This window comes from Paenibacillus sp. MAH-35, assembly GCF_058135425.1.
Genome location: NZ_JBYUPU010000016.1, coordinates 57,672 through 115,342 on the forward strand (window position 1 = coordinate 57,672; position 57,671 = coordinate 115,342).

At 55.5% G+C, this 57,671-nt stretch carries 47 protein-coding genes and 1 other annotated feature (2 of these 48 cut by a window edge); of the genes, 22 read left to right on the forward strand and 25 right to left on the reverse strand.

Annotated features, from left to right (window positions below; all coding sequences use genetic code 11):
- Nucleotides 1-210 carry the 3' portion of a DNA topoisomerase III gene (locus AC3Y2E_RS18215; RefSeq protein WP_379212920.1) on the forward strand. Its footprint begins 1,992 nt before the window's first position, so 210 of the gene's 2,202 nt are visible here — the last part of the coding sequence; its start codon lies off the left edge, out of view; its stop codon occupies nt 208-210.
- Nucleotides 211-908: 698 nt separating this feature from the next.
- On the opposite strand, the gene mraY is transcribed toward AC3Y2E_RS18215, so the two are convergent.
- From mraY to AC3Y2E_RS18240, 5 genes are all read right to left on the reverse strand, one after another.
- Nucleotides 909-1,862 carry a phospho-N-acetylmuramoyl-pentapeptide-transferase gene (gene mraY, locus AC3Y2E_RS18220; protein ID WP_379212785.1) on the reverse strand — a complete coding sequence of 318 codons (954 nt, stop codon included), beginning with the start codon at nt 1,860-1,862 and terminating at the stop codon, nt 909-911.
- Between the two features lie 151 nt (nt 1,863-2,013).
- Nucleotides 2,014-2,661 carry a nitroreductase family protein gene (locus tag AC3Y2E_RS18225; RefSeq protein WP_379212787.1) on the reverse strand — a complete coding sequence of 216 codons (648 nt, stop codon included), beginning with the start codon at nt 2,659-2,661 and terminating at the stop codon, nt 2,014-2,016.
- A gap of 108 nt (nt 2,662-2,769) precedes the next feature.
- Nucleotides 2,770-3,543 (reverse strand): ABC transporter permease, encoded by a 774-nt coding sequence (locus AC3Y2E_RS18230; RefSeq protein ID WP_379212789.1) that lies wholly within the window; start codon nt 3,541-3,543, stop codon nt 2,770-2,772.
- Nucleotides 3,527-4,456 (reverse strand): ABC transporter ATP-binding protein, encoded by a 930-nt coding sequence (locus AC3Y2E_RS18235; protein WP_379212791.1) that lies wholly within the window; start codon nt 4,454-4,456, stop codon nt 3,527-3,529. The genes AC3Y2E_RS18230 and AC3Y2E_RS18235 overlap by 17 nt, the downstream gene beginning before the upstream one ends.
- Nucleotides 4,457-4,488: 32 nt before the next feature.
- Nucleotides 4,489-5,130: a TetR/AcrR family transcriptional regulator gene (locus AC3Y2E_RS18240; protein ID WP_379212793.1), complete on the reverse strand. Its 642-nt coding sequence runs from the start codon at nt 5,128-5,130 to the stop codon at nt 4,489-4,491.
- A gap of 154 nt (nt 5,131-5,284) precedes the next feature.
- On the opposite strand from AC3Y2E_RS18240, the gene AC3Y2E_RS18245 reads away from it, so the two are divergent.
- Nucleotides 5,285-7,516, forward strand: a complete 2,232-nt coding sequence (locus AC3Y2E_RS18245) for an MMPL family transporter (protein WP_379212795.1) — start codon at nt 5,285-5,287, stop codon at nt 7,514-7,516.
- 231 nt (nt 7,517-7,747) lie between these two features.
- Nucleotides 7,748-8,533 carry a LamG domain-containing protein gene (locus AC3Y2E_RS18250; protein WP_379212797.1) on the forward strand — a complete coding sequence of 262 codons (786 nt, stop codon included), beginning with the start codon at nt 7,748-7,750 and terminating at the stop codon, nt 8,531-8,533.
- Between the two features lie 115 nt (nt 8,534-8,648).
- On the opposite strand, the gene AC3Y2E_RS18255 is transcribed toward AC3Y2E_RS18250, so the two are convergent.
- The 4 genes from AC3Y2E_RS18255 to AC3Y2E_RS18270 all read right to left on the reverse strand — a co-directional run bounded on the left by AC3Y2E_RS18255 (nt 8,649) and on the right by AC3Y2E_RS18270 (nt 12,838).
- Nucleotides 8,649-9,740, reverse strand: coding sequence for an efflux RND transporter periplasmic adaptor subunit (locus tag AC3Y2E_RS18255; RefSeq protein WP_379212799.1), 1,092 nt, complete (start codon nt 9,738-9,740; stop codon nt 8,649-8,651).
- Nucleotides 9,741-9,755: 15 nt separating this feature from the next.
- The gene (locus AC3Y2E_RS18260) at nt 9,756-11,126 is read right to left on the reverse strand and encodes an ABC transporter permease (RefSeq protein ID WP_379212801.1); all 1,371 of its coding nucleotides are present in this window, start codon (nt 11,124-11,126) and stop codon (nt 9,756-9,758) included.
- Nucleotides 11,123-11,815 (reverse strand): ABC transporter ATP-binding protein, encoded by a 693-nt coding sequence (locus AC3Y2E_RS18265; protein WP_379212803.1) that lies wholly within the window; start codon nt 11,813-11,815, stop codon nt 11,123-11,125. Before AC3Y2E_RS18265 ends, AC3Y2E_RS18260 begins: the two co-directional genes overlap by 4 nt.
- 183 nt (nt 11,816-11,998) lie before the next feature.
- Nucleotides 11,999-12,838 (reverse strand): AraC family transcriptional regulator, encoded by an 840-nt coding sequence (locus AC3Y2E_RS18270; protein ID WP_379212805.1) that lies wholly within the window; start codon nt 12,836-12,838, stop codon nt 11,999-12,001.
- A 292-nt stretch (nt 12,839-13,130) separates the two neighbouring features.
- Between AC3Y2E_RS18270 and AC3Y2E_RS18275 the strand changes: the two genes are divergently transcribed.
- The gene (locus AC3Y2E_RS18275; protein ID WP_379212922.1) at nt 13,131-14,678 is read left to right on the forward strand and encodes a sulfatase family protein; all 1,548 of its coding nucleotides are present in this window, start codon (nt 13,131-13,133) and stop codon (nt 14,676-14,678) included.
- 173 nt (nt 14,679-14,851) lie between these two features.
- Here AC3Y2E_RS18275 and AC3Y2E_RS18280 read toward each other — a convergent pair whose 3' ends face one another.
- The gene (locus AC3Y2E_RS18280; RefSeq protein WP_379212807.1) at nt 14,852-15,532 is read right to left on the reverse strand and encodes an MIP/aquaporin family protein; all 681 of its coding nucleotides are present in this window, start codon (nt 15,530-15,532) and stop codon (nt 14,852-14,854) included.
- A gap of 407 nt (nt 15,533-15,939) precedes the next feature.
- Here AC3Y2E_RS18280 and AC3Y2E_RS18285 point away from each other — a divergent pair, with 407 nt between their 5' ends.
- Together AC3Y2E_RS18285 and AC3Y2E_RS18290 are read left to right on the forward strand one after the other, a co-directional pair.
- Nucleotides 15,940-21,342, forward strand: a complete 5,403-nt coding sequence (locus AC3Y2E_RS18285; protein ID WP_379212809.1) for a DUF8202 domain-containing protein — start codon at nt 15,940-15,942, stop codon at nt 21,340-21,342.
- Nucleotides 21,343-21,603: 261 nt separating this feature from the next.
- Nucleotides 21,604-22,764: a response regulator gene (locus tag AC3Y2E_RS18290; protein WP_379212811.1), complete on the forward strand. Its 1,161-nt coding sequence runs from the start codon at nt 21,604-21,606 to the stop codon at nt 22,762-22,764.
- Nucleotides 22,765-22,810: 46 nt separating this feature from the next.
- On the opposite strand, the gene AC3Y2E_RS18295 is transcribed toward AC3Y2E_RS18290, so the two are convergent.
- The gene (locus AC3Y2E_RS18295) at nt 22,811-23,059 is read right to left on the reverse strand and encodes a hypothetical protein (RefSeq protein WP_379212813.1); all 249 of its coding nucleotides are present in this window, start codon (nt 23,057-23,059) and stop codon (nt 22,811-22,813) included.
- Between the two features lie 173 nt (nt 23,060-23,232).
- Between AC3Y2E_RS18295 and AC3Y2E_RS18300 the strand changes: the two genes are divergently transcribed.
- Nucleotides 23,233-23,919: a class I SAM-dependent methyltransferase gene (locus AC3Y2E_RS18300; RefSeq protein WP_379212815.1), complete on the forward strand. Its 687-nt coding sequence runs from the start codon at nt 23,233-23,235 to the stop codon at nt 23,917-23,919.
- Nucleotides 23,920-23,985: 66 nt separating this feature from the next.
- On the opposite strand, the gene AC3Y2E_RS18305 is transcribed toward AC3Y2E_RS18300, so the two are convergent.
- Nucleotides 23,986-24,879 (reverse strand): LysR family transcriptional regulator, encoded by an 894-nt coding sequence (locus tag AC3Y2E_RS18305; RefSeq protein WP_379212924.1) that lies wholly within the window; start codon nt 24,877-24,879, stop codon nt 23,986-23,988.
- 120 nt (nt 24,880-24,999) lie between these two features.
- Here AC3Y2E_RS18305 and AC3Y2E_RS18310 point away from each other — a divergent pair, with 120 nt between their 5' ends.
- From AC3Y2E_RS18310 to AC3Y2E_RS18325, 4 genes are all read left to right on the forward strand, one after another.
- Nucleotides 25,000-25,740 carry an SDR family NAD(P)-dependent oxidoreductase gene (locus AC3Y2E_RS18310; RefSeq protein ID WP_379212817.1) on the forward strand — a complete coding sequence of 247 codons (741 nt, stop codon included), beginning with the start codon at nt 25,000-25,002 and terminating at the stop codon, nt 25,738-25,740.
- Nucleotides 25,741-25,867: 127 nt separating this feature from the next.
- On the forward strand, nt 25,868-27,052 hold the full coding sequence (locus AC3Y2E_RS18315) for a GNAT family N-acetyltransferase (RefSeq protein ID WP_379212819.1): 1,185 nt from the start codon (nt 25,868-25,870) through the stop codon (nt 27,050-27,052).
- Entirely contained in the window at nt 26,937-27,767 is an 831-nt protein-coding gene (locus AC3Y2E_RS18320; protein WP_379212821.1) for a GNAT family N-acetyltransferase, read from the forward strand. The genes AC3Y2E_RS18315 and AC3Y2E_RS18320 overlap by 116 nt, the downstream gene beginning before the upstream one ends.
- 109 nt (nt 27,768-27,876) lie before the next feature.
- Nucleotides 27,877-28,107, forward strand: a binding site (T-box leader).
- 94 nt (nt 28,108-28,201) lie between these two features.
- Nucleotides 28,202-29,734, forward strand: a complete 1,533-nt coding sequence (locus AC3Y2E_RS18325) for a 2-isopropylmalate synthase (protein ID WP_379212824.1) — start codon at nt 28,202-28,204, stop codon at nt 29,732-29,734.
- A 125-nt stretch (nt 29,735-29,859) separates the two neighbouring features.
- On the opposite strand, the gene AC3Y2E_RS18330 is transcribed toward AC3Y2E_RS18325, so the two are convergent.
- Nucleotides 29,860-30,636, reverse strand: coding sequence for a Cof-type HAD-IIB family hydrolase (locus AC3Y2E_RS18330; RefSeq protein WP_379212826.1), 777 nt, complete (start codon nt 30,634-30,636; stop codon nt 29,860-29,862).
- Nucleotides 30,637-30,725: 89 nt separating this feature from the next.
- The gene (gene serS / locus AC3Y2E_RS18335; protein ID WP_379212828.1) at nt 30,726-32,015 is read right to left on the reverse strand and encodes a serine--tRNA ligase; all 1,290 of its coding nucleotides are present in this window, start codon (nt 32,013-32,015) and stop codon (nt 30,726-30,728) included.
- Nucleotides 32,016-32,666: 651 nt separating this feature from the next.
- Between serS and hprK the strand changes: the two genes are divergently transcribed.
- From hprK to AC3Y2E_RS18370, 7 genes are all read left to right on the forward strand, one after another.
- Nucleotides 32,667-33,605: an HPr(Ser) kinase/phosphatase gene (gene hprK / locus AC3Y2E_RS18340; protein ID WP_332070263.1), complete on the forward strand. Its 939-nt coding sequence runs from the start codon at nt 32,667-32,669 to the stop codon at nt 33,603-33,605.
- A gap of 263 nt (nt 33,606-33,868) precedes the next feature.
- Nucleotides 33,869-35,518: a sensor histidine kinase gene (locus tag AC3Y2E_RS18345; RefSeq protein WP_379212831.1), complete on the forward strand. Its 1,650-nt coding sequence runs from the start codon at nt 33,869-33,871 to the stop codon at nt 35,516-35,518.
- 112 nt (nt 35,519-35,630) lie between these two features.
- Nucleotides 35,631-37,217 (forward strand): extracellular solute-binding protein, encoded by a 1,587-nt coding sequence (locus AC3Y2E_RS18350; RefSeq protein WP_379212833.1) that lies wholly within the window; start codon nt 35,631-35,633, stop codon nt 37,215-37,217.
- Nucleotides 37,218-37,334: 117 nt separating this feature from the next.
- Entirely contained in the window at nt 37,335-38,234 is a 900-nt protein-coding gene (locus tag AC3Y2E_RS18355) for an ABC transporter permease (RefSeq protein WP_379212835.1), read from the forward strand.
- 18 nt (nt 38,235-38,252) lie between these two features.
- Nucleotides 38,253-39,128, forward strand: coding sequence for a carbohydrate ABC transporter permease (locus AC3Y2E_RS18360; protein ID WP_379212837.1), 876 nt, complete (start codon nt 38,253-38,255; stop codon nt 39,126-39,128).
- A gap of 112 nt (nt 39,129-39,240) precedes the next feature.
- Nucleotides 39,241-40,005: a response regulator transcription factor gene (locus tag AC3Y2E_RS18365; RefSeq protein WP_379212839.1), complete on the forward strand. Its 765-nt coding sequence runs from the start codon at nt 39,241-39,243 to the stop codon at nt 40,003-40,005.
- Nucleotides 40,006-40,056: 51 nt separating this feature from the next.
- On the forward strand, nt 40,057-40,824 hold the full coding sequence (locus AC3Y2E_RS18370; RefSeq protein WP_379212841.1) for an HAD family hydrolase: 768 nt from the start codon (nt 40,057-40,059) through the stop codon (nt 40,822-40,824).
- A gap of 490 nt (nt 40,825-41,314) precedes the next feature.
- Here AC3Y2E_RS18370 and AC3Y2E_RS18375 read toward each other — a convergent pair whose 3' ends face one another.
- From AC3Y2E_RS18375 to AC3Y2E_RS18385, 3 genes are all read right to left on the reverse strand, one after another.
- On the reverse strand, nt 41,315-42,166 hold the full coding sequence (locus AC3Y2E_RS18375) for a helix-turn-helix domain-containing protein (RefSeq protein WP_379212843.1): 852 nt from the start codon (nt 42,164-42,166) through the stop codon (nt 41,315-41,317).
- Between the two features lie 307 nt (nt 42,167-42,473).
- A complete protein-coding gene (locus AC3Y2E_RS18380; RefSeq protein WP_379212845.1) occupies nt 42,474-43,133 on the reverse strand; it encodes a response regulator in 660 nt (219 codons plus the stop codon).
- Complete coding sequence (locus AC3Y2E_RS18385) at nt 43,130-45,325, reverse strand: GAF domain-containing sensor histidine kinase (RefSeq protein ID WP_379212847.1); 2,196 nt, start codon at nt 45,323-45,325, stop codon at nt 43,130-43,132. Before AC3Y2E_RS18385 ends, AC3Y2E_RS18380 begins: the two co-directional genes overlap by 4 nt.
- A gap of 269 nt (nt 45,326-45,594) precedes the next feature.
- Here AC3Y2E_RS18385 and AC3Y2E_RS18390 point away from each other — a divergent pair, with 269 nt between their 5' ends.
- A complete protein-coding gene (locus AC3Y2E_RS18390; RefSeq protein ID WP_379212849.1) occupies nt 45,595-46,170 on the forward strand; it encodes a hypothetical protein in 576 nt (191 codons plus the stop codon).
- 223 nt (nt 46,171-46,393) lie between these two features.
- Here AC3Y2E_RS18390 and AC3Y2E_RS18395 read toward each other — a convergent pair whose 3' ends face one another.
- From AC3Y2E_RS18395 to fdhD, 3 genes are all read right to left on the reverse strand, one after another.
- Nucleotides 46,394-47,647, reverse strand: coding sequence for an MFS transporter (locus tag AC3Y2E_RS18395; RefSeq protein WP_379212851.1), 1,254 nt, complete (start codon nt 47,645-47,647; stop codon nt 46,394-46,396).
- A gap of 113 nt (nt 47,648-47,760) precedes the next feature.
- Nucleotides 47,761-48,771, reverse strand: coding sequence for a GTP 3',8-cyclase MoaA (gene moaA / locus AC3Y2E_RS18400; protein ID WP_379212853.1), 1,011 nt, complete (start codon nt 48,769-48,771; stop codon nt 47,761-47,763).
- A 15-nt stretch (nt 48,772-48,786) separates the two neighbouring features.
- Entirely contained in the window at nt 48,787-49,605 is an 819-nt protein-coding gene (fdhD, locus tag AC3Y2E_RS18405; protein ID WP_379212855.1) for a formate dehydrogenase accessory sulfurtransferase FdhD, read from the reverse strand.
- A 413-nt stretch (nt 49,606-50,018) separates the two neighbouring features.
- Between fdhD and AC3Y2E_RS18410 the strand changes: the two genes are divergently transcribed.
- A complete protein-coding gene (locus AC3Y2E_RS18410) occupies nt 50,019-51,266 on the forward strand; it encodes a molybdopterin molybdotransferase MoeA (protein ID WP_379212857.1) in 1,248 nt (415 codons plus the stop codon).
- 167 nt (nt 51,267-51,433) lie between these two features.
- On the opposite strand, the gene AC3Y2E_RS18415 is transcribed toward AC3Y2E_RS18410, so the two are convergent.
- The 3 genes from AC3Y2E_RS18415 to AC3Y2E_RS18425 form a co-directional block, all read right to left on the reverse strand.
- On the reverse strand, nt 51,434-51,853 hold the full coding sequence (locus tag AC3Y2E_RS18415) for a DoxX family protein (protein ID WP_379212859.1): 420 nt from the start codon (nt 51,851-51,853) through the stop codon (nt 51,434-51,436).
- Between the two features lie 74 nt (nt 51,854-51,927).
- Nucleotides 51,928-52,584, reverse strand: coding sequence for a nitroreductase family protein (locus AC3Y2E_RS18420; RefSeq protein ID WP_379212861.1), 657 nt, complete (start codon nt 52,582-52,584; stop codon nt 51,928-51,930).
- A 36-nt stretch (nt 52,585-52,620) separates the two neighbouring features.
- A complete protein-coding gene (locus tag AC3Y2E_RS18425) occupies nt 52,621-53,265 on the reverse strand; it encodes an NAD(P)-dependent oxidoreductase (RefSeq protein WP_379212863.1) in 645 nt (214 codons plus the stop codon).
- Between the two features lie 169 nt (nt 53,266-53,434).
- On the opposite strand from AC3Y2E_RS18425, the gene AC3Y2E_RS18430 reads away from it, so the two are divergent.
- Nucleotides 53,435-53,770, forward strand: coding sequence for a winged helix-turn-helix transcriptional regulator (locus tag AC3Y2E_RS18430; protein ID WP_190928920.1), 336 nt, complete (start codon nt 53,435-53,437; stop codon nt 53,768-53,770).
- A 657-nt stretch (nt 53,771-54,427) separates the two neighbouring features.
- A complete protein-coding gene (gene ltrA, locus AC3Y2E_RS18435; protein ID WP_379212866.1) occupies nt 54,428-55,828 on the forward strand; it encodes a group II intron reverse transcriptase/maturase in 1,401 nt (466 codons plus the stop codon).
- Between the two features lie 293 nt (nt 55,829-56,121).
- On the opposite strand, the gene AC3Y2E_RS18440 is transcribed toward ltrA, so the two are convergent.
- Nucleotides 56,122-57,381 carry an MFS transporter gene (locus tag AC3Y2E_RS18440; protein WP_379212868.1) on the reverse strand — a complete coding sequence of 420 codons (1,260 nt, stop codon included), beginning with the start codon at nt 57,379-57,381 and terminating at the stop codon, nt 56,122-56,124.
- Nucleotides 57,382-57,398: 17 nt separating this feature from the next.
- Nucleotides 57,399-57,671 carry the 3' end of an MATE family efflux transporter gene (locus AC3Y2E_RS18445; protein WP_379212870.1) on the reverse strand. The gene runs 1,023 nt beyond the window's last position, so 273 of the gene's 1,296 nt are visible here — the last part of the coding sequence; the start codon falls outside the window, past its right edge — the gene reads right to left on this strand; its stop codon occupies nt 57,399-57,401.

Sequence of the window (57,671 nt, forward strand, 5' to 3'; positions counted from 1 at the left end):
ATGGAGCTCCACGACGGCAAAGCCGGGAAATATTTTCAATGCCGGCCGTGCAACGTGGTCGAGAAGCTGGACGCAGGCCCGGGCGCCGGCGGGAAGGCGGGGCGGAAGCAGCAGGCACAGCTCGCCAAGCAGTTCAGCGACAACGTGACGCTCGGCTCGAGTCTCGGCGACGCCTTGAAAGCGGCGCTCGAGCGGGACGGCAAAGAGTAAAGAAAGCGCAAGCGGGAGCCGGGACCGGCGACAAGCGGCTGTTTCAAGCATGCCGCTTCCGGCAAAGCGCCCGGCGCGCGATGCAGCAAGCTCCCGGCGGCGTTACGCCGGCAGGGGGCCGGATACAGAAAGGCCCGGAGCTCCACCGTCCTTGCGAAGGCGAGCTCCGGGCTTTTTTTTCTTTGTGCATTGACATGTATAGTTTTTTCTTACACAACTCCCCAACACCGAGCACGAGCAGCCCAGCAACCAAGAAGCCCAGCCCCCCAACAACCAACCAGCCCAGCCCCCCAACAACCGAGCACCTCTGCACCCCAAGGTAACCGAATAAGAGTGGTTTGTACCCCTAATTTTTTCCGAAACCCGGTTGAATGGGGAAATAAGAGCGGTTTGGAGCCGCTAAAATCGGCAAAAAGGGTGCAGATCCGATCAGATGGTGGATAGAAGGGGTACAAACCGCCTTTATTTGTTTCGTATTTTCGAAAATGTCGAAAATAAAGGGTGCCAAAGACTCTTATCATTTTGGTTGAGCGGCTAGAACGCAGCAACGCAGGAACGCACGGACTCCGTCCCTCCCGCGCCCAAACCTATGGGATTACACGCCAAAGGACCGTCCAGACGCAACTACCAGATGTTGCAAACGGCACAGGCGCGGTCCTATGTAATTAATCGCAGAATTTCCCGGGTAATGCGGTCGGTCAGTACATCCACTTCCATAACGCCAGACTGACGAGGCAGCATCCCCACGACACAAGGCCGAACACGATGACGATCTTGTTTTCCGACCAGCCGTATTTCAGACTGTAATGATAATGAATCGGCGCCATTCGGAACATGCGCAATTTCGTCCGCTTGTAGTACCACACCTGCAGGATGACCGACAACTGTTCGGCGAAGTAGATCAGAAACAGCAGCGGGATCAGCAGCTCGACCTTCTCGATCACCGCCAGAAAGGCCAGCGACCCGCCGATGGCCAGCGAGCCGGTATCGCCCATGAACGCCTTGGCCGGATACAGGTTGTACAGAAGCAGCCCGAGCAGACAGGCGATCATCGTCAGAGCGAACAGTTTCACTTCCGGGTGTTCGGAGATAACGAAGAAGAAAAAGTAAGTCGGGATCGCCACAATAATAAGCAGACCGTCCAAGCCGTCCGTAAAGTTGATCGCATTGGCCGAACCGACGACGAACAGCGAGATGACCGCGAGGTATACGATCGGCGCAAGCTCCAGCTTCAGATCGCGGAACAACGTTACGTCGCTGTTAAACAGGTCCAGCTGGGGCAGCGCCGCAAAAAGCACAAACGTAAACAGAAATTGCAGAATAAGCTTCATTTTCCCGGACGCTCCGCGCGGGTCCTGATAAGCCGCTTTTTTGAAATCGTCGAGAAATCCGATAAAGCCGAACAGCAGAAACACAGCGCACAGATACAAGCTGATCGGACTCGGGGCTAACAAAGCGACAAGCAGCACCCCGACTAAAAAGATGAGGCCCGCCATCAGCGGCGTTCCTTTTTTGGCCTGATGATCGGCCGGCAGCTCGGCGCGGATCGGCTGGGTGAGGCGAAGCGTCCGCAAGCCCCAGATCAGGACGGGGGTCAGCAGGGCGACAGAGGCGAAGGACAGGGCCGAGACGACCCACAGCGATAATTCCATCGTTCGAATGGCTCCTTTCGGCCGTTTGTACAAGTATAGTTTCGGGAGACGGTGAAATATTCCTGCTTGCCGCCGCCTGCGATTGAAAAACAAAAAAACATCCCGGCTGAACGGCTGGCCGGAAAGTCGGGATGTTGGTCATGATTCGGTTTTACTGAACGATAGTCAAAATTTCATCGACTTCTTTGCGGGGGAGCCGTCCCGGATGATCGGACGGGTGGCCGAGCGCGATAACCATGTTGATCTGCTTCGACTCGTCGATGTCAAGATAGTCGCGGAGGCGGTGCTGGGCGAGCAGCACGGGACCGGTCATCGGGCAAGTCGCGAGCCCTTTGGCATGCGCGGCGAGCATCAGATTTTGCGCAGCCAGACAGCTGCTCTTGATGCCTTCCTCGGCCCACACGGCGTCCTCGACGAGTGCGATCGGATCGAAGATTTTCTCGCGGAATTTCGAGTTGTATGGCGTAGCCAGCAGCACGAGCAGCACCGGAGCGTCAGAGAAGGCCGTCGCATACGGACCGAACGAGCGGGTCAGCAGTCTCGCTTCCCGGCCAAGCCCTCTTTGTTCCGCCTCCGCAGCTCGGTTGTTCAGCTCGTCCCAGGTCATCTGCTCGATTTCTTTAATTTTGTCCCGGTTCATAATCGCCACAAATTCCCACGTTTGCGAGTTGGTATCGCTTGGCGCGTAACGGGCGCAGTCGATCAATTCTTTGATATCCTCGACGCTGACGTCGTGGTCGGTAAACTTCCGGACGCTGCGCCGGTCGAGTACGATTTGTTTGAAAGCCTCATAATTCATAGGTTCGATCCGCCTTTGCCTAAGTTCGAATGGAGAAGCACGGCAAGGTCATAGCGTTAAGACCAGGTGCTAATTCTTCTCCCATTATAGCGGATCAACCCGACCGTGTCACCCCGCTACGTCCCGTTTGCTGAAGATGTACCAGGACAGCGCGAGAAACACGATGTAATAGATGAGCAGCATCGTGACGGAAAAGCCGAGCGTCATCCCTTCAATCGGAGGCTCCCGACCCCCGAAGTACAGCCCCAGATTGGTATTGGCGAACAAAATGTATTTCGCCCACCCGTACTTCAGGCCGATCAGGATCGCCATGACGGAGCTCGAGGCGAACATGATTACGAAGGCGAGCGAAATCGCCAGCGCGCTGGAGCGGAACACCGTCGAGATCATAAAGGCGAACGTGACGTTCACCGTCAGCTCGATGAGCTGGAACCCGTAGTCGCGCAAAATATCGCCGAACACAATCGGGTTCTCGGAGGAAGCCGTGCCGAACAGCAGAACGCCAATGAGACACGAGCAAACGAACAGCAGCGCGACAAGCGCCAGCATGAAAAGCAGCACCGCGATGTACTTGGACAGCAGCACCTTGGACCGGCTGACCGGGCGGATCAGCAGCAGCTTGATCGTCCCCCAGGTGAATTCCCCGGCTACGATATCCGACGCGATCACGACTGAAAAGATGAACACGAGGAACATCATCGAACTGGCGTTGCTCATAAAGAGAACCGCATCGACGCCGCTCCCCCCGTAGTTCCGCATCATAATGCCGAACGTGAGCACAGCCGCCAGCAGCAGAGCGGCCATAATCCAGGTCCGGGGACGGCGGTATATTTTCATATTCTCATTTTGAATGAGGTTCAGCAGGTTAGACAATTTGGCCACCTCGCGTCATTTCGAGGAATTGATCCTCGAGAGTTTTGGAAGCCGCTTTGACGCCGAATACGCGGACGTCCGCCTCGACCAGCTTGCGGACCAGTCCGGGGATGTCGTCGTAAGGAAGCGCGGCGGTAAACCCGTCCCGGGTGGCGATCGCGGGTCCGTCCTGGAGCATCCCGGACGCCACCTTGGCCGCGAGCTCGGCCGGCTCGGCCGTGAATGTCACTTGCACTGGGCCTTCGGACGCGGCCACCATGTCGCGGATCGGTCTGACGTCTACGAGCTTGCCGTTTTGGATCACCGCGACGCGGTCGCACATCAGCTCCATCTCGGAGAGCAGATGGCTGGAGACGATGACCGAGGTGCCTTCGGCCTTGGCAAGCTGCCGCAAATAGTCGCGAAGCTCGCGGATGCCTTCGGGATCGAGGCCGTTCGTCGGCTCGTCCAGAATGAGAACGTCCGGCTTGTGCAGAATCGCCTGGGCAACTCCGAGCCGCTGCCGCATGCCGAGCGAATACGTTTTCACCTTGTCGTCGATCCGGTTCTCGAGCTTGACGAGCGCGACGACTTCATCGATCCGTTCACGGGTAATGCCCGGGATCATGCGGGCGAAATGAACAAGATTTTGATAGCCGCTCAAAAACTTGTACAGCTCCGGATTTTCCACGATCGCCCCGACGTGACGCATCGCGCGCTCGAACTGCTTGTTGACGCTAATGCCGTTGACGAGCACTTCGCCTTCCGTCATCGAGATCAGCCCGACCATCATGCGGATCGTCGTCGTCTTGCCCGCTCCGTTCGGGCCGAGAAAGCCGAATACCTCTCCCCTGGGCACTTCGAACGAAAGCCGGTCGACGATCGTTTTGCCGCCGATTTTTTTCGTAACGTTGCGCAGTTGCACAACCGGTTGTTGCGACATAAGTTATCCTCCTAAACAAAAGCTTGTCCAAATCATACCATACGCCCCGCCCCTGTCCAAAACAAGTCGACGATCCCCTCCGCAGTAAGGTCCGGGAACGCGGCCTGCCTGGCGCCGGATCGCTCGCCTCCGGAAGCGTCTCCTCGTGCGCCGAGCATCATAAGCGCCGAGAAGGCATAGGCGTATAAAAGCGGATCGCCCTCACGGACTTCGCCTTGCTTCATCTCTTTGCGGAACGCTGCGGCCAGCACTTCGTGAATCGACCGTTCGGCTTCCCGGATTCCTTCCGTCTGATCGCGCGTTAAGGCCGGACCGGCTTCCCGCATCAGACTTTCGAAATCGATATGCGCGTGCTGCATATAAGCCTCGGCAACCGAGGCGAGCCGCTCCCGGAAAGTGCCGGGGGCGTCCAGCAGCGCGCTTGTCCGGCTGCAGATGTACGACATCATATGAATAACCGAAGCAGCGAACAATTCCGCTTTATTATGGAAATAATAGTAAACGGAAGCTTTCGTAACCCCGGCGGCTGCGGCAATTTGCTCCAGAGAGACGCTGTCGTAGCCGAATTCCATAAATAAAGCGGACGCGGTGCGCAGCACGGTAGGTTTTACGGTAGACGGGATGCCGGTTTTGGGACGCCCCGGTTTGCGTTTGTCGGATCGTGATGTTTTCACAGCGGATCTCCTCTCCTGTATAAGTATATCCAATTTTTTTGTATAACTATTGTCAAATAGACCGTCTGGTATATATAATTAACTTATACAACATTACTGTAGCCGAAGACGGCCGGGATGTCGAGAATCATAAAGCAGTCCAAGGAGGAGCACGATGAACAATTTTGCGAATAAGTATGGAAACGGCGTAACCGGACCGAGGGGGAGATGGATCACCTTAATCGTCTGGATCGTCTTGACGGCGTCGCTAAGCATACTGTGGCCGACGGTCAATTCTCAAGAGAACAACAGCGCGGCCAATCTGCCCGCATCGTATCCTTCCGTTCAGGCGGACGAAGTGGCCAAGCGGGAGTTTCCGAACGCGGAAGGTCTACCGGCGCTTATCGTCTGGCACCGGGAGACGGGACTGACCGACGACGACTTGAAGGCGGTGCAGAAGTTCGCCGAGACGTTTACCGCCAAGCCGCTGCCTGAGCAGACTGCGCTGCCGCCGTATCATCAGATGCCGCTGCCCGCTCTGAAGAGTCAGCTGTCCGAGAACAAGAAGACGCTCGTTACGCCGATCGTGTTTGCAAACGGTGCCGAGACCGATGTGCTTAACGAGAACTTCGATGCCATTCGCGAACAGGTAAAAAGCCAGACGGGAGCGGATCCTTTCGCCGAGAAGCTGGCTTCGGACCGGTTAATCGTCAGAGTGTCCGGCCCGGCCGGCATATCGGTCGACGCTGTCGGATTGTTCAAAAGCGCCGACGTATCGCTTCTGATCGCCACCGTCCTGCTCGTCCTTGTTCTGCTGCTGCTCATTTACCGGTCCCCGATCCTCGCTTTTATCCCGCTGATCGGAGTAGGTTTCGCCTATGGAGTGACGAGTCCGATACTCGGCTATATGGCGAAGATGGGCTGGATCGAGGTGGACGGTCAGGCGATCTCGATTATGACCGTTCTTCTGTTCGGGGCCGGTACGGACTATTGCTTGTTCCTGGTGGCGCGTTTCCGCCAACTGCTGACGGTCGAACCGAACAAGTGGACCGCCTTGAAGCAGGCGATATCCGGCTCCTCCGGCGCGATTGCGATGAGCGGCTTCACCGTCGTTCTGGCGCTGGCCGCCCTGCTGCTGGCGGATTACGGGGCGGTCAAACGGTTTGCCGTTCCGTTCAGCCTCTCGATATTCATCATGGCGATCGCGAGCCTGACGCTTGTGCCGGCCCTGTTAGCCGTACTCGGTCGCGCTTCGTTTTACCCGTTCGTTCCCCGGACGCCGGACATGATCCGGGAGCGCGCGGAGAAGAAAGGAGCTCCCGTACCGCAGATCCGCAGCCGGAAGACGATCGGAGCGCGGTTCGCCTCGCTCGTCGTCCGCAAGCCTTGGACGGTCATTGTCGTCACCGTGGCTTTCCTAGCCGGATCGGCTTCTTTCGTGCCGGGTATCACGTATACGTACGACCTGCTGTCTTCGTTTCCTAAAGATATGCAGTCCCGGGAAGGGTTTACACTGATCGGACAGTCTTTCTCCGAGGGCAGTCTGGCACCTGTGAAGCTGATGGCCGATACGGAAGGCAAAGCGGTCGATTTGCAGGCGGTTATGCAAAAGCTCGAATATGTAGATACGGTCTCGGCTCCGCAGAAGGGTGCCATAAATCCGAACATCGTCTCCGTGAACGTCGAGCTGCACGCAAATCCTTATGATAATGAAGCTATGAAGTTAATTCCCGAGCTGCGCACAGCGGCCGAATCGGCGCTTCAAGCTGCCGGCGTCGCCGCTCCCGCAGAGCGGGTCTGGGTCGCAGGCCAGACGGCGACGCAGTACGATACGAAGCAAGCCGGCGTCCGCGACGAACTGGTCATTATTCCGGTCGTTATCGTACTGATCGCCCTGCTGCTGCTCGCTTACTTGCGCTCCTTTGTGGCGATGCTTTATCTGATCGCAACAGTGGTTCTGTCGTTCGGCTCCGCTTTGGGATTAGGCTGGCTTGTGATCCATTACGTAATGGGCGGCGATGCGATCGCCGGCGCTATCCCGTTATATGCTTTCGTTTTCCTTGTAGCGCTGGGCGAAGACTACAACATCTTTATGATATCGAGCATTTGGAAAAAACGGAAGCAGATGCCGCTGAAGGATGCGATACGGGAAGGAGTCTCCGAAACCGGAGGAGTGATCACTTCCGCGGGATTAATTCTGGCGGGCACATTCGCCGTGCTGGCTACTCTGCCGATGCAGATCTTGCTTCAGTTCGGGCTGATCACGGCGATCGGAGTCCTGCTGGACACCTTTATCGTCCGCCCGTTCCTCGTGCCGGCGATTACTACCGTACTGGGACGCGCCGCCTTCTGGCCGGGCAAAACGTATGACGTTGGGGAAGCCCGGCTTAAGGGCGAATCGGTGTAAGCCGTACCCTGCAATACACGATTACTAAAAAAGACACCCCGGAGGTGTCTTTTTTTGGTGAAATCGCGTTTCCGCCGTAGAATCGTACAGAAGAAAATAGATTTGTTACTGGAGGCGGGATCGGGCGGGGAAGTAAAATGAATCCAAATGGGTTTGATAGGCTGGCGGCTTGTCTGAATCGATGGAGGAGAAGCCGGAAATGGCCGTTATCGAACAAGGAGGGCTTGGAGGATGAGAGAGGAAACACGTTATGCCGCTTATGCCGCTGCGGCGGAGGCGGTAAACGCGGCCGGGGGGCTGATCTCGTTTTGGGATTTTCAGGAGCAGGCGGGCGAGCGGCGCAAAGCCAAGGGGCCGTATCCGTATGAGTTGACCGAAGGCGGCGGAGCCGTCGAACGGACGGACGATGGCATATTCGGCCCGTACTCGGCCGATCTGAAGTTCGGAGATTGGTTCCGTCTGCCGCGGGCGGACTGTCCCGCGCTCGACATTCATGGCCCCGATGCGAAGCTGACTGTCGCGGCCTGGATCAACTGGGCGGATATCGAGAGCAAGGGCTGTCAAGCCGTCGCCGGCATATGGGACGAATCGAGGCGGAAGCGCCAGTATTGCTTGTTTCTCGATCTGCGGATCTGGGACAGCCGCAGTCAGGCGTGCGGTCACGTCTCCTCGGTAGGCGGACCGACGCCCGGGTACAAGTATTGCATGACAAGCGCGATCGGACAAACGCCGCTCTCCAAGGCGGAGTGGCACTTCGTCGTCTTTACGTATGACGGCCGGCAGGCCAAAGTGTATGTGGACGGCGTGCTGGACGAAAGAGAAACGTACAACCCGTACGACTACCCCGAAGGGTTGTACGACGGCGGGCCGGACGGCGCGGACTTTACGGTCGGCGCGGTGGACCGTTCCGGCGAGATCGGCAACTTCTATACCGGTCTGCTGGGCGGACTGGCCGTGTATAACCGGGCTTTGTCCGCAGGGGAAGTTGCCGACTTGCATAATCGTACGATGAAATAAGCGGAATCGGCTTCCCGCGGGGCTTGTGCCGTCCGGCGAATAATATAACGGCTCATCGCTTCTTCAGTTGAAGGAGGATGAGCCGTCCGGCGGTTATAGGGATAATCGATATGAATTATTGCAGCACGACTGAGTCGCCTTCCTGCAGTCCCTCGATCACTTCGGTTTTGTCGGCGGTTTCCAATCCGACCTTGATCGGACGTTTCTCCGTTCCTTGCGCCGTCTCGAGCAGCACGTAAGAGCCGTCCTTGTCCCGCTGCACCGCAATCGTCGGTACGGTCAGGACGCCCAACTTGTTGTCCGTCTCGATTTTGGCGGTTAACCCGAGTCCTGCGATCAGACTGGCATGCGCGTCCAGCGAGATGACGATTTCGAATTGGGCCGGCGCGGTGTCGTTCGAGTTGCTGGCGGCGGGCTTCGGAAATTTCGATACTTTCTCGACTTTGCCGGCCAGCTTCTCTTCCTTCAAGGCGTCGATACTCACTTGTACCGTCATCCCCGGCTTGATCCGGAACACGTCGTATTCGCCGACGGAGGTCGTCATCTGAATCTTGGACACGTCGACGATCTTGCCGATCACGTCGCCTTCCCTGAGCTTCTGGGGCTTCTGGCCGCTTGCGGCGAGGAAGATGCCCGATTCCGGCGCGGTAGTGACCGCTTGGGTAAGCTTGCTCTGCTTCGTCTCCAGATCGGCGCCGGCGATTTGACGGTTAATCCGCTCCAGCTCCTCCTGCACGTCCTTGGAGGCGTTTTTGGCGACTCTTTGCAGCGCTTCGGCTTCGTTGGAGGCGATCGTTTCCGTGATCTTGGCGCCTGCCGCCTGCTCGGCGGACCGCAGCTTCGCTTCCAGCTCCTGCTTACGCATATTCGCGGTCAGCACCCCGATCTCGTCGCGCAGCGCCTTATCGTCCAGCTTGAACATGACATCGCCTTTGTTCAGCTGGGCGCCGTCGGATACGTTCCATTCGGTAACGTCGGCGGAGAACGGGGCGTAGACGGTCGTCTCTTTCACATACGACGATTTCCCTTTTACCTCTACCGTATTGGCCAGATTTTCTTTGACGGCCTGAAATTTGAGCGCACTGCCCGAGCTTGCTCCGGCCCCCGGCGCCGGCGCCTTCGGCTTGCTCTGGGTGTACAGAAAGCCGCTCACCGCGACCAGCAACACCGCGAGAATGATATATAGCCACGTCTTCTTTTTACGCATCGTGCTTCTCCTTTGCTACTCTCGTTTAATCGCGGTCAGCGCGTCGGTTCTAGAAGCTTTGACAGCCGGGAACAAGCCGGACATAATGCCGGTCATCAAGGCGAAGAACAGGCCGAGCGGCAATATCCAGGCGCTGATGAACAAAATCTCCGCATTTTCCCCCGACCCGACAGAGCCGGTCTGAACCAGAATAATATTGATCCCCCAAATAACCCAATAAGCGAATAAAATGCCGACCATGCCGCCGAACAAGCCGAGCAGCGCCGATTCGACGATAAACATGTTGCGGATCTGGCTCAAGTTGGCACCCAGCACCTTCATGATCCCGATTTGGCGCCGCCGCTGGTGGGTCGACATCGTCATCGCGACGACGATCGAGATCGAAGCGACGAACAAGATGAACAGTCCCGCTCCCCCGAATATAATCCGAATGATGACGAATTCTTTGCTCATGCTTTCCTGACGGCCCAAGTTGCTGCTCGTCCGCAGCTTGAGCGACTGGATCAGCTTGTCGGTTTCCGCAACATGGTCGACCTGATCGATTTTGACGACAACCCGGTCATAGCTGGACTGGTCGCTAACGGTTACGCTTTTTTGCGTAGAAACGGACTCCACGGCATCGCGGATTTGCTTGGCGAGACCGGGCGATATGTAGGCTTGCTTCTGCGACCAGCGGACCATATCGTCGGACATCGACTCGGCTCGTTTCTCGATCGCGACGACGCGTACCGGAAATTCGAACGTTTTGATCGTCCCGTCAGGCAAGGTAGCCGTCTGGATGAGCCGGATCTGTTTGCGGTACAGCGGATAAGAGACGATCGGGCTGCGGTCGTTAAAATCTTCCATCATCTGCTCCTGCGTCTGCTGACGGGCGGCGTCGATACGAGCGGCCTGATTGTCTCGGAGACCGACCGTGGCCGGATAGCTGAGCACGATCGTATTGTCCTGGTCGATCGGCATCCCCTGCTGAAACTCCATGCCGAAGTCGGCGAGCGTGGTCAGATCGGTCGCGGTCACTTCGAGCCGCCCCGTGCGCGTGTCGTCCACGATAAACGACATACTGCCGATGTTCTGGTAACCGGCCAACGTTTTGACATGGGGCAGCGATTTGATCAGATTCAGCTTCTGATTCGTGATGGCGTATTCGTTCACCGTGCCCGAAGACCCCGAGCGGCTGCCGCCGGATTGGTTCATCACAGTGATTTCGTCCGTTTTCAAATAATAGCTCATCTGCTTTGTGCTGTAATGCGAGATCGACTCCCCGAACGCAAGGGCGACGACGATCGAAGCCGAGCCGATGGCGATCCCCATGACACACAGCAGCGTAACCACCTTGCGCCTGCGCAGCTGGTCCCAGCCCAAAGCGATATAATCACGAATTCTCATGCGCCTTCACCCGCCTGTATATCCGGATCGACGAGACGTCCGTCTCTCAGCTGGATAATGCGCTTCGTACGCCGGGCTACTTCGTGCTCATGGGTAACGATGACAAAGGTGATGCCGTGGCCCACATTCAGCTCGATCAGCAGATCGATAATTTCTTCCTCGGTTTTCGTGTCGAGGTTGCCGGTCGGTTCGTCTGCGAAGACGACAGCCGGCTCTGTAATGAGCGACCGCGCGATACTGACCCGCTGCTGCTGGCCCCCGGACAGCTGGGAAGGGAACAGTTCCGTCTTGCCGGCCAGTCCGACCCGGCTTAGCAGGGAGATCGCCCGCTCGCGGCGCATTTTTCCTTTCACGCCCTGGAAGACGAGCGGCAGCTCGACATTTTCGCGCACCGTCAAATGCGGAATCAGCTCGTACGATTGGAAGATGAAGCCGATATGCGAACGCCGGAATACGGCCAGATCGTTTTCGTTCATCTTTTCGATATTCCGTCCGGCGATCAGGATACTGCCTTCGGTCGGCTTCATCAGTCCGGCCATCAGGTTCAGCAGCGTCGATTTGCCTGAGCCGGAGCTGCCGAGCAGCGCGACCATCTCGCCTTTCTCGACGCGGAAGTCGATTCCGGAGAGCACTTGAGTCGGTTCCGTTCCGCTAAGGAACGTATGGGAAAGCTGTTGGACGACTAGCACGATACCCCTCCGTTTATGTATATACGGCCGCTTGGTTCAGCTCTGGCCTTGTACAAGTTCCATCATACACGAACGTACTTAACAGATACTCAAGAAATAATGAAGATTTTCTTAATGTTCCTGGTTTCCCGGCAGCGTAGCGCAACAACCCGGCCGATAGCCGTCCGTTTCCATTCCGATCCCCTATTCACGGAACTTCCTGGGGGACATTCCGAAATGATTGCGGAATGCCCTCGTAAACGAATACAGATCCGGGTATCCGATCGTAAGCGCAATCTCGGTGATGGATAGGGAGGTGCTGCGGAGCAGGTCGGAGCCCCGGTCCATGCGCAGTTTTTGCAAATATTTCACGGGAGGCATGCCGACCGTCTGCGAGAACACTCTGGAGAAATGAGAGCGGTCGATCCCGATCTGGCCGGCCACGTCCGCTACCGTGATCTGTTCGGCGTAATGGGCGTTCATAAATGTGATGCTTTGACGGACCCACCCTGCGGTCTCGGTCCGCACCGTCTCCGGTTCCTGCTCGGGAATGAGCCCTGCAAACATCCGGTACATCAGTCCGTTCAGCGCAAGCACGTATTTCGTGCCCCGGACCGACATCACCTGAAGCATTTGCTGTAGCAGGATGTCCAGATCTTTGTCGACCGCTCCATGCAAATACGGCTTCTGTTCGCTTAATCCGGCCATAGCGAGCATCGGACCGGCCTGATCGCCGTCAAAAGCGAGCCACACCATCTCCAGCGTACGGGGCGAAGGGACGATCCGGTACACGTACGTGACGTGCGGGAACAGGCAGAACAAGTCGCCCTTGCCAAGCACCGCTGCCTGGTTGCCATAGAGGAGCTCTACGCGCCCTTCTCTCACAAAATGTATACTATAATAATCGATTTGCCGCGGTCCGGACCGGTAGTCGGGTTTGGCGGCGTTTCGGCCGATACGCAGCGGCCATATGCCGCCCATCCGGTCGAAGTCGTCCGGCGTATGATACCACGCTTCCATGAATTCACTGGAATATTCCCGCACGGCTGCGATCCCCCTATCGTTTCCTAATAGTCGAGTTCAAAAAGTCCGGTTCTCAGCACCGAGAAGATGGGATGAAGCTAGGAAATGAGGAGCGGAGCGTCGTGAAAGCTACGTGAGCACCGGAAGTTCCGGCTGAATTCCATATTCGATGTCGAGCAGCCTTCCTGATCTGCTTCGTGATCAAAAGTGGACTTTTTGAATATCCTCTATAAGGCTACGATACCGTTAACGCAACAAAATGACAAATAAAAGTAACCGAATGTTATTTTGCCGGACCGGGTTCCTTTGTATGATGGAAGTATGTCAAGGAGGGGATGCGCTTTTGAGCGGCTCGAAACCTAATTTTCTGTTTATCACCAGCGACCAGCAGCATTGGAATACGATCGGAGCGTTTCATGACGAGATCCGTACACCCCATCTGGACCGGCTCGTTCGCGAAGGGACGACGTTCGGCCGGGCCTATTGCCCGAATCCGACTTGTACACCGACCCGCTCCTCCATCATTACCGGGATGTATCCGAGCCAGCATGGCGCCTGGACGCTCGGGACCAAATTGGCGGAAGACCGGGTGACGGTCGGCGAGCTGCTGCAAAAGGCGGATTATCGGACCGCGCTTGTCGGCAAAGCCCATTTTCAGCCGGTGTTTTCGACGGAGGAGTACCCTTCGCTCGAAGGGAAAGAGAAGCTGCACGATTTCGAATTTTGGAAAACGTTTACCGGCCCGTATTACGGATTCGAACGGGCGGAGATGGTCCGCAACCATACGAACGAATGGCTGGTGGGACAGCACTATGCGTTGTGGATGGAGGAGAAAGGATGCCTGAACTGGCGGGACTACTTCACGCCGCCGATCGGCACGATGGACCCGAATGAGCTGTACTGCTGGCCGATTCCCGAGAAATACCATTACAATACATGGATTGCGGAAAGAAGCGGCGAGCTGCTGGAGCAATACAAAGAGAGCGGAGACAGCTTCTTCCTGTGGGCAAGCTTTCCGGACCCGCATCCGCCTTACCTCGTGCCGGAGCCGTGGGACACGATGTACGACCCGGATTCGCTTACCGTACCTGCCGTTACGCCCGGCGAGCATGACGCCAACCCGCCGCATTTCCGGAAAACGCAAGAAAGCAATCCCGACTTCTCGGCCTACAAGGAGAGCGGGTTCGGCATTCACGGCTATCATTCCCACGTCAATATGAATGACGAGGACCGCAAGAAGCTGGTGGCGGTTTATTACGGAATGGTCAGCTATATGGACAAATGTATCGGACAAATTCTCGATAAGCTCGACGCCCTGGGACTGGCGGACAATACGATTGTCGTGTTTACGACCGATCACGGCCATTTCTTCGGACAGCACGGCCTGCAGGCCAAGGGAGGCTTTCATTACGAGGATTTGATTCGGGTTCCGTTTATCGTCAAATACCCGGGGCACGTGCCGGCCGGCCGCGTATCGGATTCGATGCAGTCGCTGGTCGATCTGGCGCCGACTTTCCTGTCGTTTGCGGGAGCGCCGATTCCCGGAGCGATGACGGGCGTCGACCAATCCGCCGTATGGCAAAATCCCGAATTGAGCGCACGCGATCATATTATTTGCGAGTTCCATCACGAGCCGACGACCATTCACCAGAAGACGTATGTGAACGAGAGGTACAAGATTACTGTGTACTACAACCAAACGTACGGGGAACTGTTCGACTTGGCGAAGGACCCGGGGGAGACGCGGAATTTGTGGGATGACGAACGATTCCGGGAGTTGAAGGCGGAGCTACTGCTGAAATACATCTGGGCGGAGCTCGGAAAAGAACCGATGCCGATGCCGAGAATATCCGGGGCTTAGACCAAGGCCGCTTACACAGGGCATTCAGCTTTGCACGCCGTAGAGGCTGCCGAGCAAACCCAAACCGTCATTTGCGTTTTTTTGAGATTGGCTTGGAACCAATATGCTTAAGAAAAAGGACCTCTTCATCCACGTTGCAGTGGAAGATGAGGTCTTTTCGTTTGATGAATAGCTTATGTGCGGCTATTTAGCACCCGATAAGCGAACGCAGCCAGCGCAGCCCCGATGAACGGAGCAGTGACGAACACCCATAGCTGCGACAGCGCATCGCCGCCCAGCAGGAGGGCGGGGCCGAAGCTTCTCGCCGGGTTGACCGAGGTGCCGGTCAGACCGATGCCGAGAATATGTACGAGAACGAGCGATAGGCCGATGACGAGCCCGGCGGTGCTTCTGTTGTCCGACGAAGCGGTTACGCCGAGGATCGCATAAATAAACACGAAGGTAAGAACGATTTCTACGATTACCGCCATCAGCGCCGATATGCCGATGCCGTACCCCTCGCCGAATCCGTTTTGCCCCAGACTGGCTACCGTCTGCCCGGTCGAATCGATAATCGCATACAGCAGTGCCGAGCCCGCGACTGCTCCTAAAATCTGTGCGACGACATAACCGACGAAATCTTTGCCGGACAGCTTCTTACCGAGCAGCATGGCAAGCGAAACAGCCGGATTAATGTGGCAGCCGGAGATCGGGCCGATCACATAGGCCATCGCGACGATCGATAAGCCAAACGCCATCGCGATTCCCAGAAATCCAAGCTGTTCCCCCGCAGTAGCCGCACTTCCGCAGCCTACCAGCACCAGCACAAAAGTCCCGATCAGTTCAGCCGTGTACTTTTGGACGGATGAATACATGGAATGCCTCCTCGAAATTGGAATAGTTTCCATTATAAACGGTATGCCTATACAAAAACTTACATCCCATATGAACCCCCGATTTCATAAAAATAAATCCGGATTACGGGAGGAATAAGCATCGCTCCTTCTTGAAGCGTTGCGTGGGAGGAGGTTTTCGGTGCGCGGTGCCGGCAGTCGGGTTGTATATGTTCTGTATAGGGGGGATTGCTATACTTTCCAAAGGAATTGTAAGTAATCAACCGTCCTGGGAGGGACAAGGAGGTTTGAAGATGAGAAGGCGAAGAGGCTGCAGTTCCGGCTTCCAGCCTGAACAAGATGGACGAGCGGGAAGTGCAGACGGCACCGGTTGTAGCAGATGCTGAGATTGACGTGTCACATGGAAGAGTGTAACAGGAGGATTGGAAATGTCTACTTTAATCAAGAAGAGCTGGAGGAAAAAAGTCTCGCAGTTGCTCGTTGCCGCCATGGCAGTGGGAAGCTTCACGGGTCCGGCTATTCCGCAGAACGTTTCAGCGGCAGGAGGGGCAGGGGGAGTCGGCTCTAGCGTATACTCCGTAACTTATGATGTGTATCCCGGCGGCATACAAGGAGCGGCTCTATGGCTGAAGGCGGATCAGGGCGCTCAGACGAATCCGGCCGGACAGCTTACCGGCTGGGCCGATCAAACCGGCAACAATCAGTTTACCGTACAGGGTACGCCGGACTATAAGGCGGCTGGCGTTAATTTTAACCCGGCCGTGTCGTTCCAGAATACGACTGCAGCCAATCAAGATCCCAATGAGTATTTACTGGGTAATCATCCGATCACGTTCAAGGAAGGTTATGCCGTATTTACATCAACAACGGGTACAGTTATCGGTTCCGCACTACCGGTTGCGCCACGCGATTACGGGGTGGGGATTTTCACGGAATGGAATGGCAGCTTATACGCAGGTAACGGAGACACTGGAACCTACTTCGGCTTCCCCTTCAACGGAGCTTCGAGATTCAATATGGCCGCGTTTGACCTGGGGAACGGGACGGATTCGAAGGGATGGTTAAACGGTAAAGAACGAGCAATATCGGGAAACCTGTTTAACTCCGTTACCTTTACACCGGTCGTCGGCGGAACTTTCGGAGGAAACAACACGAACAACTGGAAGCATCTCAAAGGCGATGTCGCCGAAGTGATTCTGTTCCCTTCCAGCAATTCTATCGCCGATAAGCAAAAAATTGAAAGCTACTTGGCTTTGAAGTACGGTCTGACGCTGAATGGCGGTCAGAGCGATTATGTAGCGAGCGGATTGACCGGAACGAAGATGTGGACAGCTTTGGACAACGCGGGATACGGCAAACGCATTACCGGGATCGGTAAAGACTCGGGAAGCGGGCTGGAGCAAAAGCAATCCAAGTCGCAGGAAGCCGATGCGCTGGTGACGATCGCACTGGGTCCGGATATTGCAGCATCCAACGCTGACATAACGGCCGCTAATGTGCCTATCGATCAATCGTTCTTTATGTTTAGCGACAACGGCCTTGATGCGGCGAACAATGACACGGATGCCATGAGCAATATGAAACGTTCGGCACGGGTGTATAAGGTCGATAAAACGAATTGGGCCGACCAAGCGATCACCCTTCAGTTGAGTGAAACGAATGCGGAAGCGACTCATCTGCTGATCGGCATCGATCCAACGTTTCCCGGCACCTCCGACACGAAGGCTTTTGCGCTTCAGCCGGGTGGAAAAGTAACAATTAACAGCAGCGAGCTCGGCGATAACAGCTATTTTGCTTTCGCCAAGGAAGTTGCCGTCAAAGCATCGGCTCCAGGCGGAGTAGACGGCGCAACATTGTGGCTGAAGGCCGATAAGGATGCGGCCGCCGATCTGAACGGACAGCTTACCGGCTGGTCGGATCAAACGGGGACGAATCAGTTTGCCGTACAGGGGACGCCCGATTATAAGGCGGCACCGGCTAACTTTAACCCGGCTGTAGCGTTCCAGAATACAACTTCTTACAATCAAAATCCTAACGAATACATGATCGGCGACAAACCGATTACGTTCAAAGAAGGATACGCGGTATTCAAGCAAACGGACGGAACGGTAGTCGGTTCGGCCGCTCCGCGTGCAGGCGGTTACGGAGTAGGGATTTTCTCGAAATGGGCCGGCAAGCTGTGGGCGGGCAACGGAGCAAACGGCACGTATCACGGGTTTGCTTTCAACGATGCGTCGCGTTTCCATATGGCCGCATTTGATATGGCGAATTCGACCGATTCGCAAGGCAAGCTGAACGGCAACGATCAGGCGATGACAAGAAACAAATCGATCAGCTCGATCGAATTTACTCCGGTTATCGGAGGCGCGTTCGGCGGAGGCAGCTCCAACAACTGGTACCATTACAAAGGCGATATCGCCGAAGTAGTGCTGTACCCGGCGAGCAACGCCCCGGTTGACAAGCTGAAGGTAGAAAGTTACTTGGCTCTGAAATACGGTCTGACGCTGAATCATGGCGGAAGCGACTATGCGGCAAGCAATTACGACGGAACGGCCGGAACGAAAATGTGGACGGCTGCGGACAATACCGGGTACGGCAAACGGATTACCGGGATCGGCCGCGACGACGGAAGCGAGCTGCAGCAAAAACAGTCGAAATCCCAAGAGGCGGGAGCGCTTGTAACGATCGCTCTTGGCGACGGAATTACGGCTTCCAACGCACAAAACGGCAATATGATCGCAACCGACCTGTCCTTCTTCACATTCAGCGATAATGGCACTATAGCGGCTAAATACGACGGAGAAGTGCCTGAAATTACGACAGCTCCTCAGCACAAGCTGAAGCAGCTGAACCGAGAATTCAAAGTGGACAAGACGAACTGGCTCGATACGGACATTACGCTTAAGCTGGACGTTACGGCCGAAAATCCTGCTGCCCTGTATTATCTGGTTATCCGGGATACGGCAGGAGCATTGACGGAGATCCTCCCGCTTAGCGCCGAAGGAACTGTCAAAATCAACAGCGCGAAGCTGGCAGACGGCAATACCTTTACGTTTGCCAAAGTAACTAAGGATGCATTGCAAAAATCCGTAAACGGAGTAGGCAAGCTGACGGCGGGGAACTACACGCCTGAAAGCTGGACGGCATTGCAAAACGCATTGACGGCGGCAAAAGATGTGCTCGACAACCCGAATGCCACCCAAAAGGAAATTGACGATGCGCTCGCCGCGCTGGAAGCTGCCAAGACGGGACTGTCCAGCTCCCGCGACAAGCTCGAAGCCAAGGTGAACCAAATCAAGTCCGCCATGGACGCCGGAACTTTGAAGGAAGGCGACTATACGGCGGACAGCTGGCAAGCTTTGAAAGACGAGCTTACCCGGGCCAATGCGGTGCTGGCGCAAACTCCGGCCGCAACCGAGCAGGAGCTCGCGCAAGCGATCACGAAGCTCGACGAGGCGAAGGCCGCTTTGGTAGACCTCAGCGCTTTGCGTGCCAAAGTAAACGAAATCGAAGGCGAAGGCTTGACTCCGTCGGGATACACGGCCACTAGCTGGCAGGCGCTCCAAGATGCGCTAGTCCACGCGAAGAACGTGCTGGCGGACCCGAGTGCGACGCAAGCGGAAGTGGATCGCGCCATGGCTGCTCTGGAAGCAGCAAGAGCGGCACTGGTTGCTGTTAACAAATCGGCATTGCAGGCAAAAGTGGACGAAATTAATGGCGAGACGAATTTGGAATCGCTGCTGACCCCTGAAAGCTGGGAAGCGCTGAAAGAAGCGATGGCGAAAGCTCAGGTGGTGCTTAATGATCCAGACGCTACTCAAGCGGAAGTCGATGCGGCATTGGCTGCGCTTCAAGCGGCTCGCCAAAATGCGGTAATCGCAGGTGCGGAGCTGACCGTACTCGACATCGTCTACGCGGATGGCAGCGGCAATCCGGTAGCTGTAGAACTGTCGCCGGCATTTGACGGCAAGCAGTATTTGAACTATACGGGAGTCGTACCGAACGCTGTCAGCAGCGTCGGCCTTGATCCGCAAACGCTCGACCCGAACGGTCAAGTTCAGATTACGGTGAACGGACAAGTGGTGCCAGCTTCGGATTGGGACAACTTGCCGCTTCAAGAAGGACGCAATGTCATTGAAGTGGAAGTGACCGATTCGAACGGAAACAAAAACAAATATACGATCGAAATGATGCGCGTCTCCAGCAAGCTGGAATCGCTCGCGGCTCCCGGATACGGATTGAATCCGGCGTTCCAGTCGGACAAGGAAGCCTACACGATGAACGTCCCTTATGAAGTGTCCCAGCTTCCATGGACTCCAGTTGCGCTCGACCCGGAGGCGAAGATTGAGTTCAGCGTGAACGGCGGGGCTGCGGTCACCGTTGCCAGCGGCACGTCTAGCCCGGCGCTTCCGCTGCAAGTAGGATCTAACATGGTAACCGTGAAAGTGACGGACCGGAACGGAGGCGTCAAGGAGTATGTTGTGACGGTGTACCGTGACTCCGACTCCGGCTCTGACAACGGGTCCGGAACGGTTGGCGGCGGAACCGGCATTGGCGGAGGCACTCCTCCGGCAACGGGCGATATCATCACCAGCGTGAACGATTCGACACGTGAATTCGCAACAGGCAAAAAGACCACTGAAGGCGGACATACTCTAACGAATGTTGAGATCGACGCCGGCAAGTTAAATGGCATTTTGGCGCAAGGCAACGGCCTGAAGCTGGCGATCCGCGTTCCGAACGAGGGCGATGTTGCAGTAAAAGGGGTGACGGCTGAACAAGTCAAGCGGATGACCGATGCAGGCTCGAGTCTGGAAATCGGAAACCTGCTGGCGATCTACCCGATACCGGGCGGACAACTGGACTTCGACGCGATTTCGAAAAACTTGAACGGTGCAAAGCTCGGTGACATAGCCGTCCATGTCGACATCAAGCGTTCTCCGCAATCCTTGATCGATAGCGCGCGCAGCAAAGCGACTACTGAAGGGTATGAGCTGCTGGTCGATCCTGTCGACCTCAAGCTGACCTTCACGAACGAAGGGCGGACTGTAAGCGCGGATCAACTGAACGGGTATGCCGCAAGATATATTGCGCTTCCGGAAGGCATTGATCCTAACCGGATCACGACCGGTGTCGTTATCAATCCGGACGGTACGATGTTCCACCTGCCTACAGTTGTAACTAAGATCAACAACCGTTACTTTGCACTCATTAACGATTTGCGCAGCAGCGGTACGTATTCCGTCATCTGGAATCCGAAAGATTTCGACGACGTGAAGAGTCACTGGGCAAGAGCGGACATTAACAATATCGCGGCAAGACTCGATCTTGCAGGAATCGGGAACAATACGTTCTCGCCTGACCGGAATATTATCCGTTCCGAGTTCGCGACTATTGTAGCGACCGGTATGGGCCTGATGCGTCAAAATGTGGTTGAAAATCAATTCGAAGATGTCAACAAATCCGACTGGTATCACGGTGGAGTCAGCATCGCCAGCGAATTTGAAATTGTGCTCGGTTATGACGACGGCTTGTTCCATGGCGGCCGGAACATTACGAGAGAGCAAGGCATTGCCATGATCGCCCGCGCGTTCAACCTGGTTGAGCCGCAAAGATTTATGAGTCCGGCGGAAATCGATGCGACGCTTCTGAAGTTCGGCGATGCGGATAACGTATCGGGCTGGGCTAGGGAAGTTGTAGCGAAGATGGTTGCAGCCGGCATCGTCGAAGGCGAAGACGGACAACTGCTGAACCCGCAAGACTACATGTCGCGTGCGGAAGCGGCTGCTCTGATGAGAAGGCTGTTGCAAATGACAAACCTGATCGACTAAGGGCGGACGCAACCCGGGGCGAACGGGAAGAAACCATCAAATCCATCAGTCGGATTTGGTGGTTTCTTTTTTGATAGACCGTTTATGTTTCTCACCAAAACTAAAGCGTAGAAGAGGGCTGCGTCCTTTGCCGTGTCCCCAGGTTCCCTTGTGTAGCTTGCGTAAATAGCCCGCTTGTCCCTGTCAGAACCAAAAAGGTGGTGATATAATAAAGGAATTGATGAAAATGTTAAATTGCACCAGCAAGGCGGTGTTATCTGGGTGAGAGCCATCCTGGTAGACGATGAGCGATTAGCTCTGGCGCAACTGAAGAAGCTGCTGGAGCGCGACATAGGCGACATCGAAGTCATAGGCATGTACACCGATCCGCTTCAAGTATGCGATCAGGCCCGGAAACTTCGGCCGGACGCCGTATTTCTCGACATCCAGATGCCCGGCATCGACGGCCTGGAACTGGGGGAGCGGCTGCAGTCCGCCGTTCCGGAAGCGGAGATCGTATTTGTAACCGCCTATGATCAGTACGCGGTACAGGCGTTCGAGCTGCATGCCCTGGATTATGTGATGAAGCCGGTTCAATTGGACCGGCTGCAGAAAACGATCGACAGGCTGAAGGACCGGATCATATCGAGATGTGATAGCGGAACGGTTGAAGAACCGCCTGTCATCAGCTGTTTTCATCAAATCAAATTCCAGTTGCCCGGCGGACAGCCGTTATCGGTCAAGTGGCGTACGAGCAAAGCTCAGGAGCTGTTCGCCTACTTGCTTCATCACCGGGACCGGACGGTCGACAGGGAGACGCTGTTTGAGCTGCTGTGGCCGGATTTTGACAGCATCCGTGCGGCTAAGCAGCTGTATACGACCATCTACCATATCAGGCAAACGTTAAAAAGCGTCGGGCTTCAAGCGGTTACGATCCACAGCGGGGAGCTGGAGGTTGGGTACAAGCTTACGATTGGCGAGGCGAGGCTGGATGTCGCGGAATGGGAAGCAAGGCTGAAGCGGCTGCCGGCGCTTGAGGCCGGACATATGGAAGAGCACGAGCAAGTGCTGGGGATGTATAAAGGCCACTACTTGGGCGAGGTTGAATATTTGTGGGCCGAGCACGAGCGGGAACGGCTTCGGAGGCTCTGGATGCATCATGCCGAAGGGCTGAGCGATTATTATCTGGAGCGGGGCATGATAGTCGCCGCCTTGCAGGTGAATCAGCGGATTCAGCAGTATCTGCCTTATGATGAAGAAAGCTATTTCACGCTGATGAAGCTGTACGACTCTTTAGGAGATACAGCGGGGGTGGAAGACCAGTACTGGCTTCTGACTTCCAGATTGGAGCGGGAACTGGATTCGGCCGTGTCTCCGGCTATCACGAAGTGGTACGATAGCTGGAAAGAACAGCGGGGACGTGTGCGTCTTGCCGGGGTATAAGCAAAGGGAAGGAGCGCCAACCGGACTCTTCCCTGAGCCGGAACGTTTAGCGGAGAGGCAAACTTTCTGCGGGCCTTTGGTCGCCGGAGAAGTACAAGACCGCCTTCCAGCCTCCCGAAGCAGCCTCCAGCTCGATCGTCTGCAGCTCGTCCCATCCGGCGGGGTCCTGTTTCTGTGCAGCTTCTAAACGGAGAACCAATGTGTCTGTCAGCTCTTCCAGCAAATCTTCGGAATAACCGTGATCCGGAACGTTAACGGGAATCGGCCTGTCGTGAAACATGATGCGGAGTAGCATGGCAATAGTCCCTTCTTTTATATAAACTGGCCTGATTATTATACAAGACGCGACTGAACAAAATCTGAACCGGCAGCCCGTCAAAGGGATTGACCTTAACGTTGCGGCAACGTTTATAGTGAATGTTGCCGGGAGGGACCCGATCCCGCCCCAGGCGAGGAGGAGATGGACGAATGGCTGACCATGCGAGCATTTATGCGGGACAGGCGGATGTATACGAGGAGATGATAGCCAAGCAGCCGGATTTGAGCGGGGTGCTGGAGGAGATTCGGCCGTTTGACGGACTGGACGCCGCCGACGTAGGAGCGGGGACGGGCAGACTGTCTGCAGTGCTCGGCCCGCGCGTCCGCTCGTTGGCCGCGTTCGACGCCTCAACCGCCATGCTGGATGTGCTGGCCGGCAAGCTTCACAGCCGGGGACTGACGAACTGGAGGACGGAGCAGGCGGATCACCGGAAGCTGCCTTTGGCGGACAAGTCGGTGGACTTGATCGTATCCGGCTGGAGCGTCTCTTATCTGTGCAGCTCGGATGTGCCCGGTTACCGGAGCCATGTACATGAGATTATCGGGGAGATGAAGCGGACGCTTCGTCCGGGCGGCACGATCGTGCTGTTCGAGACGATGGGAACGGGTACGGCAACGCCTGCTCCGCCGCGCTTTTTACTCGATTATTACGAGGCGCTGGAGCAAGAGCTTGGTTTCTCGCACCGCTGGATTCGGACCGATTACACGTTCGGCAGCTTGGCGGAGGCGGAGCGGCTGACCCGGTTCTTTTTCGGGAGCGAACTGGCGGCGCAGGTTGTGCGCAACGGCTGGACGGTGGTGCCGGAATGTGCCGGCATCTGGTGGCTGCATGTGTAAGGAAACGGGGACAGGGACAGGGGCTTTGCCGCGCAAGGCGAAGCTTCCTGTCCTTTTTTCTTGATCCTATCCTGAGCATTGTTGATCCAGATGTTGTTTGAGAAGCAGATACAGCTTTTGACTGGCAAATTGCAGCGGATAGTCCGATGATTTGAACAGCGCTCCGAAAGTCATATCGATCAGGCTGCCGTGAATGGTCCGCACCGTTGTTCCCGCAGCAGCCGGCTCCGCTATAAGCCTAGGGACAAGCGCGATTCCCAGTCCGCTCTCCACGTAAAATTTCAACGCCGTCATACTTCCGATCTCCATCGTATCATGCATCATCGTTCCTTTTTCCTGCATAATCATCTCAAGTTTTCTGCGATACGGGCATGAAGCTGACGTGATCAGCAGGCGATGCTCCCGTAAATCCTCCGGTGAGAGAACGGTTTTACGTGTTAGCGGGTGATCTTCGGGTAATAGTGCCACGAATTCCTCCTTAAACAAAGGTTCAAAAAACAGATCACTGCCTAAATCCGGAGCCGAGCAAAGCGAGAAATCAAGCTCTCCTTGGAGAAGCAGCTCGCTTAGCAGCGGAGTGTTCGCCATGACTACGGAAATACGGACATTCGGATACATCGACGTGAATATCTTCAGAAGACCAGGCAAACGATAACTCGCGGTTGGCTCTGTAACACCTAGGCGAACATGCCCCGTTTCACCCATCTGCATATTCGACAGGTTCGCTTGTAATTGCTCCATGTTTTTGACGATTTGCAAGCTGTGGTCGTGAAACAGTCTCCCTGCCTCCGTTAACCGAATCTCTTTACCACGCTCGAGCAGTTGAACGCCCAAATCGGATTCAAGCTTTTGGATTTGCATCGTGACCGTGGATTGTGCATAGTTCATTTCTTTGGCCGCGCGCACAAAGCTGCCGTATTTCACAATGAGCTGGAACGTTTTCAATAGTTTGAGATCCATGCTGCGCCCCTCTGCATCATTCATAAATTTTGAATATGCTGTTCAATTCATTCAATTATACAAATAATATCATTTCCTTTACAATGATACCAATCCATAAACCATGGGAGTGAAGCTGCAATGGAAATCAGTCATAAAGTGGTCCTTGTTACGGGCGGCGGTACGGGGATTGGCAGAGCAACAAGCCTGGCGCTGGCGAAGCGGGGGGCAACCGTGATCGTAAATTACTCACGTTCCCAATCCGAGGCGGAAGATACGGTCCGCCGGATCATCCAAGAGGGTGGGCGGGCTGAGGCGATCCAAGCTGACGTATCGCAAGACCATGAGGTCCGGCACATGGTCGAATCCATCGCGCGGCAATTCGGGACGCTGGATTTGCTCGTAAATAATGCCAGCATCACCAGGCATATTCCGATGGACGATCTGGAAGCCGCAACCGGCGAAGTATGGGACGAGTTGTTCGCTGTAAATGTGAAAGGGATGTTTTATTGCGCGCGAGCCGCCAGCCCGTATATGAAAAAAAATAAACAGGGTGCGATCGTCAATATCGGAAGCATCGCCGGACAAACGGGTTTGGGCTCTTCGCTGCCTTACGCCGTATCGAAATCGGCCGTTCACGGTCTGACGAAATCGTTAGCGCGGGCGTTGGCCCCGGACATTCGAGTTAACTGTGTCGTGCCGGGAGCGGTCGCAACGAGATGGTGGGCCGGAATGGAGGAGCAAATGGCGCGGCTTGCCCCCAAGCTCCTGCTGCAGCGTATTTCGGCACCCGAAGATATCGCCTCCCTGGTTTGCGCTGTCTTGGAGCAGGAAGCAATGACCGGTCAGATCATCACAGTGGACAGCGGACAGACGCTGTGAGTGAGCGTATATGTCCGGAAAGCCGAGGGGAAGCCGCCCGGAAGGAAAACATAACAGAATTGGCGAATCATAGAGGAGGGGCCGGGGACAGATCGGGTTTCCGGAAGTTCGGAATAGGAGGGCGGCCATGGAGCTGCGTTTGTATGTCGATTCGGACCGGGAGCAAGTGATCCGGCTGCACGAAGCTCTCGCCGGACAGGCGGATGCAGGAGTGAATCTCGGCTCGGATGGCGATAGTTGGCCCGATATCGAGCTAACCTGTTTGGCCGAAGGCGCGGAGTTCTGGGTAGGCGAGGAGAACGGCGCCGTCGCAGCGACGGGCGCGATCTGCATCAAAAACCCGGCGGTAGGTGAGATCAAGCGGCTGGGCGTACAGCCGGAGCTGCAGCGGCGAGGGTACGGCGGGCGCCTGCTGGGCAAGCTGGAGGAGCGCGGACGGGAGCTGGGTTACCGGATCGTCTGCGCGGAAACGTCGGACCGTCCTTCTGCGGCTCAGGAGCTGTTTGCAAGCAGCGGATACGAAGTGTTCGACCGCCAGACAAACAGCGGCATTTCAACTGTCATGTACGGGAAATGGATCACGGACCCTCCTCCGGAGCCGACTCCGGAAGAGACGGCAAAGTTCGAGGCCGATTGGGCGGTTCATAATCGGATTCAAGATTATACGAATCAGCTTTTTCAGGAAGGCTGTACGCCTGAGCAGGCGATGGAACGGGTGCTGCAATCAGACCTGTTCGCTGAGTGGCGTGCGGAGCAACGTTCGTTTCTGGTCGGATATGACGAGATCGAGTTGTACCGCGATCTGGAGGCGTCAGTCCGGATCGGAGCGCATATAGGCCGGATTGAGGAGAGGGCGGCCGCATACTTCGATTGTTTGCCGGACACGGCACCCGCAGCGGACGGAAGCGAAGAAGCCGATCCTGTTTTTATTCTTTTGCATGTGCGGATCACTCCAACACAGCTGGCCTATGAGCTCGCTTCCTTCTCCCGAAAGCTGGGTTTAAGCAAACCGGTACCTTATAACGCATTATTGGGATTAATGAACGGTACGTATTTTGACATAGACCCGGACGATCTGGAGCGGATGAACGGGCAAAGGGAACGCGCAGGCGAATGGATGCAAGCCTTTGTCGATGCCTATAGAGACGGATCGGCAGCTGTAAGGGATGACGGCGGGCGGACAGGAGGAGAAGAAGGTGAGCGTAACGATGAGCGGCCAGTTGGCGGAAGCGCTGGAAGCGGCGGAGACGGGGGTGCTGGTGGACCGGATGGAAGCGATCCGCAGCCGGGAAGGCAACCCGGAAGGGATTGAGATCGAGCGGTTCGGAGGCTGTACTGCCGTCTACAGCCGGACGATGGGCTGGACGTCGTTTAATGCCGTGTGCGGGATCGGTCCGGAGGATACGGGAGTCGTTCGCTCCATCGTCGACTATTACCGCGAGCGCAACCGGAAGTTCGAGGTGCGGATCATTCCCGGGAAGCTCAATGCGGAGCTGGCCAACGAGCTGGCCTCACATGGCCTGATGCAAACCGGATTTCATTCAGCGCTGTATGCGGAGACGGCGGAAGCCCATTCCATCTCGGCCCTTGCCGATCCGAAACAGGACGACGGCGAAGTGACGTTCCGGGAGATGAACGGCGATGAATTCGATATCTACGGCCACATCCACTGTCTCGGCTTCGGGCTGCCGTCTGACGGGGCGGCGCCGATCGCGGCGAACAATCGCGTATTGTTCGGACGGGAAGGATGGCGGTTTTTCCTAGGCTTCGCAGGTGGGGTTCCTGCGGCAGTGGCGGTCATGCGGGTGAAGGGGGATATCGCCTCCTTCACGCTGGCCGCCACGCTGCCCGACTACCGCGGCCGGGGACTGCACGCCGGACTGCTGCGCAAACGGATCGAGACGGCCGCTTCCTGCGGAGCCCGGTTCGTCGCCGCTCAGGCGTCTTTCGGCTCTGGCAGTTGCCGCAATATGGAGCGGGCCGGTTTGAAGCTTGCGTATTTGCGGGCGATCTGGACGATGGGATGACGATCGGCGGCAGGAACGAGAGTCGTAAGCAAAAAAGATGAAAAACGAAGGAAATGCGATGTTGACATCTTCATTTAATGTGGCATATAATAACCAATAAATAAATACGCCAAATGTTGCGATTAGAAATAGTAGAAATGAAAAGAGCTTTCAGAGAGCCGTTGGCCGGTGCGAAACGGTAGTGACATTCATTTCGAACTCGTCTATGAACGGCTGCCCGAATCAAGTAGGGCTAGACGGATTTCCCCCGTTACAGGGATAGATGGTGATGGCCATCGAAGAAGATCATTTCCCATGAAATGAATTAGAGTGGTACCGCGAGTTCAACCTCGTCTCTATACGTAGAGACGGGGTTTTTTTGTTGATTAAATTCCGGGTTTAATCAACCTCGCTGTACCTACTTACTAACCAAACACGCTTAGGAGGAAACCCCAATGAACCGTAAAATTATCGTACTGGATACTACGCTGCGCGATGGAGAGCAAGTGCCGGGAGCGAAATTAAATATGCAGCAAAAATTGGAAATCGCCCAGCAGTTGAAGAGACTGAACGTGGATATTATCGAGGCCGGATTTCCGGCATCGTCTGCCGGCGATTTTCAGGCGGTCCAGGAAATTGCCCGCAGCGTAGGCGACAGCGTCTCGATTACGGCACTCGGCCGGGCGGTGAAGAGCGATATCGACGCCGTCTACGAAAGCATCAAGCTGGCGCAAAATCCGCTGATCCATATTGTGCTCGGCACCTCCAACATTCACGTGGAGAAAAAATTCAATCGTTCCAAGGATGCCGTTATGCAAATGGGCGTCGATGCGGTCAAATACGCCAGAACGCTGCTTCCTCATGTGCAGTATTCGACGGAGGACGCTTCGCGCTCGGAATTCGAATATTTGTGGAGCACAATCGAGGCCGTCGTCAAAGCGGGAGCTACGATGATCAACGTGCCGGACACGGTCGGCTTTGCGGTGCCGGAGGAATTCGGCGAGCTGATCCGCAAAATCAACGACAGACTGAAAAACTTGAACGATAAGGTCGTTCTGAGCGTTCACTGCCACAACGATCTCGGGATGGCGACGGCCAATACGCTGAGCGCGATCAAAAACGGCGCCGAAAAGGTCGAGTGCACGATCAACGGGCTGGGCGAGAGAGCGGGCAACACGTCGCTTGAGGAAGTGGTCATGGGACTGAAGGTAAGGGAGTCGTTCTACCGATGCCGCACGGATATCAAGACGACCGAGCTGCTCCGGACGTCCCGGCTGGTCAGCCATCTGACCGGACTCGACGTGCAGGTGAACAAAGCGATTACCGGCGAGAACGCCTTCGCGCATTCGTCCGGCATCCATCAGGACGGTCTGCTCAAAGATAAGCAGGTATACGAGATTATGTCGCCAGAGGACGTCGGCGCCGAAAGCATGGAGCTGATCCTGACGGCCCGATCCGGACGCCACGCCTTCAAAAATGCGGTGGAGAAGATGGGCTTCGACACGTCCGACGCAGCGGATTTCGAGCAGCTGTTCCAGAAGTTCCTGACGCTCGCCGATGCCAAAAAAGAAGTGTACGATCATGACGTGTTTTATTTGGTGACCAATCACCGAACGATCGAGCAAAGCGAAAGCCAGCTGTACATGCTGGAATCGTTCCAGGTCATCAGCAGCGATCAGACGCCTACGGCAACGGTCAAATTGAAAAAGGGCGGGGAGTCGATCGTCGGCAGCTGTGTCGGGGACGGACCGATCGACGCTTTGTACAGTGTCATTAAATCGCTCGTCGGCCTGGACGTGCAGCTCAAAGATTATAAAATCAACAGCTTGTCCCGGGGCAAGGAAGCGATCGGCCGGGTCAACATCCGGATTGAATACGAAGGCAAGACGTATTCGGGCCGCGCGATGGACACCGATATTATCAAAGCAAGCGCGAACGCCTTCCTGAACGGGATCAACGCGATCGTGCTGGAACTGGTCAAAGCTTGATCGACGTCCTGCGGACGAAATGAGAAAGAGCCCCCGAAACGGATTTCGGCAAGGCTCTTTCTGTTTGTTTGGATGATGGGACCGGGCTTATTCGCGAGGCGGTGTCCGGCCATTGGAAAGAGGAGTTACCCGATAAGTCCGGCATATTTCAATCCGTTGCGGATTCCGCCTTTGTCCACATGAGTTGTGACGTAGTCCGCATACGGCTTCAATTCCTCGTGGGAGTTGTCCATTGCGATTCCGAGACCGACCAGGGAGAGCATTTCTTTGTCGTTCAGACCGTCACCGAACGCTACCGCGGCTTCGGGGCTTATCCCTAGATGGGCCAGAAACGCTTCAATCCCTTGCGCCTTGGAGCGGTCGTCCGGGATAACGTCCATCGCCTTCTCGTGCCAGCGGATCAGCTTCAGTCCCGGAACGGCCTGGTCGTACAACGGTTCCTCGGCCGTCTCGCAGTGGAGAAACAGCTGGTAGATCGACTGCTTCTTCCAGAAATCCGGGTCATGCCCGGGGAGATCGACCCGCAGCGAGGTGACGGATTCGATCATAAACGGATCGGCTTCGTTGTTCGTATAGAAGGCGTCATGGCCTTCGAAAACGAGGCTGTGCCGGTGTTTGGCGGCAACGCCGACGAAACGTTCGACACTCTCTCGCGGAATTTCCCTGCTGAAAATCGGCTTCCCCTTATAGACCACATATGCGCCGTTTAAGCTGATGTAAGAGTCGATGCCAAGCTTCTCGGCCAAGGGGGTGAAAAAGTAAGGGGCTCTTCCGGTCGCGATGACGGTTTCGATTCCCCGGCTTTGCAGCTCGCGTATGGCGTCGACCGTATCCTGCGGAATCTGTTTCTGTTCATCGACCAGGGTGCCGTCGATATCGAAAAATACGATTTGATAAGACATGAGCGCTTCTCTTCTCCTGTTCTCCTATAAGGGTCCGGAGGAGGCCGATCGGCCTTCCCCGGAGCATCTTGCTACGTATTGGTATCGTTTTACAGCTGCGGCTTGGGCTCAATCGCTTCCATCCCGTACATATACGGCCGCAGCGCCGGCGGAATATAAATCGAGCCGTCCTCGCGCTGGTGATTTTCCAGCAGCGGGATCAGGATGCGCGGCGATGCGACGGCCGTATTGTTCAAGGTATGGCACATTTGCAGCTTGCCGTCCTCGTCCCGATACCGGATATTGGCGCGGCGCGCCTGGAATTCGCGCACGTTGGACGACGAATGCGTCTCGCCGTAGCCGTCCCGGCTCGGCATCCAGGTCTCGATGTCGTATTGCTTGTAGTTTTTTTGCCCCATGTCGCCGGTACAGACGGCCACGATGCGGTAAGGCAGCTCCAGCATCGTCAGCAGCTCCTCGGCGTTGCCGGTAATTTCCTGGAGCATACGTTCCGAGACGTCGTCCTCTCCCCGGCACAAGATCACCTGCTCCACCTTGGCGAATTGGTGGACGCGGTACAGCCCGCGCACATCCCGTCCGGCCGAGCCAATCTCGCGGCGGAAACAGTTCGAGACGGCGGCCAGCCGGATCGGCTCGGCGACGTCCACGATTTCATCGGCGTAATAACCGATCAGCGACGCCTCCGATGTACCGACCAGCCATTTGTTGTCTTCCGGCAGCCGGAACGTCTGCTCTTGACCACCCGGGAAAAATCCGGCGACGTTTAACGTTTCTTCACGGACGAGCAGCGGCACGTCCATAACGGTAAAGCCTTTGCGTACGAGCAGATCGAGCGCCAGCTGCTGAACGGCGCGGTGCAGGTGCAGTCCCGCGTCTTTCAAATAATAGTTGCGGCTTCCGGCCGTCTTGACCCCGCGGGGAATATCGATCAGCCCCAGCATCTCCCCGAGCGTCACATGATCTTTCGGCTCGAAAGCAAATGTTGCCGGCGTGCCGACTCGTTTGACCTCGACATTATCCGCATCCGTCGCTCCCACCGGCGTATCCGGGGATACGATATTCGGCACGAGCTGCATAAGCCTGCGAAATTGCTGCTCCAGCCCGGCGAGCACCGGCTCGTTCTCCGCCAGCTCGAGCCCTACGGCTTTCGCCTGCTCTTTCAACCGCTCGGCCCCGGTCTTGTTGCCCGCGCGCATCTGCCGGGGGATGTCCTCCGACAGCCGGTTGCGTTCCTGGCGAAGCCGTTCGACTTCGGCCAGCATTTTTCTTCGTTCCTCATCCGTTCGAAGCAGCTCTTCGATCGACACTTCGATTCGTTTCTGCTCGGCCGTTTGCTGCAGCTGCAGCTGATTCTCCCTAATAAACCGGATGTCCAGCATAGTGGTCCACGTCCTTTCGTTGTCCGAAAAAATGCAAAAAGCGCCCCCGTCATTTGGGACGAGGAGCGCTTTACACCCGCGGTGCCACCCAATTTGACCGGTTGCCCGGTCCGCTTGGTTCCGCGGTAACGGGGCGGTTCCCGGTATGCTTAGAGGACATGCGGCCGTATCGGAATCGGGTCCGATACGCAAGATCGGGGAGCTGCTTCGAACGAAACAGACCCGGATGAAGTCCCGGTCGCAAACGCCTCCGAGTTGGATTCTCGTCATCGGCCTAATGCGTTTGTTTAATTTTGAAATATTGTACTGCATCCGCCTTCCACTGTCAATGCCGGATTGCCTGGAACGGCCGCCGGTTTTCCTATAAAATGGTGATGAGCATTCGGTGCGATGATGAAGTTCAACGCGTCAGTCAGCCGATCGATACCGGGTTCGCTTCGGCAACCGGCCGCTCCCTTGATTTTGGACACAAAAGATTCAACTTTGAAGCGAAACTGCCATAGGGGCGCAGCGTATATATAACGGCTGACAAAACAGCGGAACAACCCCTGGGAAAACGCTTGCAACAAATCGGGGAAGCGGGCATAATGAATACAGCTTCCGCTCCGATCAAGCTGTGAATATAACGATAGAAAGAGGTGCAGCGGCTCTATGAAATCCATCACCGTCCAAGATCTAGTCAACCGATTTCACTTGGAAATACTTGCCGGGCATTCGCAATTGCACCGAACGATCAGCAAATCCCGGGTTCACCGTCCAGGGCTCGAATTCGTCGGGTATTTCGATTTTTTCCCGCAGCAGCGGGTGCAGGTGCTTGGCCGCAAAGAAATCACATACTTACACAAACAGACCGAAGATGAGCGGGATTCCCGCATCGGCTCGGTCGTACAATACCACCCGCCGTGTTTCGTCGTAACCTGGAACCAGGAAATGGAAGGATTGCGTTATCTGATCGCGCATTGCGAGCGGGAAGGCATCCCGCTGCTGCGCACGGCGGAGCAGACGACCAAATGGATCGGCATGGCGGACGTTTTCCTGACGAAGATGCTCGCTCAGGAAATTCAAGTGCACGGCGTCTGCGTGAACGTCGCCGGCATCGGGATTCTGCTTCGCGGCAAATCGGGAATCGGCAAAAGCGAAACGGCGCTGTCGCTGATCCGCCGCGGCCACCGGCTCGTCGCCGACGACGCCGTCGTCCTGCGGAGAATCGGTCCGGAGACGATTATCGGCACGCATGACGGCAAGACGAAGGAGTTTCTCGCCTTGCGAAGCGTCGGCCTGATTAACGTCGCCCGGATCTACGGCCGGGGGGCATTCCAGGACGAGACCCGGATCGTGCTCGATATCGAGCTGACGCCGTGGAAGGAAAACGAGCTGTACAACGACCTCGATATGACGCCGAAGACGTCTTCCTATATGGAGGTCGACATCCCGTACATCCAAATATCGCTTCAGCCGGGCCGCGACGTCGCAGGACTTGTCGAAGCCGCCGCGAACAACTGGTCGCTCCGCTTGCAGGGCTACAGCGCGGCCGAGGAATTCATGCAGCGGATCGAGGCGTTCACCCAGCAGCAACAGCAGCATAAATAAAAGCTCCGCCGTAATTGGGGATAACGGCCATAGCATTAAAGGAGGAGGGCCGTCCCAAAAGTGTGCGTTTGATAGGGCAGTATCCCCATTTCCAAATGAAAGGACCTCAAGTTCCACGGTACAGTGGAGGCTGAGGTCCTTTTTCATGAGGAAAATCGGTTCTGGGTGGAGACCCACCGGCCCTATACAGGATCTATACATGCGCAAGGCATTATTGTATGATGAAGCCCAGTCCACAACGCGTATCAAGGAGAAGGGGAAACATGAAGTTCAGACGAAGAGAGCTGTCCATTAAGCAGAAGTTAATCTTGTTTTTCCTCGTATTTTTTTGCACGCCGTTTCTAATTATCAGTTGGATCTGGTACGCCAAATCGACCGAAACGATCGAGAGCAACGCGATTTATTATAATCAGGCGTATATCGGGCAGTTGAACGGCCGGTTTGAAGAATATTTCGAGCGGATGAAGGTCGAGACGCAGACGCTGCCGGGGTATTCGCTTATCCAGGAATTCGTCACCGTCGATCCTGACAACTCCTACGAGCTGTTTCAGCTCAAAGAACGGATCAGCCGCGACTTATACCCGAGCATTGCATACCGGAACAAAGAGCTTGTCGGTTTTTTCATGTACTCGGTGAAAGGTGCGATGCTGGGGGATGCTTCCGTCGGCGAATGGAGCCAGCCGTTTCGCGATTCGGACGATCACGAAGAAGGATTCAAGGTCGTCGGCATCCAGCAGGTTCGCGGTGTCCCGGTCGTGCTGCTCAATCGCAATATTTACGATACGGTCACGTACAAGTTCGCGGGTTCGATCGTATTCGCTTTCTCGCTGGAGCACATCTTGAACCTGAACGATTCCACCGCCTTCGGCAAACCGAGAAATATCGCGATCGCAGACGAGACGTTCCGCTTCCTCTACCATCCCGCCGCCGGCAAATGGGGGGCGCTCGTTCCGGAAGCGTGGACCAGCAGCATGACCGGTCAAAACGGTTATTTCGTCGACCGGACGGCACAAGGAAAACAAATCGTCGTGTACAGCGAGTCGGAGTTTACCGGGCTGACGATGATTTCCGAAGTGCCGCTGGACGAGCTCGTCGGAAATTTCTCGCAGCTGCGCACGGCGACGATCGTCATCGGGGTGGTGGTTCTGCTGCTGGCGTCGCTGACGTTTAACAAAATGCTGCTGGAGATCAAGCGGCTGGTCGAAGTGATCCATACGTCCCGCTTGAAGCATAAAGAGATGGAGCTGAGGCAGAGAGAAGCGATGTTCCAGGCGCTGCAATCACAGATCAACCCGCATTTCCTGTACAACAGTCTGGAAATTATTAATTCCTACGCGATTTTGGCCAAAGCGAAGCCGATCAGCCAGATGACGGTGCAGCTTGCGAACATGTTCCGCTACAGCGTGAGCGACCCGCAAAGCGTCGTTCCGCTGCGCGACGAGATCGGGCACATCCGCAACTATTTACGAATTTTGGAGGAACGATACGAAAACTTGCGGGTAGAAATTCGGCTGGACGAGGCCGACCTCGATCAGGTTGCGCTGTATCGTCTGACGCTGCAGCCGATTATCGAGAACGCCATCTACCACGCTTACGAGAAAAACGGTCTCCACCCCGGTTCGCTATCGGTCGCTGGAGTGCGCCGGGAATCGCTTTTCTCGCTTCAGGTAGAGGACCGCGGCATCGGAATGGACCCGCAGCTGATGGCGAGGTACAACGACGCGTTCGAAGCGATTACCGAGCAGGAAGTGCCCGTATCGGCCCGGCCTTTTCCGGGCATCGGGCTATGGAACGTTCACAGCCGTCTCCGGCTCGCATTCGGCTCTCCTTACGGGCTGCATATTGTCCGTTCCGGGCGGGAGGGGACGTTGCTGGAAATCCGGCTGCCTTATCCGGTTCATCCAAATAAGTGAAAAACTCATAATTTCGTAGATTAAACCATGGGGAAACCGGACTCCCGTTGCTATAATCAGGGCTGAGCAACAAATTGGGTCTATTCATCCTAGGGGAGGTACGGCAAAAAGAATGAACAAAAAAACAGTATGGCTCGCGTCGGCCTGTCTCGTACTGGCGTCGGCATCGCTGACGGCGTGCGGGGATTCCAAGCCGGAATCGGGCGGAGATAGCGGGGACGGCAAACCGGCCGTGAGCAAAACGATCCGCGTGCTGACGACGGACGGCGGCAACGTATTCGCCACTCAGGCTCCGGCGGCGGAGAAAGAGAAATATTACAAAGAGCTGAACCGCTTATCCGGCTTCGATATCCGTCACGAGCTGTTGACCTGGGGAGGCGGCGCCGACTACAACCAGCAGTTGTCCCTCCGCTTCGCGACCGGAGAAATGTCGGACCTGATGATGACGAGCAGCATTTATTCGAACGTCCACGCAGGCGCCGTTGACCAGAACGTATTTCTTCCGCTCGATGATCTCATCGCCAAACACGGCAAAAACTTGAAGAGCAGCATTCCCGAAGTGGCATGGAACAGCCCGAGAGTGAAGAAAAACGGCGTTACTTACGGCATCCCGATCGTATCCGCGGCGCCGGCTTCACGCGTAATCTTCATTCGTCAGGATTGGCTCAAAAAACTGAACATGGAAACGCCCAAAACGCTGGACGATTTCCTGAAATTCGCCGAAGGCGTCAAGAAAAACGATATGAACGGAGACGGCAACCCGGACAACGAATATGCACTGGCGCTCACCGACAATCTGGGCTGGAACGACGTCTTCACCGGCTCGTTCGGAGTAAGGCCGGACGCTTGGCAGATGCGCAACGGGCGGCTGGAGCCGGACTTCATTCAGCCGGAGATGAAGGAAGCGATCGCTTTTTATAAGAAGCTGTATGACAACGGTTACATCCATAAAGATTTCGTAACGAAAAAGCAGTCCGACCGGATGACCGACATTTATAAAGGGTACTACGGGGCTTATGGCGCGGCGGCGAACCAGTACCGGTCGTTTACGGACAAAGCCAAATACGTCAACCAGCCGGATGCCGAGACGACGATGATTGCTCCGCCTAAAGGACCGCGCGGTGAAGCTTATTTCGAGCCTCAGTCCGAGCAGATCGACTTCGTATGGGTTATCCCGTCCAAGACGAAAGATCCCGAAGCCGTGATCCAATATTTGGACTGGGCATGGGGCAGCGACGAAGGCAAGAAGTTTTTCGCGTTCGGCATCAAGGATCACAACTACAAAGAAGAGGGCGGCAAAGTCGTCTTCGACGCGGACAATCCGGTCAACACCGAAAACGGCGCGAGCGGATTTTTCCAGAAAACGATCAATCCGAAAGGCTCCGGTTCCAATACCGGTCTGCTGATGGAGCTGGTGCCGGAGGCGGAGATTATGAAAAACGGCTACAAAGCCGCCGAATCCGCCGTCTACAAGCATGCGTCGATGGGAATGCCGCAGCTCGAGTCGCTCACCGGACGTCCGGAGCTGGAAGTGAATCTGGGCGCAAACACGCTGTTCTACGATGCGTTCGTGAAGCTGGTCGTAGGGAAGGAAGAGCTGGACGCCGGCTTCGACAAGTTCGTGAAGGAATGGAAAAGCCGCGGCGGCGAAGCCGTCATCAAGGAAGCGACCGACTGGTACAATTCCAAAGGGAAATAAAAGGAAGCGGCAGGAGGCTCCAACGCAGTTGCGGTTCTGGAGGGGCCTCCCTTCTTTTACCCATTATCCCGCATACGAGATGAATTTGCATACGATCTAAAGGAAGGAGACTCGCTTTTGCTCCGCAAACTGAAAGGTTCCGACTCTGTCGTTTTGTTTCTGATCGCCCTGCCCGCCCTGCTTCATTTTCTGATTTTCAAGTACATCCCGCTTGCGGGAAATATCATCGCGTTCCAGGACTACAACTTGTTCCAGGGCGTCTTCCACAGCAAGTGGGTCGGGTTCAAACATTTTATTTTCATGTTCCAGTACCCGGAATTTCTGATGGTGCTGAAAAATACGTTGAAATTCGGTTTGTATTCCCTCCTGTTCGGTTTCCCGGCTCCGCTTCTTCTGGCGCTGTTCCTGAATGAAATCCGGTTAACCTGGTTTAAGCGGTCGATGCAGACGCTGTTGTATCTTCCGCATTTCTTGTCGTGGATTATCGTCGGAGGTATCTTCGTCGAGCTGCTGGCCGCCGAAGGCATGATGAACCGCCTGCTCGCCGGCTTTGGAATCGGGCCGTTGTCGTTTCTGACCGAGCCGCAATACTTTTACGGCGTCGTGATCAGCGCCGGCATCTGGAAGGAAGTCGGCTGGTCGATGATTATTTATTTGGCCGCCATCGCAGGCATTAACCCGAACTTGTATGAAGCGGCGGTCGTAGACGGGGCGGGGCGCTGGCGCAAAATGTGGAGCATCACGCTGCCGTCGCTTATGCCGACGATTATCGTGCTGTTTCTGCTGCGGATCGGCAACTTGCTGGACGCCAATGTCGAGCAGGTGCTGTTCTTTCTGAACCCGCTGGTCCGGGAAGTCGGAGAGGTATTCGATACGTACGTATACCGCGTCGGTTTGACAGGCGGCCAATACAGTTATACGACGGCGATCGGCATGTTCAAGGCGGTAATCGGCGTTTTGCTGGTCGTCACTTTGAATAAAGTAAGTCAGAAGACGACTGGAGAAAGCATTTATTAATAGCCGGAGGATAACAGCATGAGAAGCAGGCGTTCGGAATCGATATTCCAGTTTTTTAACTCGGCGGTCATTCTGATCATCAGTCTGACGATGATCGCGCCGATGGTTCACCTGGTCGCGGTCTCCTTGAGCGATCCCGTTTATGCGGGAGCGAAGCTCGTCTATTTGTGGCCGAAAGGTTTTTTTCTGGACGTGTACCAGACTTTATTCCGGATGAACGATATGTGGCGGGCGATGGGCGTAAGCATCTACATTACGGTTGCAGGTACGGTGCTTTGTCTCGCGCTTACCGCTTCACTGGCCTATACGCTGTCGAGACCGCAAATGCCGGGTCGGACGTTGATTATGAGGCTCGTTTTGTTTTCCTTCATTTTCCCGATTCCGCTGATCCCGACCTTTCTTGTCATTAAAGGGATGGGCATGATGAACACGCTCTGGTCGCTTATTATTCCGGGGGCGCTGGGCGCTTATTACGTTTTTATAATGAAGACTTTTTTCCAGGGCGTGTCCAAGGAATTGATCGAGGCGGCCAAAATCGACGGCTGCGGCGAATTCAGCGTCTTTATCCGCATCGTTTTGCCCATCTCCAAGGCGGTACTCGCTACGATCGCGCTGTTCCATGCCGTATCGCAGTGGAATGCGTATTTCGGCGCGCTGATGTACATCCGGTCGGATACGCTGTTCCCGCTCCAGCTCAAGCTGAGGAAGCTCGTTCAGAGCAGCTCGGTCGACTCCGGGCTGGACAACAGCATGTTTGACGCAAGCGTTATACAGACGCCGGAGATGATGAAGGCGGGGGCGATCATCTTTTCGACCTTGCCGATTTTAATCGTATATCCGTTTTTGCAAAAGTATTTTGTGAAGGGCGCTATGCTGGGCTCATTAAAGGAATAGCAATTTTTACAAGCAGGCGATACATGCCTCTTCATTGAAACCGGGCCCGATCAGACGTTATTCTAGTAGAATACAGCACGTATACGACAAACGTACGGCAGGAGTTGATCCGGTGCTTAAAGTAATGCTCGTCGACGATGAGCGTGTGGCCAAGCGCAGCATGCGCGCGCTCATTGAGACAGAACTATCGGGCTTCTGCATCGCAGCGGAAGCAAGCGACGGGGAAAGCGCGCTCCAGGCCGCAGAGCTACACCGGCCGGATATCGTCATTACGGACATCCGCATGCCCGGTATGGACGGCCTCGCCTTAATCCGGGAGCTTGGCGAGCGGAAGCATACCGCGGAGTTTATTATCGTCTCCGGGTACGGGGATTTCAGCTACGCGCAGAAGGCGCTTCGCTTCGGAGTGACGGATTATTTGCTGAAGCCGATTGATTCCGATTATTTCCTATCCGTGATGCACACTGTACGGGATCGTCTGATGCGGCGGACGGCCGCGAGTTTCGACTATGCGACGGATGAGGATGGAGCCGCAGGCCAGCCGAAGCATCCGATGATGAAAGAAGCGCTGGCTCTGATCGCGCAGCGTTATGCCGATCCCGAGTTTTCACTGAAACAGGTGTCCGATCATTTCGGCATTTCCCCGAACTATTTCAGCACGTTGTTCAAACGGTCGATGGGCGTGTCGTTTATTCAATATTTGGTGCAGGTTCGCGTTAAGGAAGCGAAGCGGTACTTGCAGAAACCTTTCATTAAAGTGTATGAAATCGGACATTTCGTCGGGTTCGAGGACTATACCCACTTCTCCAAAACGTTCAAAAAGCTGAACGGCTGCTCGCCGACGGAATACCGGAAAACCGTCGAGAGCGGAGAGTGAGAAGAGCCCTCGGGCGGGCGGATACTGTCCGGCAGAGAGGAGCCGGAGGTTGTGAGATACAAGCTGGTTGCTTTGGATATGGACGGGACGTTATTGAACGACGAGAAACGGATATCCCGAGAAAATGCGGAAGCGATAGCGAAGGCTGCGGCCAGCGGAATCACCGTGATGGTGTCGACGGGCCGGGGCATTCAAAACATTCGCGCGTATACGGACGAACTGGGTTTGACGTCTCCGATCGTCGCCGTCAACGGCGCGGAAGTGTGGCGGTCGCCGGACGAGCTGCATGCGCGTTATCCGCTTGCGCCGGATACGGTCCGGCGGCTCATCCGGTCCGGCCGCGACAAGGACGTATGGTACTGGGCTTATACGACGGACGGGCTTATGACGCGGAGCAGCTGGGCCGAGCCGGAATGGGACGAGTGCGTATGGCTGAAGGTCGGTTATGCCAGCGATAATCCGGCCAAGCTTCTGGAGCTTCGCCAGTGGCTCGCGTTGGATGGGGAGATCGAGGTGACCAGCTCGAACGAGACGAATCTGGAGCTGAGTCCGGCCGGCATCACGAAAGCGAGCGGTCTCGAGCAGGTGTGCCGGCTGCTCGGCATCGGTCTGGAGCAGACCGTCGCCGTAGGAGACGGCGGCAACGATCTGTCGATGATCCGTGCGGCCGGACTCGGCGTCGCGATGGGCAACGCGCAGGAGGAAGTGAAACGGACGGCGCTCCGGGTTACCGGGACGAACGAGGAGCACGGCGTCGCACAGCTATTGCAATACGTGATGGAGTGCAATGCCGGAGCTGTCTCCGTATCAGATAATTGAACATGCAGCCGTCGGACCCGAGGAAGACGCATTTATGGCCGCTTTAATCCCAGCGGTCAGGAATGCGTCTTCTTTAGGATCGGGATGCGATGCGCCCGAGGTGCGGCAGTGGATGAAATGCAGATTGAAGCGGTGGAGAGTCCCAAGTCCAAAACTTGGATGTGGTTTCTCCATCGCGATAGGGGCCGGAATCGATGGTGACTCTCGGGTGTAGCGGAAGAGCGGCTTCCGTTATTCCCGTAAGGTACGTAACTTTCACGTTATAGCGGAAGGATGGTTTCCGTTATTTCGAATTTATATGGGGATGCAGCTATTATCAATGAAAATAACGGAACCAATTGTTCCGCTATGCTTTGATTTCCCGCTGCGATCAACAGTTAACGGAAGTAAAACTTCCGGAAGGAGCTTCACAGGCTGCATGGGGAGTTAAGTTCGCTGTTGCCCGGCTGTTCCCGCCGCTGAAATTCCCGAGTATCCCCTGTCTGCCCCATCAGCTCCCGAACTTTTTGCGGAAATCTTTCGGGCTCATCCCCATGGCCGCCTTGAATACCCGCCCGAAATGCGACAAGCTTTCGAAGCCGACGCAGTCCGCGATTTGCGTTACGTTTTTGTCCCCTGCGACGAGCAGCTTCTGGGCTTCCTTCAGACGGACGAGGTTGACATATTCGACGAACGAAAAGCCGGTCACTTTGTTGAAGATACGGCTCAAATAATGCGGATTAATATGGAACAGCTCCGATAGCAGTGTAAGCGACAGCGGCTCGGCGTAATGCTCGTTAATGTAGGCAGCGACGCCCGACACCCGCTCGAACATCGGATTGTCCGGCTCGGCGCGAAGCGGGGAGCCGGTCTGCTCGCGGATGCACCGGCCGGCGAACAGCAGCAGCTCGGTCAGCGCAATTTTGACGTAAAGCGGACTTTCCGGCGTTGGCGACTTGCTTTCCTCCAGCAGCTTGTCGATCAGCCCCTCGACTACGGCCTGCTGCTTGATGTTCAGCCGCAGCACCGGCGTATCGAAGATCGGCTTCGGGTCCCAGCCGGAGCTGCCCGCGATCGGGTCGATCAGGCCGTCGTGATATTGGATCAGCACACGCTCATGCTCTTTCGTAATCGTTTGCGTTTTGTGCAGCACGTACTTGTCGATCAGCACCAGATCGCCGGGCAAGATCCGGTACGTGCGGTCTTTGATGAAATAATATCGTTCCCCGGAAAGCATGTAGTAGATCTCGTAAGCATCGTGATAGTGATTCGCCGGCATGTTAAACGGGGTGGTCCGGTGTACTTTGTGAATATAAAACGGTTTGGGAACCAGATTCAGCCGTTCTCCGTACGTCTCGCTCATCGCTCCGCCTCCCTGCTTCCGGTCCTCACAAAAGCTGGCACTCCGCTCCTCATTTCCTAGCTTCATCCCATCTTCTCGGTGCTGAAAACTGGACTTTTTGAACTCGCACTTTAAGGACAAGATATATCGATTCTGTGAGATAAATTAGTGGATCTTCACTGTTATTATACGTATTTTTACTAATCATCATAACAGAGACCATGAGGCTTGACCAGATCGAACGGCAAATGAATAGAGGTGCCCTCCGCGCGGGAAGTGCCCGGTGCCCGGCTTGCCGACGGGTTTGCACGCCTCGGTTGACGACCCGCTACATGTCCGGCAGCTCGGCTCCCTCCCTGACCTGCAGCAGCAGACGGCGGGCTTCATGGCGGTCCATCACCTGCAATTTGTTCAGCAGCGTGGAGACGTTATTCGCGACCGTTTTGGCGCTAATCGCAAGCTTGGCGCTGATTTGGGCGTTCGTGTACCCCTCGGCTATATGCTCCAATATGTCCATTTCCCGTTTGGTCAGCTCGGACAGAGCGGGATGTACGGGCGGCTCCTTCGATTGCGAGGCGGAAAAATAGTGAATCATCCGCCCGGCGATATCCGAGCCGAACACCGCTCCGCCGCTGCCGACGATCCGGATCGACTGGAGCAGTTCGATCTCGTCCGCATCTTTCAGCACATATCCTTTGGCCCCGGCGCGCATAGCGGTAAAGACCGACTGGTCGTCGCGGAACATCGTCAGAATCAGCACCTCCGTACGCGGATGCTTTTCTTTGATCAGCCGGGTCGCCTCGATTCCGTTTATCCCCGGCATCCGGATATCCATCAGAATCAGATCCGGGTCCAGCTTGGCCGTAAGCTCCAGCGCTTCGTCGCCGGTCGAAGCTTCACCCGCCACAACCAGATCCTCCGTCGTGCGGAGCAGGTTGCGCACCCCGCTGCGAAACAGAGGATGATCGTCCGCTATTATAATATTCATTGAGTTTTCTCCTCTCCCTGCAATGGCAAAACGGCCACAATCCGCGTTCCTCCCGAATCCGGCTGCTCGATCGTACAGCGCCCGCCCAGCTCGGCCGCCCGCTCGCGGATCGACCCGAGACCGATACCGGAACCCGCACCCGCTGCCGACACCGTTCCCGGCTCCGCCAGCGGGGACCGGGCATACATCCCTTTACCGTTATCGGCGATCTCGATCATCAGCTCCCTGGACGGGGAAAGGTCGAGTCTCACCGTACATGACGTTGCCTGCGCATGCTTCAACACATTGGCAAGCGACTCGCTGACAATCCGGTAAGCCGCCACCTCGACGGCTGCAGGCAGAACGGGCAGCGCCGGCGGCGTATAAAGCCGGATGCGGAGAGGCTCATCCTCCGAACGGCCGTCCATCGGCATCGCCGGCTTGGACAGCTCGGCGATTCGTTCCCGGATGGCACCGGCCAGCCCCAGCTCATCCAGCGTGGGCGGACGAAGCTCGTGCACGAGCGTGCGGATCTCCTCCACCGTGGAGCGAATGACCAGGCGCAGCTCGGCCATCATCCGGATCGCGGCCGCCGGTTCCTTCTCGACATAGCTTTGGGCCGCCGCCGCATTCAGAGCGAGCGCCGCGAGCCGCGGAGCGAGATCGTCGTGAAGGTTGTTGCGCAGCTGCCGCCGCTCCTCTTCCCGGGCCAATACGAGCTTTTCCCGGGAATCCCGCAAATCTGCGACCAGGAGCTTCATCCCGAGCGTCATTTTTACATTTTCCAGAATCGGCCCGGCCTGGCGTTGCAGCACCTCCAAAAATTTCATATCTTCGGCGCCGAACGTTTCCCCGGGAGAGCGGCTGGCGATATGGAGCGTCCCGAGTTCCTCGCCCCGGTGAATAACCGGAAACGCGTGCAGCTCGTATACCGGCTCGCCTTCCGAGGCGATCATCGTCTCTTGCCCGTCCACGCCGATGGAGATGCCGGTATAAGGTAGGCGCAGCGCGTCTTTGACCGTCCCGACGACGGCCTTCAGCATCGCATCCGGCTCGGCCGGACGCATCAGCCGATTGCCCAGCTCGATCAAGACGGCGTACGGATCGTCGTGCCTGCCTTTCATAAGCCGGTTGATTTGGCGCTGCAGCCACTCCTTCAGCGGCGCGAAGGCGACGGCGACGACGGCGGTGGCAAGCAGGGAGACGAGAAAATGATCTTTCGTCTGGAATACCCGGCTCAGATAAAATACGGCGGCCGTGTACAGCAGCACAACGCAAACCGTAAGGGCCGCATAGACTAACGTCCGGTTCACCAAAGGATCGATATCCCACAGCTTTTTGCGCAGCACGGCGGTCATCAGCGTAACCGGAATCGCGAGCAGAACCAGATGCAGCACGCCGTTCAGCACCACATAGGTCATCGCGGAACCGTCGTGCATACTGGGATCGAACAAAAGGCTCATCGCAATAAAGCCGACGAAGCCGACGGAGACCCCGTAGACGACCCATTTGGTCTGCTGACGCTCGGCAGGGGTGGATACTCGGCGAAACCGGTATATTTGCGAATAGATCATAGCCGCCGTAAACGATACGAACCACAAAAACTGGATGAATACCGGGACGTTCAGCTTCTCCCACATCTTTCCGTCGAACATCAGGATGACCGCATCCATCAGGACGATCACTACAAAAAAGAACCGGGTCCACCGGGGTACGAAACGCCCGTTCGGAAATAAGAAAATAAATAAAGCAAGCGAAATCCAGCCGACCATCGAGACGATCATAAACCACAAATGCGCGGCCGCCGAATCCTCGGAAGCGACGACGAACAAGGAGGGAAACGAGGTGCCGAAGGAAACCATCGCAATGGCGGCGAGCAGGCCGAGCGGTTCCCGCCGGCATTTCCAGAACAAGACGGCGGAGGTTATATAAAAGACGGACGTAAAGCCCACATCGATGAGGACGAACAGCACCGCATAGGTTTCCAAAGACAAGCCGTCTCCGTCGATCGGCATCGCCGGTACGGATTTGCCGCAGCCTTCCGGGATGCAGCTTGTTACGAGTGCTGTGTAGTAACCGGGGATACTGCTCAAGTAGAGGCCGATCGTAATCAGAGCGAAGGTCAGGACAAGGAGCTGCAGGCCGAGCGATAACCGGTTATGGCGATGGCTCGCATAAGCGGTCCCGGCGGGCGGGTGAACGTCCGGTTTCATGAAGATACCTCTTTCCCGGTTATGTGAATTTCGTATATGGACGATTAGGATGGTCTGCGGTGATTGGAGCTTCTGTTTTCATTATAGCCGCCTCCCCCGCTTCCTGAATATGGGGCCGGATCATTTTCCCGTTCGGGTCAAGCATTTTCCCGAAACCGCACACCGTTTTTCCTGCGCTCGTCGGGAACCGCTGCTCTGCCCCGGAGGAATTCCCGCACGTTATGATCGGTACCGAAGCGACACGATCAGATGAGTGGAGGATGAAGCGAATGAATTTGGGACAATTGGTAAAAACGCTGGGCTGGATTTGTGTGCTGGCGGGAATCGCGCGGATCGGCATGACCCCGACGGCTATCATTTGGGGGACGGACAGCGTGCAGGAGCTGACTTTCGGATTGATCGCCTGTATTTTAATGTCGGTAGGCACCATCGTTACTTATATGGTCCAATCGGAGGAGACGGGGGGGATCGGACTGCTTGCGACACTCGGCATCATTATCGGCAATATCGTAACGACGGCGATGGTCTGGACGGTTTTCGTATTCGGCGGCCATGTGGAGATGCCGGACGGTCCGGTTGTCACGATATCCCGTGTGGTGTCGATGGCAGGGTTTCTGGGCGGTACGCTTGTTTTCGCCTATTTGACGTTCCGGGCCCGCGTTTTTCCGCGCTGGGTCGCCGGGCTGCAGCTGGCGATCGTTCTGTCGATGTTCCTTCCTCTGGAAGACAATCAGTGGTTTGCCGCGGTTTGGGGACTGGCCTATGTGGGGATGGGATATTGCATCGTGGCGGATAGGCTGAACAAGAAGACGGCTGGCGTTCATGCAGAAGGTCTGAAGATGTAACGATAATACTTGAGCAAATGGGGGTGCTCCATAGTCATTTTGCGATTTTGTGAGCTCCGCCTGGAACGGGATTTCCTCCAGAAAAAGGACCTCTGCTTCCGCATTACCGCGGAATTTGAGGTCCTTTCGATTGGAAATGGGGACGTTCCCTGTCATGAGAACTTTCGGGACACCCCCGATTGTCGTGCAGGGGGCGCCACCGATCCGGCGTTGCGGGAGACGGCTAAGCCGATCCCGCCACATCCGCAGCGGCGCGGCTCCGGCGCGGCATATGCCAGGCGGCGACGACCGCGAAGACGACGGCGCAGCCGAGATATGCGGGCGTCAAGCCGCCGGCCCAGCCCGCCAAGGCGTACGACAGCGCCGGCCCGATGGCCGAGCCGAGGTCGGTCGCGACCGAGTAGGCCGTCATGACGGCGACGACGGAAGCCGATCGGGCGGCATCGGAGGCGAGCGCGTCCATCAGCGTCGAGACGGCGGTCCCGGCGATCATGACGAGCAGCACGGCAGCGAGCCAGAGCGCGATCGGCAGCGGCCACGGCATAAGCGCGAAGCCGGCGGCCGAAGCGGCGAGTGCGGCGGCGAACAGCGGCAGCCGTCCGCGCGGGCCGTCGGACAGCCGCCCGAACCAGGAAGCGAGCAGCGGCTCGCTCGTCCAGCGAATCGCCTGCAGGACGCCGGCGAGCGCCGTGCCGCCTAGCACGATGCCGAGCAGCGTATGAGTGCCCGGATAGTTGGTATCGATGATGAGGCTGAGCGTGGCGGTTAAGACCGATTGCAGCACCGCCAGGATCAGGCCGGTTGCGACCGCTTTGCGCACGGCGCGGGATTTGTACCATAGGGGCTCCGCACCGGCTTCGGGGGCGGGAGAGCCGGTCTTGGAGCGTGACGCCGGAGCGGCGTGACCGCTTTTGGGCATCAAGGTCAGGATGGCGGGCAAGCCGGCCAGCGCCAGGACGCCGAAGGCGACGGATACCGCTTGAAGCCCGACGATGGGCGCCAGCACGCCGCCGAGCAGCATCCCGAACAGGCTGCCGATCCGGGAGATTCCGTTGTACCGGCCCATTCGGTGACCGCGGTTCGTATGATCGGAATAGGCGATAACGGTCAAATAACCGCCCATCCGCAGCAGCGACCAGGCGATCCCCCAGACGGCCCGCAGCACGAGCCAGGCGGCGAAGCCCTGAAACATCCCGTAGCCGACCGTCGTCAGCGCCCCGAGCAAGACGGCGGCGATCAGACCGGTTCGCAGCGGCATCGAATGGTACAGCCAGCCGATCAGCGGATTCAGCGGCAGCCGGACGAACCGGTTGATCGAGAGCAAAATTCCGACTTGCCATAAGGAAGTCAGCCCCGCCTCCTGCCAGTATATCGGCAATACGACGTACAGCATCGAGTCGCCGAGCAGGCAGAAGGCGGTGACGATGGAGACGATCGTAATCGGTTTTTGGTTTGCGTTTGCAGCATTGTCGGTCAATCCGTTCACTTCCGTTCCTAGACGAATCGTTCGATTAGACTATCATAATCGATCGATACGATCTTGCATAGAAGCGGTAGCGGGCCATCGCCGGATTTGCCGCTGAGTATGGATTACCCCCCGATATGCGACATCTCAATTTTCGGCGAAGTGTGCGAATTCGTCATTCGGTCTTCCGAATAGCGGTCTGACCTTGCCTTCCATATATGCTCGATGTACGCGCCGATTTCGCTATCCGTCTGGTCCGATCGAAGCCGCGTACACAGATCGTGGCCCCGGGAAGCAAATAAGCAAGTATACAGCTTTCCTTCGGCAGAAATTCTGGCGCGTGTGCACGTCGAACAAAAAGCGTCGCTGACAGACGAAATGATTCCGATTTCGTCCTCGCTCCCTTTGTAACGGTAACGTGAAGCTACCTCGCCGTTATACCGGGCATCCACAGGTTCTAGCGGCATCCGTTCCTGAAGGATATCGAGGATTTGCTTTTTGGTCACGACCTTATCCGATTTCCATCCATTCGTATTGCCGACATCCATAAATTCGATAAACCGCAGAATGTGCCCTTTTTCCCGAAAGTAAGCGGCCATCGGCAGCAAATCCTGATCGTTGATCCCCTTTTGCACCACCATATTGATTTTCACTTTCATCCCTGCCTGCACGGCCGCTTCAATGCCGTCCAACACAGGCTGAACCCCGCTTCTGCCGCCGTTCATCAGACGGAATCGCTGATCGTCCAGCGAATCAAGGCTTACGGTGACCCGTTTTAGCCCCGCATCGCGAAGCGCTTTGGCATATTGGGGGAGCAGGACGCCATTGGTGGTCAGCGCCATATCTTCCACCCCCTCAAGCTGGTTCAACCGATGGAGTAAAGCAGGGAGGTCTTTCCGCAGCAGAGGTTCTCCGCCTGTAATACGCAATTTTTTGACGCCCAAGGAAACGAAAATCCGGACCAGGCGGGTCGTCTCTTCGTAGCTCAATATGCGGTCTTTAGGCAAAAATTCGTACTCCGGTCCGAAAATTTCCGCCGGCATGCAATACCGGCATCGAAAATTGCACCGGTCCGTAACGGATATTCGCAAGTCCCGTAACGGACGTTGCCGCAGGTCCAGGAGTTGATGCTCCATGGTGTTCACCCCAATCTATGTTGAGTATCGTCCCTTCGAATGCAGCTCCTCAATTCGATAAGGATGGGTATAGACATTTAAGGAATGATTGCGGATAAACCCGACCGTCGTGATCCCCAGCTCATCCGCTAATTGCAGAGCAAGCTCTGTCGGGGCGGATTTGGATAACACGACCTCGCACCCGATTTTTGCGACTTTTAATAAGATTTCGGATGAGAGGCGCCCGCTGAATACGATCATGTTCCCTTGCAACGGAATGCGATGCTTTAAACAATGTCCGTAAATCTTGTCCAGCGCATTATGCCGGCCAATATCCATCCTCGATAAAACAATCCCCTGTTTATCGCACAGCGCGGCATTATGGACGCCTCCCGTATTCCGGAACACCTCTGCCGAGCTTTGCAGCAATTCCATGAAACGAAAGCAATCATCGAACGATAAAGTCACCTGGGTTTCTGTGATCACTTTTGCCGTTTTGGCATCGTTGATAAAATAAAAGCTTTGCCGGCTTTTTCCGCAGCAGGAGGTAATGTATCGTTTCGAGTGGAATAGTTGATAAAACTCATTTCTTCTTCGGGTATGGATATGGACGAAACCGGCACTCTCATCAAACGAGATCTCGTCAATGTCGTCATAGTGCTGAATGACGCCTTCCGAAGCCAGAAAACCGACGGCCATATCTTCGATGTATTCCGGCGAACAGACCATGGTTGCAAACTCTTCGCCATCGATGCTGATGGTAACAGGGTATTCGGTCACGATCGGGTCCTGCACATGCTCGATGGCTCCGCGATGATAGCGGATAATCTCACGCTTTTTCTCGACCGGATTCACATCTGTCACATCCCTTACTGCCGTATTTGGTTGCGGTCAGACGAACACAACGCCTTCGGATCGTACAGCTCAAGAAGAGTTGAGAGGGGATTGCTGCACGCCTGTCGGGTTCTATGTATGAAAAAACCAGCATCAAACAAACTCATCATTCGGGAGAGTCTGTTCTTGCTGGTTAACCTCCCTACACGATCGTTAGGGAAATCAATCAAACGTTGGGAAGGGTATAAAGCGTTCCCGTGCTCCAGAAACACTTCATGCGGAACATAAAATATGCCGTGGTATTTCCTCGCTTGTTTTATTATAATACGTTCCTTAAAAATAACAAAGAGTCCTTAGAAGCAAGAAGCGTAAACGCAAGTTATGCAATCGCAACGATTGGGGTTACATCATTCGATCGGGGAAGGGGTCTTGCGATGAAGGAGAACCGACAGGCGATCAGTGTCGCGGAAGCCCAGCGGCGTATGGAGCCTCATATTCGTCTACAGCCGTCCGAATGTCTGGAACTTCAATACGCCTACGGTAGAAGATTGGCCGAAGACATTGCCGCCACCAGTAGTATGCCGCACTTTGTAAAATCCGGAATGGACGGGTTTGCGGTCAAAGCCGGGGATCTTCGCGGCGCCAGCTTCGAGAGCCCTGCCATGTTGGAGGTGATCCAGACGATTCCTTGCGGAACGGTCCCGTCGCTGCCCGTTCATAGCGGACAGGCTTCCCGTATTATGACGGGTGCTCCCTTGCCTGACGGTGCAGATACGGTGGTTATGTTCGAGATGACGGAAGACTGCGAGATCGGCGGCAAGCCGTTCGTAGCCGTCAAGAAGGAAGTGGAGGAAGGGAGAAATGTGTCCTTTGTCGGGGAGGAAATTCAAGAAAACGAGTTTCTGATCGGCACAGGGCAGCGGATCAACGCCGGGCAAGCTTCGCTTCTCGCCGCTTTCGGTTATGACAAGGTCCGTGTTTTTAAAAAACCCAGGGTTGCGATCTTCTCTACCGGATCGGAACTGCTCGATATACGTTCACCGCTTCAGCCCGGGAAAATTCGAGACAGCAACTTCTACATGCTCTCGTCCCTTGTACAGGAAGCCGGCGGGGAAGTTGCCGCCTTCGCGATGCTCCCCGACCATAAAGAACAATCCGAAGAAACGATCTACCGGGCAGCAGATACAGCCGATCTGATTTTGACTACGGGAGGGGTATCGGTAGGCGACTACGACATGATGGCGGAGATTTTCAACAACCTGAAGGGCACGCTGTTATTTAATAAAATCGCGATGCGTCCTGGAAGCGTAACCACTGCGGGAGTGATGCAAAGTACGCTGCTGTTCGGCTTATCGGGCAACCCGGGGGCGTGCTTTGTAGGATTCAAGCTGTTTGTTCTTCCCGCGTTGTATGGCATGTTAGGACAAAAGGAGCCGTATCCCCGAACATTCAGCGCTTATCTGAAAGGGGATTTTACAAAAGGAAACGCCTATACCCGCTTCGTCCGCGGAAAACGTTATATCCGGGAGGGCCTGGCGTTCGTGGAGCCTGTAGGGAAAGATCGGTCCGGCGTCTCCGTGTCGATCAAGGATTCGGATTGTCTCATTCTGATCCCTCCGGGCGGACGGGGAAAACGGGACGGTGAACTCGTGGAGGTCATTCCGGTCGATAACATTCACTAAGAGTAGATTAGGGTTTCCCATCATTCTTGTATGTGATGTTCAAACACAAATATGGATATGCCGAGCAGAAAAGGACCTCAACCTCCACGTTGCAGTGGGATTTGAGGTCCTTTCATTTGGAAACGGGGTCATTCCCGTGTCATGCTTATTCGCTTGGTGAAAACAGGTCAGCTGTTCAGCGTCGCGGAACGGGAGCCCGGCAGAGCCCGGTCCAAGGCAAGCAGGCGGCTGCCGCTTAAACCGAGCAGCAAGGCGATCGCCAGCAGAGCCAAGTCCAGCTCGTAGCCCGCCATTTGCCCGTTCCCGAGAAAACCGGCGGCCAGCTTGACTTTGAAAATCGCTCCGGCCATCACAATCGCCAGCAAAATGGACACGATCCGTGTGCCGAAACCAACGATCAATGCGAGGCCGCCAACCAGCTCGATAATAGCGACGATATAGGCGGCGAATCCCGGAATGCCGATGCTGTCGAACCAGCCGGATATATTCCCGATCCCGTCGCGGAATTTGACGATACCATGTACCAAAAATATGATGCCCAGCACGAGCCGCGTTATTAGCAGCCCGATCTCAACATTGCGATTCATTGAATGAAACCTCTCCCATATTGTTTAATTTCGGATCTGAAACGGACAGACGGCCAACGGTATGGATGCGTCGATTATTTCAAGTAACGGACCCGTTCCTCCAGCGGTTTAAACTGCTTCTCGCCCGCAGGAGCGGTAGGTTTGCCGAAAGGCATCTGCGCCATCAGCTTCCAGCTTGCCGGGATGTTCCACTCTTGCTTGACCGCTTCGTCGATCAGCGGGTTGTAATGCTGCAGCGAGGCGCCGAAGCCTTCCAGCTCAAGCGATGTCCAGATCACATATTGCAGCATGCCGCTCGACTGCATCGACCAGATCGGGAAGTTGTCGCTGTAGGAAGCAAACTGCTGCTGCAGCGATTCGATGACGGCATGATCCTCAAAAAACAAGACGGTTCCGTAGCCGGATGCAAAAGCGTTCATTTTATCGGCGGTAGGGCCAAACTGGTCTACCGGTACGATTTTGCGCAACGTTTCCGTCGTGATGTCCCACAGCTTCTTATGCTTGTCGCCAAGCAAAACGACGACTCTCGCCGATTGCGAGTTAAAGGAGGAGGGCGTATGTTTCACCGCATGGTTGATTACCTGCTCGATTCGCTCGTCCGATACAACCTGTTCGCTGCTGATCGCGTAGATCGAACGTCTTGCTTCCACGGCCGTATAAAAATCGTTGGCAGCTCCCTGAGCCTGCTCGCCGTCTGTCGTTTTACCAAAAATTGTGTCTAAAAATCCCATTTTCATTTCCCTCCTGATGTTTTTTGGCGGTTAATCTTAAGATTCGGATACAACGGTGAAGCGGGTGTTCGAATGTTGCGGCCGCTCGATCTCGTCCAATACGGCAATCGCATAGTCAGCGTAGCTTACATAGCTGTCGCCTTTGGAATTAAGCAGAAGATGGTCTTTGCCCAGTCGGTACGAGCCGGTTCTTCGGCCCTCCGGCGAGAAAAAGGCGGCCGGACTAAGAAACGTCCAGTTGATGGAATCCGTTAGCTGGAGAAGCTCCAGATTTTTGCCTTGATTGGTCGCGGTAGCGTGGTACTCCTTAGGGAATTGGGGCGTATCCACCAGACGGGTCGTCTTGGCCTCGTCGACGAACAAGCTGCCCGCTCCCCCGACTACGAGCAGTCTCGTATCCGGGGCTTCCTGAAGCGCCTTGATCAGCACGTTGCCGGCATCCACATGGAGATGCTCCTGACCGATTGGCGCTGCGAAAGCGTTAACGACGACATCAAAACGTTTCAAATCGCCGGAAGTTAGATCAAAGACGTTTTTCTCCAGCACCGCTACTTGAGGATTCGTTATGTTGGCGGCATTTCTGACGATAGCCGTCACTTCATGCCCTCTTGCGAGCGCTTCTTGGACGATCAGGCTTCCGGCTTTGCCGCTTGCGCCGATGACACCGATTTTTTTACTCATTTTATATTCCTCCTCTTTCGGAACGATAATTCGAATCGATATCGTTAAATAAGTTAATTACTTTTCGTAACAAAGTGTAAAACAATAAGATACAAATGTCAAGTTAGTATATTTTACTTTGTAACTAAGTTGATTTTGCGATATACTTGAAACAAGCGAGGTGAAAGCGATGAAACAGTCTTCATTATGTCCATTAGTAGAAAAGGGGATCCAAGTCTTAAGCAAACGGTGGACCGTGCTGATCGTACATCAGCTGCTTTCGGGTCCTCAGCGGTTTTGCACGATCGAGACGGCGATTCCCATCAGCGGCCGGCTGTTGTCGGAGCGGCTGAAAGATTTGGAGCAGGAAGGAATCGTGCATCGCGAGGTGTACCCGGAGACGCCTGTCCGAATTGTCTATTCGCTGACGGACAAAGGGCTTGCGCTGGCGCCGGTCATCCGGGAGATGGAGAACTGGTCGCGCGAATGGGTGAAGATTGATCCGGATGAACATGAAACCTTATAAGAGGTTGTTCAAAAAGTCCGCTTTTGATCACGAAGCAGATCAGGAAGACTGCTCGACATCGAATATTGAATTCAGCCGGAACTTCCGGTGCTCACGTAGCTCCACTACGCTCCGCTCCTCATTTCCTAGCATCATCCAATCTTCTTGGTGCTGAAAACCGGACTTTTTGAACTCGCACTATAAGTAAACGGCGTCCTCTGGTGTGCCAGACGGGCGCTGTTTTCGTTGTGCGCCCGGCATGGGCGATAACTAGGCGGTGAAAGTCCGCTACAGGCTTGGCAGTAGGAACTGTTAGCTAAAGGCAAGGGTGTCCGTCGTGAGGCGGAATCTGAAGGAAGCCGGAGGCAAACCCTCGGTCTGACGAACAGAAATCACATAGAAGGCTTGGTGGGACGGACGAGCTTGCAATGCAAAGTAAAGTCCAATACTGCCCAAATCCCATCAGGTAGATGTGGCAGATAGATGAGGGGAAAGTTATCGCTCTTACCCGGGGAGATCTCACAGACGTGGAGTAGGGAAAAAAAAAATCCGAAAGACGGAGTAAAGCTTGCTGTGAGAAGTCAGCAGACGCCATAGTACGCGAACCGCGAGCAGCGGCGAGCGGAAGGGCAGAACAATCGTAAGTCTTAAGTACATACAGGAAGGAGAACCGGTGCGTTGAAAGCAGAATACCGAAAGGGCTGCCCTCAAAGGGATAGTGTGGAACACGAAGAGTATGTGGGAGCGCGGAGTGCCGGAGCTCGGGAGAGTAGAGAAAGAGACGGTGCAGACGACCTGCTTGAAAAGATACTAAACAGGGACAACCTGAATAGCGCCTACAAGAAGGTCAAAAGCAACCACGGGGCACCGGGAATCGACGGAATGACCGTCGAGGCGGCACTGCCATGGTTGCGAGATAACAGAGATGAACTCCTGCAAAGCATCCGGGATGGCAAATACAAACCAAGCCCGGTGCGGCGCAAGGAGATTCCCAAACCGGATGGAAGCGGAGTAAGGAAACTCGGCATCCCCACAGTCGTGGATCGCGTCATCCAACAAGCCATTGCTCAGCAACTGCAACCACAGTTTGAGCCGCTTTTCTCAGACGGGAGCTATGGCTACCGTCCGAAGCGTAGCGCGCAACAAGCGATTCGGAAAGTGAAATCCTATGCGGAACAGGGATACAGCCACGCAGTAGAAATTGACCTCTCGAAGTACTTTGACACGCTGAATCACGAGTTGCTGATGAACCTGCTGCGCAAACAAATCGAAGACAAGCGCGTCACAGACTTGATTAAGAAATATTTGAAAAGCGGAGTTATGGAGAACGGAGTACGCCGAGAGACAGAAGAAGGTTCCCCGCAAGGAGGACCGCTGTCGCCGTTATTGGCGAACATCTATCTGAACGAATTCGACCAGGAGATGGAAAGCCGGGGCGTAATCGTCATCCGCTACGCAGACGACATCGTCGTGCTGGCGAAAAGCAAGCGGGCAGCAACGAGACTTCTAGAATCTTGCCGGAAGTACCTAGAGGACAAGCTGAGACTCAAGCTAAACACGCAGAAAAGCAAGGTAGTAAGCGTGGTCGCACGGAAGCACTTTAAATTTCTAGGCTATGCGCTGGGCAAGAACGGAAACGGCGTAAACATACGCGCCCACCCGGAATCACTTGTCAAGGCAAAGAAGAAGCTGAAAGAGCTGACGAACCGGAGTCAAGGCAGAAACGCTAGGCAAGTGATGGAGCGCGTAAAGGTCTACATTCGCGGTTGGTTGGGTTATTTCTATGTCGCCGACATGAAACGAATTTTGCAGGATTGGCATGAATGGCTCCGAAGACGGATGCGCATGTACATCTGGAAGCAATGGAAGAAGCCAAGAACGAAGGTGCAAAATCTACGAAAGCTAGGAATACCGGAGTGGCAGGCTTACCAATGGGGAAATACAAGGCTGGGTTACTGGCGTATAGCCGGAAGCGCAGTGTTGAATCGCTCTGTAACAAACGAAAAGCTCGCACATGCAGGGTATTATGACTTCCCTGCTCGGTACGAGCAACTTCGTAAATTGCACTTAAACGGTTGAACCGCCGTATACCGAACGGTACGTACGGTGGTGTGAGAGGTCGGCTACTCAACTAATGAGTAGCCTCCTACTCGATTTACGCGGTCATAGGGGGCTGGACAGCTGCCTTTTCAAGTCTTGATACAAGAAACGATAGGCACTAGAAGGGAAACCGTCGTGAACCGATCGGCCAAGGATTTATTGATAACGCTTAAATCGTTGAAAATATGAAATAAAGCAGCAGGGGAGTCGGTAGAGGCGACACGAGATCGGAGAGGGGACCGGTCCTCCGAACCGCCCGATACAGAGGAGACTTAAGAGTGTCTCCTCTGATACAGCGACGTCAGCAGGAAGCCGAAACAAGCAAGCACGGCGGAAAAAGCGGCGATCCTGTACATCACCGGAGCTCCCCAGCCGTCGAATACCCAGCCGCCGACGATTCCGCTGGCGAGACCGGCGAGGCACGACCAGACGATATTATAGATCGCCTGACCGGTAGCCCGGAATTGATCCGGAATGAGCAGCTGGATGTACCGCAGCGCCGTCACAAGAAAGATACCGAACGTGACGCTGTGCATGAGCTGGAGCGGAATGATCCACAACGGATCGGACACGATGCTGACCAGGAAAAACCGGACCGCATAAAAAAACGAGGCGATCATCAGCAGCGGCAGCTCCTTGAAGCGGTGACCGTTTTTGCTGAGCCAGAAAAACATCGGAATTTCGCTCAGGGAGGAAGCCGTCCATGCCCAGCCGATGACCGTATCGCTTGCTCCGAGCTCCCGCATCGTCAGCGCCAGGAAGCCGTCGTTCGTCCGGTGGGCGAACGACATCGTAAAGATCAGCGCCAGAAACAGCAGCAGCTTCGGCTGCCGGATTATATCGAAGAAACCGAAGAAGCTGATAGCGCCCGAAGAGCCGCCCGACCGGTCTTTCAGAAAAAACGCGATGCACAGCGACAGCGAGATCGTGCCGATCGTGAACAGGATGGTATGCTCGACGCCCACCGCATGCAGAATCGTTCCGAAAGCGAGCGAGGAGAAAGCGAAGCCGAGCGATCCCCATACGCGGAAGCTGGCGTAGCTTTTGCCTGTACGCCGGATCGTAAGCAGGGTGAGACTGTCGTTTAACCCGTTAATGGGCGTAAAAAAGAAATTGTACGCGACCATGACGACATACAGCCAGGCGATCGTATCCGTCTGCGATAAAATAATGGTCGTCAGCAGCTGCCCGCACAGAATGACGATCAATACTTTGCGGATCGTCTGCAGCTTGTCGCTGGCATATCCCCACACGAGATTGGCGGCGATGCCGATGAACGGTCCGATCGCATAGATGGTGCCGATCTGCAGCTTCGAATAGCCTTGAGCGCTGAAGTATAAAGGGAAAAAAGAGACGGTCAGCGCCATCGTCATGTACATGACAAATGAAAACGTCCGCATCGTCCGTTCGTCGCGAACGGTCGGCAGCGGATCGTTCCCGGCCGTCTTAGGCCCGGGAGCCCCGGCTGCGCTCTCTTGCGCTGCCGCACCGGATTCGCGGGTAACGGTACGTTCCTTCACTTCCGTAGTCATGGGACAAGATCCTTCTTTCACAGCGTTGTACCGGCTCCCCGGCTTATTCCGGGAGACTGGGCGCGGATCGCGAATGCGACGACCGCGAGCTCGGCGGCCAGACCGAGCGATTGTGCCAAGGCGCCGATCATACCGTTCCAGGCTGGCGCGTTCAGGACGCACAAAATCAGCGCCGTTAACGTGACGGCGACGTTGGCGGATTGCGAGAACAGCATGATTTTCGTCTGGCCGCGAAGCATGACGATGCCGTTGCAGAAATCAAGCCACGGGAAGATCAGCGCCAGAAACAT

What these genes read in the sequence shown, in the direction of transcription:
- mraY (WP_379212785.1), bottom strand. Translation starts at nt 1,862, where the DNA reads ATGGAATTATCGCTGTGGGTCGTCTCGGCCCTGTCCTTCGCCTCTGTC.
- AC3Y2E_RS18225 (WP_379212787.1), bottom strand. Translation starts at nt 2,661, where the DNA reads ATGAATTATGAGGCTTTCAAACAAATCGTACTCGACCGGCGCAGCGTC.
- AC3Y2E_RS18235 (WP_379212791.1), bottom strand. Translation starts at nt 4,456, where the DNA reads ATGTCGCAACAACCGGTTGTGCAACTGCGCAACGTTACGAAAAAAATC.
- AC3Y2E_RS18245 (WP_379212795.1), top strand. Translation starts at nt 5,285, where the DNA reads ATGAACAATTTTGCGAATAAGTATGGAAACGGCGTAACCGGACCGAGG.
- AC3Y2E_RS18250 (WP_379212797.1), top strand. Translation starts at nt 7,748, where the DNA reads ATGAGAGAGGAAACACGTTATGCCGCTTATGCCGCTGCGGCGGAGGCG.
- AC3Y2E_RS18255 (WP_379212799.1), bottom strand. Translation starts at nt 9,740, where the DNA reads ATGCGTAAAAAGAAGACGTGGCTATATATCATTCTCGCGGTGTTGCTG.
- AC3Y2E_RS18260 (WP_379212801.1), bottom strand. Translation starts at nt 11,126, where the DNA reads ATGAGAATTCGTGATTATATCGCTTTGGGCTGGGACCAGCTGCGCAGG.
- AC3Y2E_RS18275 (WP_379212922.1), top strand. Translation starts at nt 13,131, where the DNA reads ATGGAAGTATGTCAAGGAGGGGATGCGCTTTTGAGCGGCTCGAAACCT.
- AC3Y2E_RS18280 (WP_379212807.1), bottom strand. Translation starts at nt 15,532, where the DNA reads ATGTATTCATCCGTCCAAAAGTACACGGCTGAACTGATCGGGACTTTT.
- AC3Y2E_RS18285 (WP_379212809.1), top strand. Translation starts at nt 15,940, where the DNA reads ATGTCTACTTTAATCAAGAAGAGCTGGAGGAAAAAAGTCTCGCAGTTG.
- AC3Y2E_RS18295 (WP_379212813.1), bottom strand. Translation starts at nt 23,059, where the DNA reads ATGCTACTCCGCATCATGTTTCACGACAGGCCGATTCCCGTTAACGTT.
- AC3Y2E_RS18300 (WP_379212815.1), top strand. Translation starts at nt 23,233, where the DNA reads ATGGCTGACCATGCGAGCATTTATGCGGGACAGGCGGATGTATACGAG.
- AC3Y2E_RS18305 (WP_379212924.1), bottom strand. Translation starts at nt 24,879, where the DNA reads ATGGATCTCAAACTATTGAAAACGTTCCAGCTCATTGTGAAATACGGC.
- AC3Y2E_RS18310 (WP_379212817.1), top strand. Translation starts at nt 25,000, where the DNA reads ATGGAAATCAGTCATAAAGTGGTCCTTGTTACGGGCGGCGGTACGGGG.
- AC3Y2E_RS18315 (WP_379212819.1), top strand. Translation starts at nt 25,868, where the DNA reads ATGGAGCTGCGTTTGTATGTCGATTCGGACCGGGAGCAAGTGATCCGG.
- AC3Y2E_RS18325 (WP_379212824.1), top strand. Translation starts at nt 28,202, where the DNA reads ATGAACCGTAAAATTATCGTACTGGATACTACGCTGCGCGATGGAGAG.
- AC3Y2E_RS18330 (WP_379212826.1), bottom strand. Translation starts at nt 30,636, where the DNA reads ATGTCTTATCAAATCGTATTTTTCGATATCGACGGCACCCTGGTCGAT.
- serS (WP_379212828.1), bottom strand. Translation starts at nt 32,015, where the DNA reads ATGCTGGACATCCGGTTTATTAGGGAGAATCAGCTGCAGCTGCAGCAA.
- hprK (WP_332070263.1), top strand. Translation starts at nt 32,667, where the DNA reads ATGAAATCCATCACCGTCCAAGATCTAGTCAACCGATTTCACTTGGAA.
- AC3Y2E_RS18345 (WP_379212831.1), top strand. Translation starts at nt 33,869, where the DNA reads ATGAAGTTCAGACGAAGAGAGCTGTCCATTAAGCAGAAGTTAATCTTG.
- AC3Y2E_RS18350 (WP_379212833.1), top strand. Translation starts at nt 35,631, where the DNA reads ATGAACAAAAAAACAGTATGGCTCGCGTCGGCCTGTCTCGTACTGGCG.
- AC3Y2E_RS18360 (WP_379212837.1), top strand. Translation starts at nt 38,253, where the DNA reads ATGAGAAGCAGGCGTTCGGAATCGATATTCCAGTTTTTTAACTCGGCG.
- AC3Y2E_RS18375 (WP_379212843.1), bottom strand. Translation starts at nt 42,166, where the DNA reads ATGAGCGAGACGTACGGAGAACGGCTGAATCTGGTTCCCAAACCGTTT.
- AC3Y2E_RS18380 (WP_379212845.1), bottom strand. Translation starts at nt 43,133, where the DNA reads ATGAATATTATAATAGCGGACGATCATCCTCTGTTTCGCAGCGGGGTG.
- AC3Y2E_RS18385 (WP_379212847.1), bottom strand. Translation starts at nt 45,325, where the DNA reads ATGAAACCGGACGTTCACCCGCCCGCCGGGACCGCTTATGCGAGCCAT.
- AC3Y2E_RS18390 (WP_379212849.1), top strand. Translation starts at nt 45,595, where the DNA reads ATGAATTTGGGACAATTGGTAAAAACGCTGGGCTGGATTTGTGTGCTG.
- moaA (WP_379212853.1), bottom strand. Translation starts at nt 48,771, where the DNA reads ATGGAGCATCAACTCCTGGACCTGCGGCAACGTCCGTTACGGGACTTG.
- AC3Y2E_RS18410 (WP_379212857.1), top strand. Translation starts at nt 50,019, where the DNA reads ATGAAGGAGAACCGACAGGCGATCAGTGTCGCGGAAGCCCAGCGGCGT.
- AC3Y2E_RS18415 (WP_379212859.1), bottom strand. Translation starts at nt 51,853, where the DNA reads ATGAATCGCAATGTTGAGATCGGGCTGCTAATAACGCGGCTCGTGCTG.
- AC3Y2E_RS18420 (WP_379212861.1), bottom strand. Translation starts at nt 52,584, where the DNA reads ATGGGATTTTTAGACACAATTTTTGGTAAAACGACAGACGGCGAGCAG.
- AC3Y2E_RS18425 (WP_379212863.1), bottom strand. Translation starts at nt 53,265, where the DNA reads ATGAGTAAAAAAATCGGTGTCATCGGCGCAAGCGGCAAAGCCGGAAGC.
- AC3Y2E_RS18430 (WP_190928920.1), top strand. Translation starts at nt 53,435, where the DNA reads ATGAAACAGTCTTCATTATGTCCATTAGTAGAAAAGGGGATCCAAGTC.
- AC3Y2E_RS18440 (WP_379212868.1), bottom strand. Translation starts at nt 57,381, where the DNA reads ATGACTACGGAAGTGAAGGAACGTACCGTTACCCGCGAATCCGGTGCG.